General features: G+C 66.4%; 36 protein-coding genes and 2 pseudogenes. 13 read left to right on the top strand and 25 right to left on the bottom strand.

What is annotated here, in order from left to right; genetic code table 11:
- Positions 1-895 (bottom strand): annotated as a pseudogene (locus tag ACE3SN_RS03810) (cytochrome C); the annotation flags it as partial.
- Positions 895-1650 carry a hypothetical protein gene (locus ACE3SN_RS03805; protein WP_374527625.1) on the bottom strand — a complete coding sequence of 252 codons (756 nt, stop codon included), beginning with the start codon at positions 1648-1650 and terminating at the stop codon, positions 895-897. The gene ACE3SN_RS03805 and the pseudogene ACE3SN_RS03810, both read right to left, overlap by 1 nt.
- 335 nt (positions 1651-1985) lie before the next feature.
- Between ACE3SN_RS03805 and ACE3SN_RS03800 the strand changes: the two genes are divergently transcribed.
- From ACE3SN_RS03800 to ACE3SN_RS03790, 3 genes are all read left to right on the top strand, one after another.
- Positions 1986-3065 (top strand): hypothetical protein, encoded by a 1080-nt coding sequence (locus ACE3SN_RS03800; RefSeq protein ID WP_374527623.1) that lies wholly within the window; start codon positions 1986-1988, stop codon positions 3063-3065.
- 2 nt (positions 3066-3067) lie between these two features.
- On the top strand, positions 3068-4378 hold the full coding sequence (locus ACE3SN_RS03795) for an NAD(P)-binding domain-containing protein (RefSeq protein WP_374527621.1): 1311 nt from the start codon (positions 3068-3070) through the stop codon (positions 4376-4378).
- An 85-nt stretch (positions 4379-4463) separates the two neighbouring features.
- The gene (locus ACE3SN_RS03790) at positions 4464-5204 is read left to right on the top strand and encodes a winged helix-turn-helix domain-containing protein (RefSeq protein ID WP_374527620.1); all 741 of its coding nucleotides are present in this window, start codon (positions 4464-4466) and stop codon (positions 5202-5204) included.
- A 3-nt stretch (positions 5205-5207) separates the two neighbouring features.
- On the opposite strand, the gene ACE3SN_RS03785 is transcribed toward ACE3SN_RS03790, so the two are convergent.
- On the bottom strand, positions 5208-8423 hold the full coding sequence (locus ACE3SN_RS03785; protein ID WP_374527618.1) for an efflux RND transporter permease subunit: 3216 nt from the start codon (positions 8421-8423) through the stop codon (positions 5208-5210).
- Positions 8420-9433: an efflux RND transporter periplasmic adaptor subunit gene (locus ACE3SN_RS03780; protein ID WP_374527616.1), complete on the bottom strand. Its 1014-nt coding sequence runs from the start codon at positions 9431-9433 to the stop codon at positions 8420-8422. The genes ACE3SN_RS03785 and ACE3SN_RS03780 overlap by 4 nt, the downstream gene beginning before the upstream one ends.
- 183 nt (positions 9434-9616) lie before the next feature.
- Here ACE3SN_RS03780 and ACE3SN_RS03775 point away from each other — a divergent pair, with 183 nt between their 5' ends.
- The 3 genes from ACE3SN_RS03775 to ACE3SN_RS03765 are packed head-to-tail and all read left to right on the top strand — an operon-like array spanning position 9617 to position 12396.
- Entirely contained in the window at positions 9617-10897 is a 1281-nt protein-coding gene (locus ACE3SN_RS03775; protein WP_374527614.1) for an NAD(P)/FAD-dependent oxidoreductase, read from the top strand.
- Positions 10898-10914: 17 nt separating this feature from the next.
- Positions 10915-11118, top strand: a complete 204-nt coding sequence (locus ACE3SN_RS03770; RefSeq protein ID WP_374527612.1) for a DUF2892 domain-containing protein — start codon at positions 10915-10917, stop codon at positions 11116-11118.
- A 12-nt stretch (positions 11119-11130) separates the two neighbouring features.
- Positions 11131-12396 (top strand): TolC family protein, encoded by a 1266-nt coding sequence (locus tag ACE3SN_RS03765; RefSeq protein WP_374527610.1) that lies wholly within the window; start codon positions 11131-11133, stop codon positions 12394-12396.
- A 15-nt stretch (positions 12397-12411) separates the two neighbouring features.
- Here the strand turns inward: ACE3SN_RS03765 and ACE3SN_RS03760 are convergent, their stop codons facing one another.
- The 3 genes from ACE3SN_RS03760 to ACE3SN_RS03750 all read right to left on the bottom strand — a co-directional run bounded on the left by ACE3SN_RS03760 (position 12412) and on the right by ACE3SN_RS03750 (position 16674).
- Positions 12412-13521 carry an NAD(P)-dependent alcohol dehydrogenase gene (locus ACE3SN_RS03760; RefSeq protein ID WP_374527608.1) on the bottom strand — a complete coding sequence of 370 codons (1110 nt, stop codon included), beginning with the start codon at positions 13519-13521 and terminating at the stop codon, positions 12412-12414.
- Between the two features lie 10 nt (positions 13522-13531).
- Positions 13532-14398 (bottom strand): helix-turn-helix domain-containing protein, encoded by an 867-nt coding sequence (locus tag ACE3SN_RS03755; RefSeq protein WP_374527606.1) that lies wholly within the window; start codon positions 14396-14398, stop codon positions 13532-13534.
- A gap of 62 nt (positions 14399-14460) precedes the next feature.
- Positions 14461-16674, bottom strand: a complete 2214-nt coding sequence (locus tag ACE3SN_RS03750; RefSeq protein WP_374527604.1) for a TonB-dependent receptor — start codon at positions 16672-16674, stop codon at positions 14461-14463.
- Positions 16675-16868: 194 nt separating this feature from the next.
- Here ACE3SN_RS03750 and ACE3SN_RS03745 point away from each other — a divergent pair, with 194 nt between their 5' ends.
- From ACE3SN_RS03745 to ACE3SN_RS03735, 3 genes are all read left to right on the top strand, one after another.
- Positions 16869-18287 (top strand): aldehyde dehydrogenase family protein, encoded by a 1419-nt coding sequence (locus ACE3SN_RS03745; RefSeq protein ID WP_374527602.1) that lies wholly within the window; start codon positions 16869-16871, stop codon positions 18285-18287.
- 137 nt (positions 18288-18424) lie between these two features.
- A complete protein-coding gene (locus ACE3SN_RS03740; RefSeq protein WP_374527600.1) occupies positions 18425-19717 on the top strand; it encodes a cytochrome P450 in 1293 nt (430 codons plus the stop codon).
- A 4-nt stretch (positions 19718-19721) separates the two neighbouring features.
- Positions 19722-19901, top strand: a complete 180-nt coding sequence (locus ACE3SN_RS03735) for a rubredoxin (protein WP_374527598.1) — start codon at positions 19722-19724, stop codon at positions 19899-19901.
- Here the strand turns inward: ACE3SN_RS03735 and ACE3SN_RS03730 are convergent.
- The 9 genes from ACE3SN_RS03730 to ACE3SN_RS03690 all read right to left on the bottom strand — a co-directional run bounded on the left by ACE3SN_RS03730 (position 19898) and on the right by ACE3SN_RS03690 (position 30273).
- Complete coding sequence (locus ACE3SN_RS03730; protein ID WP_374527596.1) at positions 19898-20536, bottom strand: energy transducer TonB; 639 nt, start codon at positions 20534-20536, stop codon at positions 19898-19900. The genes ACE3SN_RS03735 and ACE3SN_RS03730 overlap by 4 nt on opposite strands.
- A 3-nt stretch (positions 20537-20539) precedes the next feature.
- Positions 20540-22660, bottom strand: coding sequence for a TonB-dependent receptor plug domain-containing protein (locus ACE3SN_RS03725; protein ID WP_374527594.1), 2121 nt, complete (start codon positions 22658-22660; stop codon positions 20540-20542).
- A 28-nt stretch (positions 22661-22688) separates the two neighbouring features.
- Positions 22689-23354 (bottom strand): SCO family protein, encoded by a 666-nt coding sequence (locus ACE3SN_RS03720; RefSeq protein ID WP_374527592.1) that lies wholly within the window; start codon positions 23352-23354, stop codon positions 22689-22691.
- Positions 23341-23820 carry a copper chaperone PCu(A)C gene (locus ACE3SN_RS03715; protein ID WP_374527590.1) on the bottom strand — a complete coding sequence of 160 codons (480 nt, stop codon included), beginning with the start codon at positions 23818-23820 and terminating at the stop codon, positions 23341-23343. The genes ACE3SN_RS03720 and ACE3SN_RS03715 overlap by 14 nt, the downstream gene beginning before the upstream one ends.
- Positions 23821-24000: 180 nt before the next feature.
- On the bottom strand, positions 24001-24405 hold the full coding sequence (locus tag ACE3SN_RS03710) for a hypothetical protein (protein ID WP_374527589.1): 405 nt from the start codon (positions 24403-24405) through the stop codon (positions 24001-24003).
- A gap of 93 nt (positions 24406-24498) precedes the next feature.
- Positions 24499-26196 carry a class I adenylate-forming enzyme family protein gene (locus tag ACE3SN_RS03705; RefSeq protein WP_374527587.1) on the bottom strand — a complete coding sequence of 566 codons (1698 nt, stop codon included), beginning with the start codon at positions 26194-26196 and terminating at the stop codon, positions 24499-24501.
- Positions 26197-26208: 12 nt separating this feature from the next.
- The gene (locus tag ACE3SN_RS03700) at positions 26209-27444 is read right to left on the bottom strand and encodes an aminotransferase (protein WP_374527585.1); all 1236 of its coding nucleotides are present in this window, start codon (positions 27442-27444) and stop codon (positions 26209-26211) included.
- Between the two features lie 11 nt (positions 27445-27455).
- Positions 27456-28529 carry a zinc-binding dehydrogenase gene (locus ACE3SN_RS03695; protein WP_374527583.1) on the bottom strand — a complete coding sequence of 358 codons (1074 nt, stop codon included), beginning with the start codon at positions 28527-28529 and terminating at the stop codon, positions 27456-27458.
- A gap of 10 nt (positions 28530-28539) precedes the next feature.
- A complete protein-coding gene (locus tag ACE3SN_RS03690) occupies positions 28540-30273 on the bottom strand; it encodes a thiamine pyrophosphate-binding protein (RefSeq protein ID WP_374527581.1) in 1734 nt (577 codons plus the stop codon).
- Positions 30274-30356: 83 nt separating this feature from the next.
- Between ACE3SN_RS03690 and ACE3SN_RS03685 the strand changes: the two genes are divergently transcribed.
- Together ACE3SN_RS03685 and ACE3SN_RS03680 are read left to right on the top strand one after the other, a co-directional pair.
- A complete protein-coding gene (locus ACE3SN_RS03685) occupies positions 30357-31040 on the top strand; it encodes a TetR/AcrR family transcriptional regulator (RefSeq protein WP_374527579.1) in 684 nt (227 codons plus the stop codon).
- A 26-nt stretch (positions 31041-31066) separates the two neighbouring features.
- A complete protein-coding gene (locus ACE3SN_RS03680; RefSeq protein ID WP_374527577.1) occupies positions 31067-31834 on the top strand; it encodes an SDR family NAD(P)-dependent oxidoreductase in 768 nt (255 codons plus the stop codon).
- Here ACE3SN_RS03680 and ACE3SN_RS03675 read toward each other — a convergent pair.
- Genes ACE3SN_RS03675 through ACE3SN_RS03645 form a run of 7 tightly spaced genes read right to left on the bottom strand, consistent with a single transcriptional unit; the run spans position 31831 to position 40330 of the window.
- On the bottom strand, positions 31831-32826 hold the full coding sequence (locus ACE3SN_RS03675; RefSeq protein WP_374527575.1) for a DUF2891 domain-containing protein: 996 nt from the start codon (positions 32824-32826) through the stop codon (positions 31831-31833). The two genes, ACE3SN_RS03680 and ACE3SN_RS03675, sit on opposite strands and share 4 nt — an antisense overlap.
- Entirely contained in the window at positions 32823-33761 is a 939-nt protein-coding gene (locus tag ACE3SN_RS03670) for a DUF979 domain-containing protein (RefSeq protein WP_374527573.1), read from the bottom strand. Before ACE3SN_RS03670 ends, ACE3SN_RS03675 begins: the two co-directional genes overlap by 4 nt.
- Positions 33758-34405 carry a DUF969 domain-containing protein gene (locus ACE3SN_RS03665; RefSeq protein ID WP_374527572.1) on the bottom strand — a complete coding sequence of 216 codons (648 nt, stop codon included), beginning with the start codon at positions 34403-34405 and terminating at the stop codon, positions 33758-33760. The genes ACE3SN_RS03670 and ACE3SN_RS03665 overlap by 4 nt, the downstream gene beginning before the upstream one ends.
- The gene (locus ACE3SN_RS03660; RefSeq protein ID WP_374527570.1) at positions 34402-38013 is read right to left on the bottom strand and encodes a hydantoinase B/oxoprolinase family protein; all 3612 of its coding nucleotides are present in this window, start codon (positions 38011-38013) and stop codon (positions 34402-34404) included. The genes ACE3SN_RS03665 and ACE3SN_RS03660 overlap by 4 nt, the downstream gene beginning before the upstream one ends.
- A gap of 46 nt (positions 38014-38059) precedes the next feature.
- Positions 38060-38554 (bottom strand): OmpA family protein, encoded by a 495-nt coding sequence (locus ACE3SN_RS03655; protein WP_374527568.1) that lies wholly within the window; start codon positions 38552-38554, stop codon positions 38060-38062.
- Positions 38547-39788, bottom strand: a complete 1242-nt coding sequence (locus tag ACE3SN_RS03650; RefSeq protein WP_374527566.1) for a diguanylate cyclase domain-containing protein — start codon at positions 39786-39788, stop codon at positions 38547-38549. The genes ACE3SN_RS03655 and ACE3SN_RS03650 overlap by 8 nt, the downstream gene beginning before the upstream one ends.
- Positions 39788-40330 (bottom strand): YfiR family protein, encoded by a 543-nt coding sequence (locus ACE3SN_RS03645; protein ID WP_374527564.1) that lies wholly within the window; start codon positions 40328-40330, stop codon positions 39788-39790. The genes ACE3SN_RS03650 and ACE3SN_RS03645 overlap by 1 nt, the downstream gene beginning before the upstream one ends.
- Positions 40331-40501: 171 nt before the next feature.
- Between ACE3SN_RS03645 and putA the strand changes: the two genes are divergently transcribed.
- Positions 40502-43624, top strand: coding sequence for a bifunctional proline dehydrogenase/L-glutamate gamma-semialdehyde dehydrogenase PutA (gene putA / locus ACE3SN_RS03640; RefSeq protein WP_374527562.1), 3123 nt, complete (start codon positions 40502-40504; stop codon positions 43622-43624).
- Between the two features lie 78 nt (positions 43625-43702).
- Positions 43703-45295, top strand: coding sequence for a fatty acid--CoA ligase (locus ACE3SN_RS03635; protein WP_374527561.1), 1593 nt, complete (start codon positions 43703-43705; stop codon positions 45293-45295).
- A 15-nt stretch (positions 45296-45310) separates the two neighbouring features.
- Here the strand turns inward: ACE3SN_RS03635 and ACE3SN_RS03630 are convergent, their stop codons facing one another.
- Positions 45311-46456, bottom strand: coding sequence for a cell wall hydrolase (locus ACE3SN_RS03630; protein WP_374527559.1), 1146 nt, complete (start codon positions 46454-46456; stop codon positions 45311-45313).
- 49 nt (positions 46457-46505) lie between these two features.
- Positions 46506-46975 (bottom strand): annotated as a pseudogene (locus tag ACE3SN_RS03625) (succinate--CoA ligase subunit alpha); the annotation flags it as partial.

The raw sequence follows: 46975 nt of genomic DNA, 5'->3' as shown, positions 1-46975 counted from the left end.
AATCGGTGCCGTTCGCGCCTTTATGCACGTCGTCGCGCGCGTGGCAGGCGTTGCAGGTGCGCGCGGGGTGCTTGTTGGCATTGCCCGCGCCGTGACAGCCAGCACAAGCCGCCGTGGCATGGCCGCCAACCAGCGGGAAGCCGGTGGTCGAATGGTCAAACGTAACCGCGCTCCAGGCACTGGTCGTATGGCACGAGGCGCAGTTCGTCCCCCGGCTGCCCTTGTGGGCATCGTCGCGCGCGTGGCAACTGATGCAGGTGGCGGGCAGACCCTTCCAGCGCTGGCCGACGTGGCAGGCCATGCAAGCGGCGCTGCGGTGCGCGCCGGTCAGCGCAAAGCGCGTCTTTGCGTGATTGAAGCCCTGAACGCTTTTCCACGCGGTGGTGGTGTGACAGGTCTGGCACGCGCGCCCCAGCTGCCCGCGGTGCGGGTCCTTCCTGGCGTGGCAGCTGGCACAGTCGCGCGCCAGCCCGCGATACTGGTGCGTCGGCCCGTGGCAGGCCGTGCAGGTCACTTTCTGGTGCGCGCCGGTCAGCGCGAATTCGCTGTAGGCGTGATTGAATGTTGCCCGGTTAAACTGGATCAGGCCGAAATTGCGGCCCTTGTGGTCCGAATGGCAGCTCTTGCACTGGCCGGTGCGCGCGGGCGCGAACTTGCCGTGAAAGTGCGAGCCCTGCGCCACGTCCGCCCCGATCCCCTTGTGGCAATCGGTGCAACGCGAATTCTGCGCGGTCTTCTGGAACGAGGTGTGGCAGCTGTCGCACTTGGATTCGAGCCGCGCGTGCACGCTGGAGAGCGGGCCCGGCGTGACTAGCCGTTCCATGATCGACTGCGCCAGCGCCGGAGCGGCAGCCAGCAGCACGATCAACCAGACAAGGCGCAGCGCGCGGCGCATCAGTACATATGCACCGCAACGATGTGCAGGATCGCGGCGGCGACCAGCAGGATGAACAGCGGCAGGTGCAGGAGATGCCACAGCCTGAGCAGCCGGTCGTAAAAGGCGAACTCGGCCGCACGGCGCACGGCCTGGAAGTAATCGCCCAACAGGCCGCGCGCCGCGAGCGACCGGCGATCCGCCCCGGTCAATGCGCCGGACAGGCGACGGCGAGCAATCCGGGTTTCGATCCCCAGCCCCACCACCGCCGCCGCGCTGGTCCAGAACGCGCCCCCCGCTGCGACCGCGCGGTCCTCGAAAGGTTGCACCTCTTCAAGGATAGCCGCGCGCGGGATGCCGCGCACCTCCAGTTGAGCCAGCATTTCGTCCATTTCCGCCTTGAGCGCGCGCAGTTCCAGCTTGCGCCCCGAATAGCCGCGGTGGACCCGAGCATAGAAAAAGCGGCCGACCAGGCCGCTCGTCGCGACGATCAGCATGGCCCCCAGCGCCACCGCACTGTTGAGCGCGCCCCAGCTGAAGCGCGCATGATACAGGATCGCCAGCGGCCCCAGCAGGCCGAGCAACATGTGGAAGCGAAACCAGAAACCGACCGAGCCCGGCGCCCGCGTCGCGGGGCGGGCACGCTTGCGCAGCGGATAGCCCAGCAGCACCAGCATCATCGTGCCGCCGATGATCCCCAACGCATAGCCGAGGCCATGTTCGGGATCGACCGGAACCTCGGCCCGGTGCGACCAGCCCCAGGCGATCGCGGCCACCACCGCAGCAATCACCCCAAGCGAGACGAATCGCTCAACTGACCCGGCGGTTAACCTTGGCTGTTGACGCGCTGCTGGGATTCGCTCTGCATTCGTGGCCATCAAATATTGCAACCCATAACGTTGGTGGTGAACTTCCCCTGCCAAATTGTGATTAGCGTTTGGTTTCAACGTGAGGGAATCAGCGGCCTCGGTTCGTCTTGCAAGACGGGCGATGTGTCGACGATTTGGGATTTTGACAGGTTGGCGTCAGCAACAGGATGGGCGCGGCTGGCAAGGAAATGGAAAAGAACGTGTATCGGGTCGCCCGCAGGTGGCGGGAATGAGGGAAACAGATGATTCAATATTTGCTGACGGGACTGGCCGGGATCGCCATCGGGATCGTGATCATGCGGGTCTGGCAGGCGCGCGAAACCCCGGTTGGGGTTGGTGAGCCCGCTGCGGAGGGCAAGGCTGCTGCCCCGGCAACGGAAGAGTCCAAAGGCGCGCAAGCCATGTCGCCCAGCCGTAAACTTCTCGTCGGGACTGGTCTGCTGGTCTCGATCGCGGCCGCCGTCCTGGCCTTTCGCGGAGACCAGACCAGCGCGCCGACAGGTGCGGCAAGCGCCCTGCCCGGCGGCAACGCGCAGTCGCTCGACGATGTCGATACGATGATCGCGCGCCTCGCCAAGCGGCTCGAGACCGACACCAACGATGGCGAGGGCTTCCGCATGCTCGGCTGGTCCTATGTGATGACCGGCAAGCCCGACAAGGCACTCGCCCCCTTCAAACGCGCGCTTGAGTTGCTACCCGACAATGCGCTGGTGCACTCCGGCTATGGCGAGGCGCTGGTCGGCGTCGCGGGCGGCAAAGTGACGGACGAGGCCAAGACCGAATTCGCCAAGGCGCTGAAGCTCGATCCGAAGGAACCGCGCTCGCGCTATTTCAGCGCGATGTGGCTGGCCCAGCACGGGCAGGAAAAGCAGGCGCTCGACCAGTGGATCGAGCTTGCCAATTCGGGGCCAGCCGATGCGCCCTGGCAAGCCGATGTGCAGCGCCAGATTTCAGACACCGCAAAGAAGCTTGGCATCGACGTGACCGGCCGTCTCAAGGTCGCCGCCCCGGCCGCATCCGCGCTGCCCGTGGGCATCCTGCCACCGCCGGATCCCGCCGCCGCGCAGGCTATCGGCGCTATGCCCAAGGCCGATCAGGAAGCGACGATCAACCAGATGGTCGAAGGGCTTGCCGCCAAGCTCAAGGCCAATCCCAGGAACCCGGATGGCTGGGTCAAGCTCTTGCGTTCGCGCATGGTGCTGGATCAGCGTGATCATGCCGCCAAGGACCTCGTCTCCGCGCGCAAGGCCCTGGCCGACGACCCTGCGGGCCTCGCGCAGGTCAACGCCGTCGCCAAGGAAATCGGAATCCCGGGCGCCTGAGCATGGCCTTCAATCCGCTGCTGATAGTCTACGCATTACCGCTCGGCGCCCTGTGGGCGGGCCGGACCCTGTTTGAAAGGCGGCGTTCGCGCAAGGCTCTGGCCGTCCTCGAAGACAACCGGCAGGCTGGCCTTAACGAGCCCGCATCGCTCCACCCGGTGATCGATCCGGCGCGCTGCCTGGGCTGCGCTGCCTGCGCCCGGGCCTGCCCCGAAAAGAAGGTGCTGGGGATTATCGATGGCAAGGCCGCGCTGATCGAACCGACGCTGTGCGTGGGCCACGGCGCCTGTCAGGCCGCCTGTCCGACCGACGCGATCACGCTGGTCTTCGGCACTGCCACGCGCGGCGTCGACATTCCGGTGCTCTCGCCGGAGTTCGAGACCACTGTGCCGGGCATCTTCATCGCGGGAGAGCTGGGCGGGATGGGTCTGATCAAGAACGCGATCGAGCAGGGGCGCCAGGCAATTGCCTCGGTGGCGCAGCACGCGCGGCGCGTTTCGGGCGGGGCCAACGTGCTTGACGTGGTGATCGTCGGATGTGGTCCGGCCGGGATATCGGCCAGCCTCGGTGCGATGGAACGCAAGCTCTCGTTCGCCACCATCGACCAGTCGAGCCTTGGCGGCACGGTCGCCCACTTCCCGCGCGGCAAGCTGGTGATGACCGCGCCCGCGACCCTCCCCCTGATCGGCGAGGTGCGCTTTGGCGAGATCAGCAAGGAGAACCTGCTAGGCTTCTGGCAGGACGTGCTGCATCGCACGGGGCTGAAGCCGAAGTTCGAGGAACAGGTGACCGCCGTGACCCGGCAGGGCGAACTGTTCGAAGTCACTTCCTCGCGTGGGCGTTACATGACCAAAGCGGTGCTGCTGGCGATCGGTCGCCGCGGCACCCCGCGCCCACTCGGCGTGCCGGGGGAGGAACTGGACAAAGTGGTCTATCGCCTGATCGATCCGGAACAATATGCCGGCCGCCGGGTCCTGGTGGTCGGCGGGGGCGACAGCGCGCTGGAGGCGGCGGGCCGGCTCGCCGTGCAGCCGGGGACCGAAGTCACGCTGTCCTACCGCGGTCAGGCCTATGGCCGGGCGCGCGCCAAGAACCGCGACCGGGTGCGCGAACTGGCCGCGACATGCCGGCTCAAGGAACTGCTCGACAGCGAGGTAACCGCAATCGGGCAGGACAATGTGCAAATAAATTGCGGCGGCGAACTGCGGACGATCCCCAACGACGACGTCATCATATGTGCCGGGGGGCTCCTGCCGACGCAATTTTTGCACGACATGGGGATTTCTGTTGAAACAAAATTTGGTACCGTTTGACTTTGGCAGGCGCCTTAGTATTAGGTCCAACTAATAAAAGGGGGCTTGGGCGGCCTTTGGTCGCCAGCAATTTGCCATGCGACTGTTGCTGATCGACAAAGACCGCGAACAATCGGGATGGTTGGCAGACCGGCTGGCCGGCAATGGCTTTGCCGCGCGGCTGGCGCTGTCGGCGGAACAGGCCGTGGCCAACCGCATGGCCGAAGGGGCGGCGGTGGTGGTGCTCGATCACGGGCTCAGCCCCGGCCCCGCCCACCCGGCCGTGCGCGCACTGCGTCAGAACGGCATCGACCAGCCCCTGATCGTGCTGTCGGCTCGCGATGACTGGCGCGACAAGATCGATTGTCTGGATGCCGGGGCCGACGATTTCCTCCTCAAGCCGGTGCGGTCCGAAGAAATCGCTGCGCGCCTGCGCGCCATCATCCGTCGCTCTGCCGGACAATCGAGCGACCGAATCCAGCTTGGCGGACTGGATCTCGACCTCAAGTCGCGCTGCGCCTGGCTCGATGGCAAATGCCTTAACCTGACGCGCAACGAATTTCGGCTGCTACGCCTGTTCATGCTCTATCCCGAGCGCATCCTTGGTCACAACGACGTGCTCGATCAGCTTAACCCCGGCGGGGCCCGGCCCAGCGCCAATGCGGCGGAGGTCCTGATCGGACGGCTGCGCCGCAAGATCGGACCCGGTCTGATCTCAACGGTGCGCGGCGTCGGTTACCGGTTCGATGCCAGCAACCGGAATGCCGAACCGGTAGACTGCGAACCATGCGCCAAGCTGGATGCTCCGCGCTGCACAAGCTCGTGCAAGTCCGCCTCCTGCAACTGACAGTCAGCTTTCCGCTGCGTCCAGCAGGCGGCCATCGTCGCGCAGGACCACGTAGATAGCCGGGATCACCAGCACGGTCAGCAGCGTCGAGGACGCCAGGCCGAACAGCAGCGAGATCGCCAGCCCCTGAAAGATCGGGTCGGTCAGGATCACCGCCGCACCGATCATCGCCGCCGCCGCCGTCAGCACGATCGGCTTGAAGCGGATCATCCCGGCTTCGAGCAGCGTTTCACGCAGGGACTTGTCGGGACTGCGGGCGTGGCGGATGAAGTCGACCAGCAGGATCGAATTGCGCACGATGATCCCGGCAAGCGCGATGAACCCGATCATCGAGGTCGCGGTGAACGGCGCCTGGAACAGCATATGGCCCAGCACGATGCCAACCAGCGTCAGCGGAATTGGCGTCAGGATCACCAGCGGCAGCTGGAAGCTGCGGAACTGGCCGACCACCAGCACATAGATGCCGAGCAGCGCGACCATGAAAGCCGCGCCCATGTCGCGGAAGGTGACCCAGGTGATTTCCCATTCGCCGTCCCACAGCAGGCTGGGCTTGCTTTCGTCTTCGGGCTGGCCGTTGAGGATCACTTCGGGCTTTTCCATCCCGGCCTTGGCCCAATCGAACTGATCCACCGCATCATCGACCGCGATCATGCCATAGATCGGCGCTTCATAGCGTCCGGCCAGATCGGCCATGACCATCGCCGCCCCGCGCCCGTCGCGGCGGAACATCGCCTGCCCGCCCGGCACGACTTCGGCCTTGACCAGTTCGCCCAGCGCGATCAGCTGCCCGCCGGGCGCCACGGCCACCGGGGTTGCGGCCATCGCCGATGACCAGCTGCGCTGCGCTTGGGCCAGCCCCATTTCGATCGGCAGCGGATCGCGGTCCACCCCCCGCGGAGCATAGCCGACGACCTGATTACCCATCAGCGCACCGATTGAATCAAACAGCTGGCGTTCGGACAGGCCGTATTGATCCAGCTTCGCCCGGTCCGGCACCAGCCGCAGCGTGGGGCGCGGATTGCCGAACGAATTGTCGGTATCGACGATGTAGGGGACCGACTTGAAGATCTTCTCGACCTGATCGGCAGTCTTGCGGCGGGTAGCTTCGTCCGGGCCATAGATTTCGGCCAGCAGGGTTGCCATCACCGGCGGTCCCGGCGGGGTTTCGACCACCTTGATCGAAGCGCCGGCGGGCAGCGGCACGGCCTTTTTCAGCTGTTCGCGCAGGTCCACCGCGATCTCGTGGCTGGATCGCGACCGATCGCCCTTGGGCAGCAGGGTCACCATCAGGTCGCCCTGTTCCGCCTGCGAGCGCAGGAAATAGTGCCGCACCAGCCCGTTGAAGTTGAACGGCGCGGAGGTGCCGGCATAGGCTTCCATCGAAGTTACTTCGGGCACCTTGCGGGCGACGGCAGCGGCCTGTTCCAGCACGCGCGAAGTCATCTCAAGACTGGTGCCTTCGGGCATATCGACCACCAGCTGGACTTCGCTCTTGTTGTCGAAGGGCAGCAGTTTGACCGTCACCGCCTTGAAGTAGAACATCGAGCAGGCCACCAGCGTGGCGACGCCGACGGCGATCAGGAAGCGCTTGGCGCTCTGCTTGGTGGCGATCACCTTGCTGGCATAGTGCTTGTAGAGAGCGCCCAGCTTGCCGCCGTGCTCGTCATGTTCGCCGTGGGCAAGCGCCTGTTTGGCGAGGCGGACCATCAGCCAGGGCGCAATGATCACCGCAACGAAGAACGAGAACACCATCGCCGCGCTCGCGTTGATCGGGATCGGGGCCATGTAGGGCCCCATCAGGCCCGAGACGAACAGCATCGGCAGCAGGGCGGCAACCACAGTCAGCGTCGCGACGATGGTCGGGTTGCCGACTTCGGCCACGGCATCGACCGCGGCATCGATCCGGCCGCGATCATCCTTCATTGCCCAGTGCCGGGCGATGTTCTCGATCATCACGATGGCATCGTCGACCAGAATGCCGATGGAAAAGATCAGCGCGAACAGGCTGACGCGGTTGATGGTGAAGCCCATGATCTTGGACGCGAACATGGTCAGCATGATCGTGGTCGGGATGACGATCGCGGTCACCCCGGCTTCGCGCCAGCCGATGGCAAAGCCGATCAGCACGACGATCGAAATCGTCGCCAGCGCAAGGTGGAAGATCAGTTCGTTGGCCTTCTCGTTCGCGGTCTCGCCATAGTTGCGAGTGACGGCCACTTCGACGCTGTCGGGGATCAGCTTGCCCTTCAGCCCTTCAACCCTGCTGACCACGCTTTCCGAAACGGTCACGGCATTCGCCCCGGCGCGCTTGGCAACCGCGATGGAAACCACCGGGGTCATCGCCCAGGCAGACTTGTCGTCCTTCGCCCAGCGCCAGGCGCGGGCCTGGTCCTCGGTCGCGGCCTGCTCAACCGTGGCGACGTCTTTCAGCAGGATTGGCGCGCCGGTCGCCGAACGGACCGTCAGGTTGCCCAGCTCTTCCGCGCTCTTCAGCGTTTGACCGGCAGTGACGCTGACCGAAAGGCCGCCTTCGCGCACGGTTCCGGCCGGAAAGGCGCGGTTGGCCTGGCTGACCGCCTCGATCACGCTGCCCAATGGCACGCGGTAGGCCGCCAGCCTGGCCGGATCAGGTACCACGCGCAGCGCCATGCGCTGCCCGCCGGTGATGAAGCTGAGGCCAACGTCGTTGACCTTGGCGACTTCGGTGCGCAGCTTGCCCGCCAGCTCATACAGCGCCTGGTCGTTCCACTGCCCCGGCGCGCCGGGCTTGGGCGTCAATGTCAGCACCACGATCGGCACATCGCTGATCCCGCGCACGGTTACCTGCGGCGGGGGAATGCCGACGGGTATGCGGTCGATGTTGGCGTTGATCTTCTCGTCAATGCGGGTCGCGGCGTCTTCCGGGTTGGAGCCGACAAGGAAGCGCGCGGTCACCAGCACGCCGTTGTCCTGCGCCTGGGTATAGACGTGCTCCACGCCGTCGACGCTCTTGACGATGGTCTCCAGCGGCTTGCCCACCAGCTCGACCGCCTCGGGCGAGGACAGCCCCGGCGCGGCGACGCGGATGTCGACCATCGGCACCGAGATCTGCGGCTCTTCCTCGCGCGGGATCGTGATTGTCGAAATCAGCCCGACGATCACCGCCGCCAGCAGGAACAGCGGGGTCAGCGGCGACTGGATCGAGGCGCGGGTCAGCTTGCCCGAAATGCCAAGGTTCATTTGCCGTTCTTTCCGACCAGCGTGTCACCCGCGCTGACGCCCGACAGCAGTTCGACCTTGCCGGCTTCGCTGGACGGCGCGGTCTGCACCGGCACTTCGGTCGCGCTGCCGTCCTTGGCGAGGACAGTGACATAGTCGATGCCGAAGCGGCTGGTGACAAAGCCCTGCGGCACCAGCAGCGCCTTGCGCGTGCCGGTTTCGACCTTGGCGGCCATGCGGCGGCCAATCAGGCTGTTGTCGATCCCCGAAAGTTCGACATCGGCGGTCACCTGCCCGGCAACGACCGAAGGATAGACTTTCAGAACCCGGCCTTCACGCAGCCCACCGCCGGGCAAGGTCACGCTCACGCGCGAACCGGCGTGGACTTGCAGCGCCACCGATTCCGGCATCGCAAGTCGCAGGATCGTGGGCCCCGCCGTGATGGTGGCAATTACCATGCCTGGGGCGACCGGCGCACGGGCCGGCACGTCCGCGCGCAGCACGCGGCCACTTGTCGGCGCGACTACCGCGCCCTGCCCCGCAACGGCACCGACCGCCGATTGCTGCGCCTGGGCAGCGCGGACATAGGCCTGTGCGGTTGCCAGCGAGGCCTCGGCTTGTTCGAGCCGGGCCTTGGCGTAAACGCCGTTTTCATAGAGGTAGCGCACCCGCGCCAGTTCGGCTTCGGCCTGCTTCACCTGCGCCTGCGCGGCGGCGGCCTGCGCACCATAGGCACCGGCCTGATAGCCAAGCTGGTTGTCGACGATCCGCCCGATCACCTGCCCCTTGCCGACCATGTCGCCTTCGCGGACCAAGATCGTGGTCAGGATGCCCGGGATCCGCGCGATGACCTGGGCCTGGTCGACGGTCGCGATTTCGGCACTGACGTCCTGCCACTGGGCCGTGTCCGCCAGCTGCAAGGTCAGGCGCGTACCAGCAGGCGCAGTGGCCTGCGGTGACGACTGCTCGTCGGAGCCGCACCCCGCAAGAGGTATCGCCAGAAGCGCCAGTGCCAGCAGAGGTGCCTTCATTGCCCCAATTCCCATGTTTCCGACTCGATAGGACAGCCAGCGGGCGGCTGCATTGACATATTTCATATTCTCTATTGCTTATATTCGCAAGCCCGTATATTAGTCAACTTCGATATAGACGCAGTGAGTCGCTCCTTCGGGTCGCATCGAGGGATTGCAGGCTGGAAGAGAGGAACAGGAATCATGGCACTGCCGGTAATCGTAGTACTTGGTGCAGGCCTTGGCGGCACGATCGCGGCGTATGAGATCCGCGACGCCGTAAAAGGCAAGGCCGATGTCATGGTCGTAAACGACAGCGAGGATTACTGGTTCGTGCCCTCGAACCCCTGGGTCGCGGTGCGCTGGCGCGAGCCGGACGCGATCAAGGTCCACCTCCCCCCGGTCATGGCCAAGAAGGGCATCGGCTTTACCTCGGTCGGCGCCAAGCGCGTCCACCCGGGCGAAAACCGCATCGAACTGAACGACGGCACTTCGGTTGCCTATGACTACCTCGTCATCGCCACCGGGCCGGACCTCGCCTTTGACGAGGTCGAAGGGCTGGGCCCGCAGGGATTTACCCAATCCGTCTGCAAGACCGACCACGCCGCCCACGCCGCCGACATGTTCGAAGAGCTGGCCGCCAATCCCCGCCCGGTAGTGATCGGCGCGGCGCAGGGCGCATCGTGCTATGGCCCGGCCTACGAGTTCGCGATGATCGTCGATACCGAACTTCGCCGCCGCAAGATCCGCGACAAGGTGGCGATGACCTTCGTCACAGCCGAACCGTATATCGGCCACCTTGGGCTCGATGGCGTGGGCGATACCAAGGGCCTGCTCGAAAGCGAAATGCGCAATCGCCACATCAAGTGGATCACCAATTCCAAGATCAGCAAGGTCGAGGACGGGATGATGCACGTCGAGGAAGTGAACGAGGACGGTTCGACCAAGGCGAAGCACGACCTGCCGTTCGGCTTTTCGATGATCCTGCCCGCCTTCCGCGGCGTCCCGGCCGTGTTCGGGATCGAGGGGCTGACCAATCCGCGCGGGTTCATCCTGGCCGACAAGCACCAGCGCAACCCGACCTTCAAGAACGTCTATTCGCTGGGCGTGTGCGTTGCGATCCCGCCGGTCGGGCCGACACCGGTGCCGGTGGGCGTACCCAAGACCGGGTTCATGATCGAATCCATGGTCACCGCGATTGCCGCCAACCTCAAGGCCGAACTCAATGGCAAGGAGCCGAGCGAGGAAGCCACCTGGAACGCGGTCTGCCTGGCCGACTTCGGCGATGGCGGGGTGGCCTTCGTCGCCCAGCCGCAGATCCCGCCGCGCAACCTCAACTGGTCGAGCGACGGCAAGTGGGTCCATCTCGCCAAGGTCGGGTTCGAGAAGTATTTCCTCCACAAGGTCCGGCGCGGTACCAGCGAACCGTTCTATGAAAAGCTTGCTCTGCACGCGCTGGGCATCCGCAAGCTGCGCTTCAAGTAAACGAAAGGAAGAGACCAATGACGCTCGATTCCGCCGTTTTCCGCTTTGCCGGGGTGGTCGTTCTGGCCAGCCTGGCGCTGGCCCACTGGGTTCACCCGGCCTGGCTGTACCTGACCGCCTTTGCCGGGCTCAACATGCTGCAGGCCAGCTTTACCGGCTGGTGCCCGGCGGCAATGATCTTCAAGAAGCTGGGCGTCCAGCCGGGCAAATCGTTCGACTGAAAGTCCTTGCCGATGCGCCGTTTCGCAACCAGCCTGCTGGCTACCGCCGCGATCTTTGCGGCCCCTTGCGCACTGGCGCAGGATCTGCCGACGGCGATTGCCGACGCGCTTGAGCACGCCCCCGCGCTGGATGCCGCCGCCGCGGGCGAAGATGCGGCCAAGGCCCGGCTAGATCGCGCCAAGGCAGAGCGAATGCCGATGCTGACGCTCGAGGGTTCGGCCGGACAGGGCCGGATCGATCCCGGCGGGTTCTTCGGACTGACCGCTGCCAACACCACCCCTGTCGCGGTGCAGGCGACGGCGCAGATGCCGCTGTGGGCGGGCGGACGCACCGGCGCGGCGATCGATCAGGCCAAGGGCGGCGTCGGCGTCGCCCGCTACCAGGCCGAGCAGGCCCGGCTCGAAACCGTGGTGGGCGCGGTTGCCGCCTATGGCGAAGTGCTGACCTCGCGCCAGATCGAGAACCGCTTCGAGCGCACCGTAACCGCGCTTGCCGAGGTCGAACGCCACGCCGAACTGCGTTTCAAGACCGGCGAAATCCCGATGTCGGACCTTGCGCTGGCCCGCGCGCGCAAGGCCGAGGCCGAGGCCGGCCTCGCCCAGGCCCACGGCCGCCGCGTTTCGGCCGAGGCCCGCTATGCCCGCCTGACCGGCAAGGCACCGGGCGACCTTTCCCCGCTGCCCCCGCCGCCGCCCGTTCCCGCCACCCTTGACGAGGCGCTCGACCGTGCGCGGGCCACAAACCCGATGCTGGCCCAGGCGCGCGAGGCGACCGGCATCGCCAAGGCTGCCGCACGCGGCGCGCGCGCCGAAGGCATGCCGACGATCGGGCTCTATTCCGAAGCCGCGCATGTGCGCGATCAGTTCTTTCCCGGCTACAAGGCAGACTCCTTGGCAGTGGGCGTGCGCGGGCGCTGGACGCTGTTCGCGGGCGGACGCGTCGCCTCCGAAACCCGCGCCGCCGATGCCGGTGTCGCTGCGGCCGAGGCCAACGAACGTGCCGCCGATCAGGCGCTCGAAGGCGCGGTGATCGACGCTTGGCAGGGTTACCAGACCGCGACGCAAGTGGCCGAAGCCGCCAGTCTGCGCGCGCTGGCAGCGGAAGAGACGCTGCGCTCGACCCGGCTCGAAGCCCAGGTCGGGGCCAAGCCGATGCTCGCCATGCTCGATGCCGAACGCGAGGCCGCCCAGGCCGAAGCCGCGCGGATCGAGGCCGAGAGCCAGCGGCTCGTCGCCGCCTGGACGCTCAACGCGCTGACCGGCAATATCGCGCCATAAGCGGCGTTTACCCGCTCAATCCGGGATCAGGACAACCTTGGTGCATTCCCCGCGCGCCTGCGCGGCGATGGCTTCGTTGATCTGCGACATCGGGAAGGTCGTCACCAGCTTTTCGAAGGGAAAGTGGCCCTCACGGTTATGGCGGATCAGTTCGGGGATGAATTCCGCCGGATCGCTGTCGCCTTCCATGATCCCGATCACGCGCTGGCCATAGGTGATCGCGCCGGCAACGTTGATGCTGATCGCATCCTCCGCGCGCGGCGGCACGCCGACCATGCCCAGCATCCCGCGCGGCGCAAGCGCGGCCAGTGCACCTTCGATCGCATCGACCCGGCCCGAGGTGTCGAAGGCAAAATCGCTGCCGCCGGGCAGGATCGCCCGGATCGCCTCGGTGAGGTTGCCCGCAAGCGGGTCGATCACGTGGGTTGCGCCGAATTCGCGGCCCAGTTCGCGGCGCGCGGCGATCGGTTCGACCAGCACGATGGTAGAGCAGCCCTGGATAGCGCCGCCCATCACGGCTGCCATGCCGACCGGACCGCCCCCGATGACGACGAGGCTGGAGCCCGCCGGACAGGCCATCGAGCGCATCACCCCGCCCGCGCCGGTTTGCAGCCCGCAGCCAAGCGGCCCGAGCAGTTCGAGCGGCACGGCCGGATTTTCCACCTTCACCACGTTGCCCGCGCGCACCACGGCATGCGCCGCGAACGACGACTGGCCGAAGAAGTGCGAGGAAACCGGCTCTTCCCCGGCGCTATAGGCCTTCGATCCGTCTTCCAGGCGCATCCCGGCATAGTTGAGCGGCGGAAAGTTCACGCAGTAACTGGGCAGGTGTTCGGCGCAGCGCGGGCAGGCCCCGCAGCTGGAAAAGCCCAGCACCACCTGGTCGCCCACGGCAAGGCCGGTCACGCCCTCGCCCAGCGCCTCGACCGTGCCCGCGCCTTCGTGGCCCAGCACGGCCGGCAGCGGATAGGGGGCGAACTGATCGCGGAAGATCAGGTCAGTGTGGCACAGGCCGACACCCGCGATCTTGACCAGCACCTCGCCCGCCTTGGGGCCGTTGACGGTCAGCGTTTCGATCGTGAAATCGCCGCCCGGCTGGCGGGCGACGGCGGCCTTGGTCTGCATGGTGTACCTTTCAGTGAAGATTTGACCGGCGCCAGTCGCTTGGCGTCTGGCCAGTAAAGCCGCGGAAGGCCCGCGTGAAGTGGCTCTGGCTGGCAAAGCCGAGGCAATCGGCAACCTGCGAGATCGACAGCTCGGTGCCGCCCAGCATCTGCTGCGCGCGTTCCAGCCGCGCCTTCATCACGTACTGGTGCGGCGAGAGGCCCGTGGCGCGCTTGAACACACGGCAGAAGTGCGACGGGGTCAGGCCGGCCTGGGCCGCCATCGCCTCGACCGAATGCTCGGCTTCGGGATGTTGCAGCACACCGTTCATCACGTGGTGGATGCGGTAGGCGGAAAAGTCGGAAGTCGGAAAACTGGGCTCGACCGGCTGCATCGGTCCGCGCAGCATATGGGCGCGCAAGGCATCGACCAGGGTCGAGACATAAACGTCGCGCTCGGCGGATTCGGGCTGGTAAAGCTCTGACAGGACCTGCCGGGTCAGCGCCACGCCCAGCGGGTCGGAAAAGGCAAAGCGCATCTGCTCGAACTGTTCGAGGCCCCGGCGCGGCCCCTGCCGGTCGGTCGCGATCGACAGCGTGACGACATCGAGCTCCCCATCGACCAGCCACGAGGTCGGCTGGCCCGCCGGCACGATGGTGGCAAGGCCCGGGATCGAATCCCGCTCGCTCCAGCAATCGCGCTGCCAGGTCTTGATGTTGCGCTTGCCGGAAATGTGCACGACGAACAGCGGATCGGGCAGGCTGGTCAGCGAATAGGTGCCGACGAACTGCCGCCAGCGCGACAGCCGCCAGCCGTTGGCCGACCCGCCGATCTCGATATCGGCGGCCCTTCCCAAGCTGTCGGCAATGATCTGTTCGTTGCTCCAGGTCTCGGCCATTGTCCGCCGCCTCCATCGTCCCGCGCGCGTTTGATCACGCGTGCGGGTTCACTGTCAAACGATCAGAACGCGATCCGCACCGATCCGCCAAAGGTGCGCGGCGTGGACGGCACGAGGTAGTTGTACGGGAAGCCCGCACCGCGCAGGTCCAGCCCATAGACATAGGTCTTCTCGTTGAAGAGGTTGTTGACGAAGGCGCGGAAGGTGAACGGCCCGGTTTCGAACGAGGCGGTCACGTTGACCTTGGCATAGCCGCCCTGTTGCAGTTCCGAGTTGACCTGCGGCGAACCCACGGCGTTGACCGTGTTGAACGGCGAGAAGAACTGCTTGGAGAAGTACGAGACGCTGGGCGAAAGCTTCAGCTTGCCGGTGTCGTTATCCAGCAAAGTCAGGTCCAGCCCGCCCTGCAACGTCAGTTCCGGCGCGAAGGGCAACGAGTTGCCGTCGAGCGCCGTGCCCTGCAGGGTCAGCTTCTTGTAGCGCGCATGGAGATAGCCCGCCGCGAAGTTAACGCTGACCATCGGCGAAAGCTTCGCCGATGCTTCCAGTTCCGCGCCATAGACTTCGGACTTGGGCGCATTGACCAGGAACGAGACCGGCCCGGCGCGCGTATCCTGCACCTGCTGGTTCTTGTAGTCGTAATAGAACGCGGCGCCCGACAGGGTCAGCATCCCCAGGAACCGGCCCTTGAACCCGGCTTCGTAGGCGTTGACCTGTTCCGGATCGATATAGGTGATCCCGGCCGAAGAGGTATAGCCGCCGACGTTGAACGCGCCCGCGCGGTAACCACGGTTGTAGCTGGCGTAAAGCAGCGTGCCGCCGTCGGTCTTGTACGACAGCGCGACGCGCCCCGTCAGCGCGTTGTTCTTGCCCTTGATCGCATAGCGCAGGGTCGGGTCATAAGCGCAGGTACCCGCCGGGGTGGCGCAGGGAACCGTGCTGGCCAGCGGCACCATCGGATCGCCAACGCCGGCCATGAACAGGTAGGCATAGCCGTCGCGGTATTCGCTGCGGTCCCAGGTATAGCGCGCGCCCAGCGTCAGGGTCAGCTGGTCGGTCAGCTTGAAATCGCCCTGCGCGAACAGCGCGGTCGACTTGCGCAGCTGGTCATAGTGCTGGAAGAACCCGCCATCGACGCCCGGTGCGATGATGCTGCCGACGTTGAAGCGGTTGTCGGTGACGACCTTGTCCCAGCCGTAGAAGAACCCGCCGACCAGGTCGATCTTGTCCGAGCTGTAGTTGATCCGGGCTTCCTCGCTGAATTGGTTGTACTTCGACAGCCAGGTAATATCGAGAATGTCGATCGGCGAGCCGTCGGCGGCCTGCTGCAGGTTCTGCTTGCCGCCATCGCGCGAGGTGATCGAGGTCAGCGTGACCTTGTCCGACAGTTCATAGGAAATGTTGGCCGAAACGCCCCAGGCCTCGGTCTTGTTGGTGCCCATGCGATTTTCGTTGGTCTCGAAGAAGCCGAGGCCGGTGCGGAACGGGGCGAAGCCGTGAACCGCCGCCTGGGTGCCGCGATCGCGCCCGCCATAGGCCTTGAGCTTGATGTCGAGCGGGCCATTGCCGGGCCGGATACGTAGCGTGGCGCGGCCTTGCAGAGTGTCCTGCGAATAGGCGTCCTGCCCGCCGGGATAGACGTTCTTGACCTGTCCGTCGCCATTGGCCCAGTTGCCCGCAATGCGCAGGCCGACTGCATCCTCGATCAGGGTCGCTTCGGCGGCGCCCTGCGCGGTGAAGGTGTTGAAGTTGCCATAGCCGGCTTCGAAATAGCCATTGGCGCCCGACAAGGAAGGGCCGCGCGTGATGAAGTTGATCGCCCCGCCGGTGGTGTTGCGGCCGAACAGCGTGCCCTGCGGCCCGCGCAGCACCTCGACGCGGTCGAGATCGAACAGGCCCATGCCGTGGGCCGTGCGGTTGGCAAGGTAGACGTCGTCGATATAGACGCCGACCGGCGAGGCCTGGTTCGAATTGTATTCGTTCGCCACGCTGATCCCGCGCAGGCTGAAGTTCGGCTGGGTCTGCCCATAGGGGCTGGAAATCTGCAGGTTGGGCACGGCCGACTGGAGGCTCGCCGAATTGGTGATGCCCTTGGTCGCGAGGCTGTCGCCGCCCAGCGCCGAAATCGCGATCGGCACTTCGAGGATCGACTGTTCGCGGCGCTGTGCGGTTACCACGATCGCGGAGTCATCGCTCGCCGCCTCGTCCTGGGCATGGGCGATGGTGGGCAGGCTCGTACCAGCCATAAGCAGGCTGGCGATCAGAATCTTACGCATGTTTCCGGGTCCTCTCTCCCTGGCGTGCCGTTACGGCTATTTCGCATCCGGGCTCATAGCCGGGCTTGGCGCAAAGGGCGTTGCACCCACTTGCTGCGAGTTTTGACAAATCTTGCCGCTTGACCTTGGCTGCGCTCTGCTGTGCTAGGGCCTGCACCCTAGAGTCGGGAAAGACTCGCAGCGGAGAGAGAGAAATGGCGGATTCATCCCAGTACAAGATGCTGATCGGCGGCCAGCTGGTCGGCGCGAGCGAGCAGTTCGACGTGGTCAACCCGGCGACCGAACAGGTCATTGCCAGCGTTCCCGATGCGAGCCAGGCCGATCTCGACGCCGCCATCGCCGCCGCGCGCGCGGCCTTTCCGGCCTGGTCGGCCAAGACCATGGACGAGCGCCGCGCGGTGCTGAACGCGATGTCGGACGTGATCCTGGCCAATATCGATGAATTGAAGCGCCTGCTGACCAGCGAACAGGGCAAACCCCACCACGAGGCCGAAGGCGAAGTGATCGGCGCGGGCTATTGGCTCAAGGGCGCGGCCAGCCTCGACCTGCCGCGCGACGTGGTCGAAGACAGCGAAGAGCGCCGGGTCGAAACCCGCCGCGTGCCGCTGGGCGTGGTCGGCGCGATCGCACCGTGGAACTTCCCGCTGATCCTGGCGATGTTCAAGATCGGCCCGGGCCTGCTGGCGGGCAACACTATGGTGCTGAAGCCCTCGCCCTTCACGCCGCTTTCCACCCTGCGCGTGGCCGAACTGATCAAGGACGTGGTGCCCGCCGGCGTGCTGAACGTGATCACCGGCAGCGACCGGCTCGGCCCGTGGCTGACCGCGCACCAGGGGATCGACAAGATCAGCTTCACCGGCTCCACCGCCACCGGCAAGCGCGTGATGGAAAGCGCCTCGGCCGGGCTCAAGCGGATCACGCTGGAGCTGGGCGGGAACGATCCGGCGATCGTCATGCCCGATGTCGACGTGGCCGAAATCGCCCCCAAGCTGTTCTGGGCGGCCTTCAACAACAACGGCCAGATCTGCATCGCGACCAAGCGGATGTACATCCACAAGGACGTTTACGAGCCGCTGCGCGATGCCATCGTCGAATATGCCAAGACCGTGAAGGTCGGCGACGGCAGCGAACAGGGCACCCAGATCGGCCCGATCAACAACCGCCCGCAGTACGAACGCGTCAAGGCGCTGATCGCGGATTCGAAGGAACAGGGCCACAACATCCTGCTTGGCGGCGATGCGATCGAGGGGCCGGGCTATTTCATCCCGGTCACGATAATCGACAATCCGCCCGAAACCAGCCGCATCGTGCAGGAAGAGCAGTTCGGCCCGGTGCTGCCGCTCTTGAAGTTCGATGACGTGGAAGACGCCATCGCCCGCGCCAATGCCAGCGAATACGGTCTTGGCGGTTCGGTCTGGGGCGCGGATACCGACCGCGCGCTGTCGATTGCCGAGCGCGTCGCCAGCGGCACGGTGTGGGTCAACGAAACCCAGTACCTCAGCCCCGTTGCCGCCTTTGGCGGCCGCCGCCAGTCGGGCATCGGGGTCGAAGGCGGGCGCGAGGGCCTGATGGAATATACCGCCGCCCAGACCATCTCGGTCAAGAAGGGCTGACAATTCGGCACAGCGGGTGGGCAATTGGCCCAAAATTGCTCACCCGCTTGCCAAACCCTGCGCTGGGCTTGCTTGAATCGACCTAGGGTGCGCAACCTAGACCCAATTCCCGGAAAAACCGGGCTTGGGAGCAGGCCATGACTGATACGTTGACCCACAAAAAGATCCCGGCCGAACTGGTCGCGCCGATCTTCAACCCCGCCTCCTACGCGCACCGCGAGGATGTGGAGGCGTTGTTCACCCGGCTGCGCCGCGATTATCCGCTGAACCAGGTCGAAGTGCCGGGCTATGATCCGCACTGGATCGTCACCAAGATGGCGGACCTGCGCGAAATCGCGCGCCAGGACGATATTTTCCACTCGGGCGACCGCTCCAAGACGCTGATCAGCCAGGCTGGCGAAGCGCTGGTGCGCGAATATACCGGCGGCCAGTCGAACGTGTTCCGCAGCCTGGTCCAGCTCGATCCGCCCGAGCACAAGAAGTACCGCGACGTTGCCGCCCCGGCGCTTACCCTGGACGCGGTCAATCAGCTCAAGCCGATGGTCGCCAAGATCGCCGAGGCCTATGCCGACCAGCTCGCCGCCAAGGCGCCCGAGTGCGACTTTACCGACATCTCGTTTTACTACCCGCTCAAGGTCGTGCTCGACATCATCGGAGTGCCGGAAGAAGACCACCCCAAGATGCTGGAACTGACCCAGTGGCTGTTCACCTATGCCGATCCGGACCTCAAGCGTCCCGGCTCCGACGTGACCGACCCGGCCGAGATCACCAAGACCTGGTCCATCGTGTTCGAGGAGTTCGAGAAATATTACACCCCGGTCATCGCCGACCGGCAGCGCTGCCCGCGCCATGACCTCGCCTCGGTGATCGCCAACGGCAAGATCGACGGCGGCCCGCTGGAACACCGCGCGCTGATCAGCTACTTCGTGATCGCCTCCACCGCCGGGCATGACACCACGGCGGCGGCCACCGGCACGGGGATGTGGGCGCTGGCCAACAATCCCGGCCTGCTCGATGAACTGAAGGCCGATCCCTCGCTGATCGCGGGCTTTGTCGAGGAAACGATCCGCTGGGCAACTCCGGTGCAGCAGTTCGTCCGCTCGGCCACGCGGGATTACGAGATCAAGGGCCGGACCATCAAGAAGGGCGACCTGGTCTACCTCTCCTATCTCTCGGCCAACCGCGACGAGGACGCCTTCCCCGATCCCTTCAAGTTCGACATCCACCGCAGCCCCAACCGCCATGTCGGCTTCGGGTTCGGCGGGCATATCTGCCTTGGCATCCACCTCGCGCGGATGGAGATCAACGCGCTGTGGAACACGCTGATCCCGCGCCTGAAGAAGGTCGAGGCGGCAGGCGAAATGCGCATGGCGGAAAGCGAATTCGTCTGCGGGCCGAAGGCCGTGCCGATCCGCTTCGAAATGGACTGAAGCCATGTCCGGCGCGCCATTTCGCAAGTATCGCTGCGACTATTGCGGCATGATCTATGACGAGGAACTCGGCCTGCCGGAGGACGATCTGCCCCCCGGCACCCGGTATGAGGACATTCCCGAGGACTGGTACTGCCCGCAGTGCGGTAGCGAGAAGTCCAGTCTGGTCCTGATCGAAGACTAATTGAACTCCACCGCGACGGTGAAGACCAACTGATCCCCCGTCGCCCCATCGGGCGGCGGGGGCATTGGTATGGCCTGCCGCACGGTTCGCAGCGCGATCTTGTCGAGGTTTAGATTGCCACTGGACGTCGCGACCTCCGCCGAAAGCAGCGCACCCTGCGGCGACAGGCGAAAGCGCAGCACCGTGATCCCGCTCATGCGGATCCCACGCGGGCGGTGCGCGGCAATATGCTGCCACAGGGTGCGTGTGTAACTGCCCAGTGCAGTTGGCGATGGCGGCGCCGAACGGGGTGGCGGCGGCGGGGCTGCTGCCTCGGCTGCCTGGGGAGGCAGCGCCTTAGCTTCAGCCACCGCCGCCGCCGGACCGCGCGTTACAAGCCCGGGGGGCGGGACTTGCAGCACGGTCTTGGGCATTGCGGATGGTTCGGATTGGGTAGGTGCCGCCACAGAACGCGGCCGTACCGCCGGCTGACTGGGGCGCGGCGGCTCGAGCGCGATGACCGTCAGGTGATCGGTCTTGCTTTTGCCCGGAGCGGCGCCAGAGCTGCCGATGGCAATGGCTGCGGCAAAGGCGAGCACGTGCAGCGCAAGCGCCGCCAGCGCAGACCCGATCCGCACGCGCCCGCCCTCGTCCATGGCTCAGAACGCCGTGCTGATGCCGAAGTTCACCGAGCGCCCCTTGCCCGGCACGGCGCGCAGCACGCCGGTCGCCTTGTAGTCACCCAGCGAGACCCCGCCGAGCGGCAGGTCGTAGGCCTTGTCGAACAGGTTCTCAACCTCCATCGACAGGCGAACCGGGCCAAGATCGTAGCCCAGCCGCAGGTTCACCAGCGCATAGGCATCGCTGCGCGGTTCGTTGCGGGTGGCATCGACGCGGGTCTTTTCGGCCACCCATTCCAGTTCCACGCCGGCCTCGATCGGCCCGGCGCGGTGCTGGAGGGCGAGCTTCAGGTCGAGCGGCATCTGGTGATAGAGCGGGCCGTGGTCGGCCAGGTTCTGCCCGTGCAGCCAGGCGAGCGAGCCGGTCAGCGAAGTGGCGTCCTGCCCTTCCCCGCGTGCCAGTACGAGCTGCCCCGACACGTCGAGGCCATAGAACTCGGCTTCCTGGTTGGCGAATTGCAGCTGCACGAAGGGGGTGGGCATCGCCATCATATTGGTGATCGGCTTGACGAACACGGCGTCGATGTAGTCGCTGACATGGGTGTAATAGGGCGCGATCCTGAGCGACCAGCCGCCATTCGCGCCCTTCAGGTCCAGCGCGGCGCTCAGCGTATCGGCGCGCTCGCTCTTGAGATTGAGGTTGCCAACGTAACCGTTGCCATCGCCGTACCAGCCGATCATCCGGCTCGCCATGCCGCCCTGGCCCCACGAATAGCGCTCGTAGAGATTGGGCGAGCGCGCCTTGTGGGCATAGCCCACCTCGATCGTCGCGCCTTCGCCAAGGGCATAGCTGACCAGCGCCGATGCGCTCCAGTTGTGGTCGGTGCGCTGGCGGTCTGCGGCGTTGAAGGTGGCAGCGGTCGCCACATCGAAGGCATTCATCATCGAATAGGGCTGGACCGTGCCGGTGTTCATCGACACCCGGTCAAGCCGCACGCCGATCACGCTCGACAGGCGCTCACTCCAGTGGGCTTCCCACTCGCCATAGCCGCCAATCCGGTCGCGGTGCGCGGCGTTGAGATTGATGTACGTGTTCGGACCCATCATCATCGAACCGGGTACGGCGGGCCAGTAATCGTTGAGCCACTGGTGGTGGTATTCCCCGCCAAAGTGCAGCGTATCGCGCGCCGAAACCGGCAGTTCGACCTTGGCCGAAGCGGAGAAGGTGTGAACCTCGGTCAGCATCGGCATGTCGCCGGGGAGCTTGTCCTCGAGGAAGTTCATTTCGTGGTCGGTGTCGCGGTAATCGGCCGTAAGGCGCAGCGAGCCCCAGTCGAACTCACCCTCGTAGCCCGCATTCACGAACCACGACTTGTTCGAAACCATGTCCATCGCCTGGTTGGCAAAGCCTTCGTAGGGTGAAAAGTGATAACCGCCCTTCAGACGAAACAGCCCTGCCCCGGTCTGCAGCGCCAGGTCGAGCGCATGGTCGGTCTTGGCATATTCGGTGGAGCGGACAAGGCCGCGATTGCCGCCGCCTTCGTACTGCTGCGCCTGTGTGTAGCTGCCGGTATAGGTCGCGCTGAGAGTGCGGGTTGCCAGCGTCAGGCGCAGCGAACCACCGAACCCGTCGCCGTTGGAGCGATAGAAGGCCGAAGCCTCGCCCGAGGCCAGCAGGCTTTCCCCGCTGGCGAAGACCGGCGCAGGGCTGGACACCGCGATCACGCCGCCGATGTTGTCACCGCCCATGCTGACCGGGGCAACGCCGGTAACGACATGGACCGATCCAAGCGTCTGCGGCACCGTGTAGGACAGCGGCGAATTCATATCGTTGGGGCAGGCCGCGTCGATCGGATGGCCATCGACGGTGATCTTGAGGCGCTGTTCGTTCAGGCCATGGATCGCCGGCATCGAGGAAAAACCGCCGCCGGTATTGGCACTGACGCCGGGGATTTGGCTGAGCAGGTCGGCGGTGTCGCTGGTGCTCGACTGGCGCAGCTTGTCTTGCCCCAGTTCGGTGCCCGCAAGCGGCGCAGTGCCGATGGTCTCGGTCGGATTGTCGCTATCAACCGCCACCGGGGGAAGCGCAGTCGCTTCCTGGGCAAAGGCAGCGGCGGGAAACAGCATGGTGCTTGCAGCAAGCAGGATACGGAAAGTCATTGTGCAATAATCCTTGTAAATCAGATGGTCAGCCGATCACGTGCTTGAGCTTGGCAAGCGCGGAGGCGTCGGTTTCTTCATGGTCGATGATTTCGGTGACACGGCCCTGCCGGTTGACCAGCAGGGTCGCGGCGGTGTGGTCGATCAGGTAATCGCCGCCCGCTTGCGGCACCTTGTTGACGAAGATGCCATAGCCGCGCTCGGCCTGTTTGAGCTGTGCCTCGGTCCCGGTCAGGCCGATGATCGGGGTGCCGAACAGCTTGACGTATTCGCCGATCGCGGCCGGCTTGTCGTGCTCGGGATCGACCGAGACGAAGACGATGTCGAACCTGTCGCCATCCTTGCCCAGCTTCTGGCGCAGCCGCGCCAGCCGGGCGAGGCTGGTCGGGCAGATGTCCGGGCAGCGCGTGTAGCCGAAGTAGATCGCGAAGGGCTTGCCCGCGAAGGTCTGCTCCGTCACGACCGAACCGTCGGATGCGGTCAGGGTGAACGGCCCGCCGAGGTTGGTTTCGGACAAGGCCGGACTATCGTTCCTGCCCAGCATGACAAGTGCGCCAATCGCCAGCAGCAAGCCTGCGACCAGCCAGAGCAGCCAGCCGAGCGAGGCGGGGTTGCCGCCTTCGCCGCCGTCGCCCTTGCCGCCATCGCCCTCGCCGAAGCCCGCTTCGATCGGCTCAAGCTCAATGTCCGCCATTGCCGGCCTCCATTGCGCCGACCGGCTGCACGGCAAGGCGCACCTTGATCGTGCCAGCCCGTTCGAAGCGCAGCGTGACTGGAACCGCCTCGCCGCGCTTCAGCGGCTGCTTGAGACCGATGAACATCAGGTGGAGACTGCCGGGCTTCAGCCTGACGGTCTGCCCAGCGGGCACGGCAATCCCCCCGGTCACCTGGCGCATGCGCATGACCGATCCATCCATCTCCATCGAATGAAGCTGGACTTCGCGGGCTGCGGGCGAACTCGCGCCTAGCAGGCGGTCGTCGGCCTTGCCGGTGTTGGCGATGGACAGGAACCCGCCGCCGTTGGCCTGCCCGGGCGCAGTTTCGCGTGCCCATGGGGCTGAAATCGTAATGCTGCCAACCTGTGCGGCAGCGGCAGCCAAGGGGGCGGCAACAGCTGCGCAGAGCGCAGCGGCGGCAATCGAACGAAACGACATGGTCATGTCGGTACTCCTGAAATGGTCCACGCCGACCGATCGGAACCCCGCTCTCGCGCGGGAAAGGCTTGATCGGGCACCGCGGGCATGCGGTGCTTGGGCGTGGTTGATGGGGGCTGCGGCAGGAGCATCGCCCGCGCAGGACATGGCCCGCACGCGCGCGATCGTGCCGTCAGCTGGCGGCTGTCAGGCCAGCGCCGGGGGGCCGCGCAGGGGCGGCAGGATGTGGGTAAGCCGCCGGATCGGCGGGACGCGCGCCGCGAGGTAGCCAAGCGCGAGAATGAAGGCGATTGCCGCCGCGAGCAGCACCACGTCGGCACCGCCGAGCGAGGCCATCGACAGCGCCCCATAGGGACAGGCCGCATCGGCCTTGACCGGGTGCCCGCCGCCCTGTTCGCCGTGCGCCACGATCACGATATCCTGGGTCAGCGCCGTGCCGCTGGCATCGGAGCAGAGCGCGACGGTAAGCACCCGGCCCTTGGTTTCCAGCATGAACCCGGCCGGCATCGCCGCCTTCAGGCACAGCGCCGCCACGACCACGAACATGGTCAGGGCGCGGTTACGCCGCAGGAAGGTGCGAAGCGAGTGCACGGACGGGGCCTTAGTTTGCAGCCCCGCCCATGTCACGCATTGATCGCGGTGTCCTTGCGCTAGCGCAAAGCAATGGGCGCTACCGCAAAGCGATCAGGCGGCAACCACTTCGGGGCTCAGCCGGTCTCGCAGTTCGCGCTTCAGGAACTTGCCGCTGGCATTGCGCGGCAGCGGCTCGTCCATGAACCAGACGTAGCGCGGGCACTTGTGCTTGGCGATGTGCCGCCCGCAATCCTCGCGCAGGTCCTCGGCCGAAAGGTTGGCGCCGGGCTTGAGCACCACCGCCACGCCCACTTCCTCGCCCAGCCGGTCGTCCGGCACACCAAAGACACAGCATTCGGCCACAGCCGGGTGGCGATAGATCGCGGATTCAACCTCGGCGCAATAGACGTTCTCGCCCCCGCGCAGGACCATGTCCTTCTTGCGATCGACGATGAAGATGAACCCGTGCTCATCGATCCGGGCGACGTCGCCGGTGTGGAGCCAGCCGTCGGTGATCGAAGCGGCAGTGGCCTCGGGCCGGTTGATATAGCCCTTGATCACGCACGAACCCTTGACCCACAGCTCACCGATCTCGCCATCGGGCAGGCGGTTGCCGTCATCGTCGAAGCAGGCGGCTTCGAAGGTCGGCATGGCCGGCCCGGCGCTATCGGGCTTGTCGACGAAAAAGTCGCCCGAGATCGAGGTAATGATCCCGCAGGTTTCGGTCATGCCATAGCCCGTGCCGGGCCGTGCGGTGGTGACCTGCTCCTCGATCTTGAGCACCAGGTCCGGCGGAACCTGCGCCCCGCCGCCGGCCAGCGCAGTCAGGCTGGAAGTGTCGGTCGTGGCGAAATCGGGGTGATTGATCACTTCGCGCGCCATGATCGGCACGCCGCTCATCGTGGTCACGCCTTCACGCGCGATCAGCTTCAGCGCTTCGCCCGCATCCCAGCGGTACATCAGCACCAGCTTGCCGCCGAGCGCGGTGCACGCATAGGCACCGCAATTGTTGGCCGTCACATGGAACAGCGGCGTGGTCAGCAGCGCGACCGGGATCGGCGGATCGGCCGGCGGGGCAACGCCGGTCGCCTTTTCAACCGCAGCCGCCGAAGACGCCCCGGCGTAGAGCAGGTTCATGAGGTTCGCCACGCAACCCCGGTGGGTCAGCTGCGCGCCCTTGGGATGGCCGGTGGTGCCCGAGGTATAGAAGATGCAGGCGTCGCTGTCGGGATCGACGGCGATGTCGGGCATGGCGCCGCCGTGGGCGATGACATCGGCCCAGGGGGTGACATCGGCGGGCCAGCTATCCAGCCGCACGCCGACCAGCTTGATCTTGCCGGCCAGCTCGGTGCAGCCGCGGAAGCGTTCGAGCCGTTCGGCGTCGAGGAACATGACCTTGGGATCGGAATCCTCCAGCGCATAGGCCATTTCCTCGGTGGTCCACCAGGCGTTCATCCCGACCACGGCGATCCCGCAGGACACACAGGCCCAATAGGCCAGCATCCATTCCGGATAGTTGCGCATGGCAATCGCAACGCGCTCGCCCGGCTGAACGCCCTGTTCGATCAGCCATGCGGCGATTGCGGCAACCTGTTCGTGCGCCTGCGCGTAGGTGATCCGTTCATCGCCATAGATCAGGTAGTCGCGGTCCGCGAAGGCGGCGGTCGAAAGCCAGAAATCGCGCACCGTGGGCGGGGCGTTCTTGTAGCAGCGCAGCATCTGCCCGCGGATTTCCTGCTCGACGATCTCGAACACGCCGCCCGGGCCGGTCAATTCGTTGCGCGCTGCTTCCAGTTCCTTGTAATGCATCTCTCTCGCCCATTACCTGTGTTTGTGTGCAGGCTTGCATGGCTGCGCCGGGGCGGCAAGTCCCGTTTCGCAACCGATGCGGCCAATTGTTCGTTGTCCCGTGCGGAAGCGCACCAGCCGCGCCGCCGCTTCATCCAGCGTGGCATCCTGTTTGGCAAAGCACAGCCGCAGGTATCCGCGTTCCGGCGCCTCGGCATAAAAGGCCGAGACAGGGATCGATGCGACGCCGCCCTCGCGAATCAGCCGGGTCGCCACGGTAACATCGTCGGCGGGCAGGCCGGAAGCGGCAAGGTCCGCGACCACGAACCAGGTGCCTTGCGCGGGCAGCAGGCTGAATCCGCCCGCCGTCAATGCGCTGACCAGCCGCTGACGCGCATGGGCATAGCGGGCGCGGTGCGTGGCGAACCAGCTGCTCGGCAAGGCCAGCCCTTCGGCCACGGCCCATTGCAGCGGCGTGGCGGTGGTAAAAGTGATGAACTGATGCCGGTCGGCAATGGCAGCGGCGATGGCTGGTGCGGCCACCACCCAGCCGACCTTCCAGCCGGTCAGTGAAAAGATCTTGCCCGCCGAACCGACCTTGACCGCGCGGCCGCGCAGCGAAGGGATCGCCAGCACCGAAATGTGCTCCGCGCCGTCATAGAGCATCCCTTCCCACACCTCGTCGCTCAGCACGAAGAAATCGTGGCGTTCGGCCAGCGCGCCGATGGCTTCGAGGGTCGCCCGGTCCAGCTGCGTGCCAGTGGGATTGTTCGGCGTATTGAGGATCAGCAGCCGGGTCTTCGGCGTGATCGCAGCTTCCAGATCGCCCAGCGGCAAGGCCCAGTCCGGCGGGGTCAGGCTGACCAGCCGCGCGATGCCGCCCGCGCGCTGAACCAGCGGCAAATAGGCATCGTAAAGCGGCTGGACGAGGATCACCTCGTCGCCCGGGCGCACCAGCGCCAGGATCGAGGCGGCGAGCGCCTCGGTGCCCCCGGACGTGACGACAACCTCTTCGGGCGCGACTTCAAGCCCTTGCGCAGCGCCATACCACCCGGCAATCGCGCCGCGCAGTTCGGGCAGACCCCGCATCGGCGGGTACTGGTTCGACCGCCCGGTCAGCGAACGCACCGCCGCGCCCGTCAGCGTGTCGTCCTCGGGCATGTCGGGAAAGCCCTGCCCAAGGTTGATCGCTCCAAGCTCGCGGGCAAGGCCCGACATCTGCTCGAAGATGGTGACGGTGGGTGGCGGCAGGCTGGAAAGTGCGGTCATCGCCGTGAAGCTTACGGTTTGACCAGCACCTTGACCAGTGACGGTTCGCTCGACAAGCGGCGGAACGCTTCGGCCACCCCGTCCAGCCCGACCGTGCCCGACAGCACGGTCGAGGCCGCGATCTTGCCATCGGCGATGTTGTGCAGCGTGCCGGCGAATTCCTCGGGCGAATAACCGAACACGAAGTCCAGCCCCATCTGCTTGTTGATCGCGATGCCGGGTTCGAACCGGTCGGTTTCCATGCACACGCCAACCACCACGATCTGCGCGCCCGGAGGCCCGTTTTCGAGCAGCGACTGGATCATGCCGGGCACGCCGACGCATTCGAACACCACGGCGGGGCGGCTTTCCTTGCAGGTCATCGCCCAGACCGAGGCTTCGGCCAGGCTCTGCGCCACGCCAAGGCTGGCCCACTGGTCATGCGGCGAGCCCTCAGCCGGGTCGATCACGATGTCTGCGCCCATCGCCTCGGCGGTCTTGCGGCGTTCTGCCGAAAGGTCGGCGGCGACGATCGGGCCGACGCCGCGCAGCTTCAATGCGGCGATCACCGCAAGGCCCACCGGGCCGCAGCCGATCACCATCGCCACGGTGCGCGGATCGAGCCGCGCGCGGGCGACCGCGTGTTCACCCACGGCAAACGGCTCGGTCATCGCGGCAAGGTCCACCGGCAGGCCTTCGGGCACGGGCAGCAGCAGATCGGCCTGCAGCACCATCATTTCGGAGAAGCCGCCGGGGAAGCGGTTGGAATAGCCCACCAGCTCCATCCCCTGCGGCCCGGCTGCCGCCGGAAGGCTGGTGCAGACCGTGCCAACCGGCAGGCGGCGCGCGGTGTTCACGCCGTAATCGAGCACTTCGAAAGCGAACTCGTGGCCGAACACCATGTCGGCCTTGGTATCGAGGTTAGAGAGCGAGCCCGACCGGCGCGACATATCGGCCATGTGGTCAAGATGGTGCAGCGCGTGCAGGTCCGATCCGCAGATCCCGCAAGCCAGCGTGCGCACCAGCACTTGCCCTTCGCCCGGGGTCGGATCGGCGTAATTCACATCGAGTTCGAGCGCATTGCCGCGCTTCACAACTGCCTTCATGGCTCTCTCCTCAGCCCTGCGGAATGTTTTCGTAGTAGGGAATCACGATCTCGCTCGAGCCTCCTTCGGGCTTGCCAAGCATCGCCGGGGTAACCGGATGGACCACGGCGGGATCGGTCATAACCTCAACCAGCGCGGGCTTGCCAGCGGCAAAGGCGCGCTCCATCGCGGCGGCCAGATCGCCGATGTCGCTCACGCGCTCGGCATGGCAGCCGAACCCGGCGGCGATATTGGCATAGTTGCTGCCCGGCAGCTGGCTGATCACCGAATAGTTCGCGCCGAACATGATCTGCTGGCCGTGGATCGACATGCCCCAGACCTGGTTGTTGAACACCACCGTCACCACCGGCAGGCCGTGGCGGACCATCGTGTCGAATTCCTGGATGTGAAAGCCCATCGCCCCGTCGCCGGTCACGTGCAGCACCCGCTTTCCGGGGAAAGCCTTGGCGAGGCCGATGGCAAAGCCCGGCCCGATGCCAAGGCAGCCGAGATAGCCATGCCCCTGGACCTGACCGGGGCCGTTGACCTGAACCAGATCGCCCGCCCACGAGGATGCCTCGCCCCCGTCGAAGGCATAGGCCGCATCCGGCCCGGTGACTTCCATGATGATCTTGGCGGCGTGGTAGGGATGGATCCCGCCCTCAGTCTGGGCATCGGGGAACAGCGCGTCCATCGGCGCCTTGAGCCCGCCGGTCAGCGCATCCCATTCGGGGCGCTTGCGCCATTGCACCTTCCCTGCGCGCGCGTTCAGTTCTTTCAGGGTCGAGCGGCAATCGGCGGCAATGCCCACGGCCACATCCTTGATCCGCCCGATTTCGCCAGCGTCGGAATAGACCTGCGCCAGGGTGGCCTCATGCGGAACGATCCCGCCCGAGCGCCCACCCAGCAGCAGCCCCATGCGCGCGCCGAGCAGCAGCACCACGTCGGGACGCGGCAGCCCCATCAGGCCCAGCACGGCCAGCCCGCCCGGAGCCCCCGCGTTCTGCGGATGATCCAGCGGCAGCAACCCCTGCGCCTTGCTGTTAGAGAACACCGGGATGCCGCTCACCTCGGCGAACTTAAGCAATTCCGTGCCGCAATCGGCCTGGCGCGCATCGCCGCCCGCGATGATCGCGGGACGCTCGGCCCCGGCGAGCAGCGCGATCAGGGCATCGGCCTCTGCGGCGGACGGCGCCGGGCGCGAACGGACCATCAGCCCGGCAGGCGCGGTCGTGGTGCGGGGGTCGGCGCTCATATGCAGCACGTCGATCGGCAGTTCGAGCACCACCGGCCCGCGCCGCCCGGTCATCGCCTTGCGGATCGCCATCGCGGCAATGTCGGGAATGCGTTCGGTGTTGGTGATACGGTGTGCCCACTTGGTGATCGGGGTCAGCATCGCGATCTGATCGAACCCGCCCTGCAGCGGATTGGTTTCCGCCTCGCGCAGCGGTGGCGCGCCAATCAGGAACAGCATCGGTACCGCATCGAGGAAGGCATTGGCGACGGCCGGAACCGCATTGGCGATGCCGGGCCCCGCCGTGACGATGCACACGCCAAGCTGGCAAGTGGCGCGGGCATAGGCATCGGCGGCGTGGCCGGCGGCGGCCTCATGCCGGAAATCGAGCAGCGCGATGTTGTTTTCGACACAGCCCTTGAGCAGCGCCTCAAGATGCCCGCCGTGGAGCGCGAAGGCCTGGGTAACGCCTGCTTCGCGCAGGGTCCGGGCAAGCAGGTCGCCCCCCGTCAGAGCCGGTTGCTGGGTCATCCGCGAATCCTCAATCCCGTGTTGTTGTTGGTCCAAGCATTGCAGGCTTGCAATTTTTGGTCAACCTAGACCATAATCATGCCATGAAGACCCGGGGGGACACGAGCGAGAAGCGGCGCAACAAGCGCGGCGAGGCCACGCGCGAGGCACTTCTGCGCGCGACAATCACCTGTCTGCAGCGCGGCGGTTACGGTGCGACCAGCATCGAAGCGGTGATGGCCGAAGCCGCCGTCGGGCGCGGCTCGGTGCTCAACCAGTTCCCCACCCGCCACGACCTGATTCTGGCCGTGGCCGAGGTGGCGATGGGCGAGATGATGGACACCGCGCGCAGCGCGCTCGATCGGGTCGGCGATCCCGTCGCCCGGCTCATCGCGCTCGCCGATATCGCCTGGCAGGTCCACAACAGCGCACCCGCGACCGCGCTTACCGAAATCCTGCTCGCCTCACGTTGGGACCATGCCCTGGCCACGGGCCTGCGCCCCATCGTCGAACCCGTGGATCGCCGGATCGACCGGATGAACGCCCAGTTGGCGCGCGATGCGGGGATCACGGACCTTGGGCGGTTCCTGGTGCACGGCCGCCTGCTTGGCTCGAACATGCGCGGCCTGACCATCGAACTGATGTTCAACGCCAATCGCGCGATGATCCTGAGCGCGGTCGAAGCGGTGAAGCAGGGACATATCGAACTGGTCGAGCGTTTGCTGGGCAGCCCAACGGAACTGCATCGCGAATGGGACTTCGATCCGCCCTCGCTTGAGCGGCACTGAACAAGACAAACAGCGGAGAGGACGAGATGCGGTTCAACAACAAGGTAGCCTTCATCACCGGCGGCGGATCGGGGATCGGCGCGGCGACCGCGCGGCAGATGGCCCGCGAAGGCGCGACCTGCGTGATCGTCGACATTTCGCAGGAAGCCGCAGATGCAGTGGCATCCGAGGTGGGCGGCTTGGGGCTAGCCGCCGACGTTTCCAAGCGCGCCGAAACCGAGGCCGCCATCGCTGCCGCGGTGGCGCAGCATGGCCGGATCGATATCCTGTTCAACAACGCCGGGGTCGGCTGCTTCGGCAAGACGCCCGATCTCGATCCCGCCGAGTGGGAACGCGTGATCGCCATCGACCTCAACGCCGTGTTCTATGCCTGCCACGCCGCGATCCCGCATATGCCAAAACCCGGCGGCGCGATCGTCAACACGGCCTCGATTTCGGGCATGGCCGGGGACTACAACTTCACTGCCTATAATGCGGCCAAGGCGGCGGTGATCAATTACACCCGCTCGATGGCGATCGACCATGCCCGCGAAGGGCTGCGCGTCAACGCGCTGTGCCCCGGCCTGATCGCCACCCCGCTGACGGCCGCGACCGACCAGTTGCCCGAACTGAAGCGCGTGTGGCACGGCTCGATCCCGATGGGCCGCGCCGGAACGCCCGACGAAATGGCCGAAGTGGTGTGCTTCCTTGCCTCTGACGCGGCGTCCTACATGACCGGGTCGATCGTGGTGGCCGATGGCGGGCAGACCGCATGGACCGGCCAGCCCGACGTCGCACCCTATATCGCGGGCTAAACCGGAGCTTCGAGCGCAAGCAGGGCGAAACTGGCGAGCCAGTGTTCGCCCATGTAATCGTCGGCAAGGTGCGGCAGCGCTGCGGCGAGGTGGCGCTGCGCCGCCGCGCGCGCCGGAACGACAGCGGCGTGCCCGGTCGGCAGCGCCGCCGCGATATAGCGCCAGCACCAGGCGCGCGACAGGTTGAGGCCGTCGAGGTGGGCAATCTTGCCATCGCTGCGGTCGGAAACGGTGGCGGGGGTAAACAGGGTTGCCGGATCGCCCGCCGCGCATTGCGGCAGGAAGGCATCGAACCACGCCGGGAAGTCCGCACCTAGCACGCGGCTCATCAGCAGGGCTTCCGTTAGTGCGGGGGACAGGAACTCGTCCCCGCCCGGCTCCCAGGCCTGGCAAGCGCGGTCTGGCCCGAACCAGTCCTGCGCGCGTGTGGCGATCAAAGCGGCCAGCGCCGGGACATGCTCCACCGCCCAGTCATGCGCCAGCGTCAGGGCGAAAGGCGATGAAAAGTGCGTACCGACCCGGATCGGGTAGGTCTGCTTTGGCAGGAAGTCCTTGAACCGCGAGGCAAAGGCGGCCGCGAAGGCATCGGCGCTGCCGCTCCACGGCGCATCGTGGCGGCGCATCTCGCCGTGCAGCGCCAAGGCCCAGCCCCAGCCATAGGGCCGCTCGAACCCGCGCGCCGAGGGCCGGGAGAGGTAGGCGGTTTCGGCGGCGAAGTTCTCCGCCGTCAGCATCCGCGCCGCGTGGACGCGCACGGCCTCGGCTTCAGGCAGGTTCGGGAACAGTCGGGCAAGACGCAACACCTGCCAGTAGCCGTGAACGCACGAGTGCCAATCGAAGCTGCCGTGGAAGATCGGATGGAGCACGTGCGGTTCCAGCACGTCGCCGGGGCCGTCCATCACGTGGTCCAGCTTGTGCGGGTATTCGCGGGTCAGGTGGCCCAGCGTCAGGGCCATCGCGCGGGCAGCAAATGCGGGGTCGAGTGTCGTCATGGGAAAGCCAGGAACCAGATGAGAGCGATATTGACCACCAGCAGCGGCAGGGCGGTCGGCACCTGCGCCTTCACAACGGCGTTGCGGTCAGCAAGATCGAGCAGCGCGGCGGGGACCACGTTGAAGTTCGCCGCCATCGGGGTCATCAGCGTGCCGCAGAACCCCGCCAGCATCCCGATCGCCGCGATTACCGCCGGATCGCCGTGATACTGGTGGACCAGCAGCGGCAGGCCGATCGCGGCGGCCATCACCGGGAACGCCGCAAAGGCATTGCCCATCACCATGGTAAAGGCCGCCATGCCGAGGCCATAGGCCACCACCGCGCCAAGCCGGCTGCCCTCGGGGATTACGGCGGTGGCGAGATCGCCGACCACCTGCCCCACCCCGGCAAGCGCAAAGACCGCGCCAAGGCTGGCAAGCATCTGCGGCAAGACCGCCGCCCAGCCGACCGCGTCCATCAGGCGGCGGCCTTCCTCCAGCGGCGCAAGCGGACGCGGGCGCAGCCAGACGAGGCCGATGCCAAGCGCCAGCAGCACGCCCATAGCGAGGCTGACCAGGGTCACCTGCTTGGGATCGACCAGGCCGGGCAGCAGCTTGAAGCCCAGCGTGCCGCCCAGTGCGGCGAACGGGATCACCGCTGCCAGCAGGAACAGGCGGTTGCCGTAGCGCTCGGCCTTGGCTGTGCGCTCCGCTGGATCGGTTGCCACCTCGCCGCGCCCCAATCCGCCGAAGCCGGCAATCCCGACCAGTGCGAGCACCAGCAGACCATTGCCGAAATCGCCGATCCGGTCCCCCGCCAGCATCGAGACGGCGAGCAGTCCCCAGAACGCGGCGTTGGCCAGCCGCCGGGGATTGCTGGCATCGCGCGCCGAAAGCAGGGCAAAGGCCGCAAAGGTCAGCCCGGCGACGATATAGACCTGATGCAGCCCGATCATCCCCGCCTCCGCGCATAGAGCCACAAGCGCGTTGCGTGGATCAGGAAGGCGAGGATCGCGCTGGGAATTGCCCAGACGGAAAGCTCGAACGGGGTAAGTTCGATCCCTTGCTGCTCAAGAAAGCCCTTCATCAGCAGGATCGAACCAATCGCAATGAAGATGTCCTCGCCAAAGAACAGCCCGATATTGTCGGTTGCGGCGGCCAGCGCCTTGATCTCGTCGGCTTCAGCCTGATCCTTTGGCTGCGCTGCCGCCTCGGCCATCGGGGCAAGCAGCGGGCGCACGGTCTGCGCATGGCCTGCCACCGAAGTCAGCCCCATCGCCGCCGTGATCTGGCGCAGCAGCAGGTAGCCGGTGAGCAGGCGCGGCAGCGTCGCCCCCTTCATCGCCGCGACCAGCGCGCGGGCGCGTTCCTGCAGACCGTGGCGTTCCAGCAGCCCGATCACCGGCAACACGATCCAGATCACGCTGACATAGCGGGTGTCGTTGAAGGCCTTGCCAAAGGCCGAGACGATGGCGTGGGGGTCCATTCCCGCTGCCAACCCCGTCACCGCCGCCGCCGCGACTACGACCAGCAGCGGGTTGAAGCGCAGCACGAAGCCCAGCGTCATGACCGCGATGCCGGAGAGGATGAGCAGGTTCATGCTTTTCCGTAGCCTCCCCCGCCCGGCGTCTCGATGACCATCACATCGCCGGGGCCAACCTGCACCCCGGCGGTCGATTTCAAAACCTCAACCTCGCCTGAGGTCCGGCGCAAGCTATTGACTCCCAAGGCTCCCGGCTCACCCCCGGCCAAACCGAAGGGCGGCACGTGGCGGCGGTTGGAGAGGATCCCGGCCTGCATGGCTTCGAGAAACCGCACCCGCCGTACCGCGCCATCGCCGCCCCGATGCGCCCCCGCCCCGCCCGATCCGTGCCGGATGGCGAACTCTTCGAGCAGCACCGGAAAGCGCGTTTCCAGCACTTCGGGATCGGTCAGGCGGCTGTTGGTCATATGGGTCTGCACCGCGCTGGCCCCGTCAAAGTCCGGCCCCGCGCCCGCGCCACCCGCGATGGTTTCGTAGTATTGATAGCGCTCGGTCCCGAACGTGAAATTGTTCATCGTCCCCTGCGCCGCCGCCATCGCGCCAAAGGCGCCGAACAGCGCGTCGGTGACCGCCTGGCTGGTCTCGACATTGCCCGCCACCACGGCAGCGGGAAAGCGCGGGCGCAGCATCGAACCTTCGGGAACCAGGATCGTGACCGGGGCCAGGCAGCCTTCGTTCATCGGGATCTGCTCGTCGATCATGGTGCGCAGGACATACATCACCGCCGCCCGCACGACCGAGAATGGCGCGTTGAAATTGCCGGAAAGCTGCGCGCTGGTTCCGGCAAAGTCTATGGTCACGTGCCGCGCCGCCCGGTCGATGCGCACCGCCACCGCGATCTCGGCCCCGTTGTCCATCGCATAGCGGAACGCGCCGTCCTCCAGCCGCGAAACAAGCCGCCGCACGGCTTCTTCGGCATTAGCGTGGACGTGGCCCATATAAGCACTGACGACATCGCGGCCGTGTTCGGCGCAGGCCGCCGCCAGCCCCGCAGCGCCGCGCGAGCAGGCGGCCAGTTGCGCGGAAAGATCGGCGATGTTCTGGTCGATATTGCGCGCGGGGTGCGGCCCGCTGCCCAGGATCGCGCGCAGCTCGCCCTCGCAGAACCGGCCCTCGTCGACCAGCAGCACGTTTTCGAGCAGCACGCCCTCATCCATGATCGTGCGGCTATCCGGCGGCATCGACCCCGGCGCGATCCCGCCAACATCGGCATGATGCCCGCGCGCGGCAACGAAGAAGCTTGGCGCGTCCCCATCCCCATCTACGAATACCGGCATAACCACGGTAATGTCGGGCAGGTGCGTGCCGCCCGCATAGGGCGCGTTGAGCACATAGGCATCGCCGCGCCGGATGCCGCGACCATCGCGAACATTCCCTCGCACCGCCAGCACCGCGCCGACGCTTTCGCCCATTGAGCCAAGGTGCACAGGCATATGCGGCGCGTTGGCCACCAGCCGCCCCTGCGCATCGAACAGCGCACAGGAAAAATCGAGCCGTTCGCGAATATTGACCGAGCTGGCGCTGCGGGCGAGCGCGCTGCCCATTTCCTCGGCAATCGCCATGAACAGGCCGTTGAACACTTCGAGCCGCACCGGATCGGCGTCGGTCCCGCTGGCGATCTGCCGGGCGCGCGGCGCATGGCGGGTCAGGCGCAGCGTGCCATCGGCGTCGACCGCCACCTGCCAGCCCGGCTCGACCACCGTGGTCGCCAGCGCGTCGATCACGATCAATGGCCCTGGCGCGTTGAATCCGGCGGCAAGCCCTGCGCGGTCGTGCACCGGCACTTCGTGCGCCCCGCCATCAAGGAAGCAGCGCGTCTTGCCGAGCGGCGGCGCAGACGCCTCGGGCAAGGGCCAGCGCAGCTGCGCGGCGGAAATGTCCTCTGACGCGGCCTCGACCCGCACCCTGTCGATCACCAGCGCCCCGGTTCCGGCATAGCCGAACTCGGCCAGATGCGCGGCTGCGAAGGCGGCGGCAACCTCATCGGCGGGCCCCGGTTCCAGCTCGATCGCGTTTTCGGAGCCTTCGCGCCGCACGAACAGCCGCGCCTCGATCCGGGTCGCGGGGCTGCCCAATTGCGCCTCGGCCTGATCGGACAGGGCAGCGCGCAGGCGCTCCACCTCGGCCTCGACGCCCGGCGCCAGCGACAGGCCAAGGCCTGCCTCGCGCACCGCCGCTTCGCTGGCGAGGCCCATGCCATAGGCCGACAGCACCCCTGCCAGCGGGTGGACCAGCACCGTGTCCATCGCCAGGGCATCGGCCACCAGGCAGGCGTGCTGTCCGCCCGCGCCGCCAAAGCAGGCCAGCACGTGGCTGGTCACATCGTGCCCGCGCGCCACGCTGACCTGCTTGATCGCGTGGGCCATGTTGGCAACGGCAATGCGGATAAAGCCCTCGGCAATCTGCTCTCCGGACATCGCCTGCCCGGTTTCGGCGGCGATCTCGGCAGACAGGGCCGCGAACTTTTTCGCCACCACATCGCGGTCGATCGGCTGGTCGCCATTTGGGCCGAACAGCGCGGGGAAATGCTCGGGCACGATCTTGCCCAGCATGACGTTGCAGTCGGTCACGGTCAGCGGTCCGCCGCGGCGATAGCAGGCCGGCCCCGGCACCGCGCCCGCGCTTTCCGGGCCGACCACCAGGCGTCCGGCATCGAACCGGCAGATCGAACCGCCTCCGGCAGCAACCGTGTGGATGCGCAGCATCGGCGCGCGGATCCTGACGCCTGCGACGCGCGTCTCGCTATCGCGCTCGTAACTGCCGGCATAGTGGCTGACGTCGGTGGAGGTGCCGCCCATGTCGAACCCGATCACGCGGGTCGCGCCCGATCCTTCGGCCGTTTTCGCCATGCCGACGATCCCGCCCGCCGGGCCTGACAGGATCGCATCCTTGCCGTGGAACCTGCCCCCCTCGATCAGCCCGCCCGAGCTTTGCATGAACAGCGGGCGGATATGGCCGCCCAGTTCGCCCGAAAACTGGTCGACATAGCGGCGCAGCACCGGCGAGAGATAGGCATCGACCAGCGTCGTATCGCCGCGCGGCACCAGCTTGATCAGCGGGGCGAGCCGGTGGCTGACCGAGATCTGCGCGAAGCCCGCCTCGCGCGCCAGTTCGGCCAATCGCGCCTCGTGCGCCGGAAAGCGCCAGCCGTGCATCAGGACGATCGCGATGGAGCGCAGCCCATCCGCCACGGCGGCGCGAAAAGCGGTGAGCGCGGCGGCCTCGTCCAGCGGCGTTTCGACCGTGCCGTCAGCCATCACCCGCTCGGAAATCTCGATCACGCGGGCATGGGGCGGCTCGGGCAGGACGATGTGCCGCACGAACAGTTCCGGCCGGTCCTGCGTGCCGATCCGCAGCGCATCGCCGAACCCGCGCGTAATGGCGAGCACGGTCGGCTCGCCCTTGCGCTCTAGCAAGGCATTGGTCGCCACCGTGGTGCCCATCCGCACTTCGGCAGCGGGCAGCGGCCCCTGGCTCACTCCGGTCAGCAGGCGGATCGCGGCCACAGCGGCATCGCTGGCCTGCGCGGGATCTTTGGCGCGCGCCGGATCTTCGGAAAGCAGCTTGGCGGACAGCACCCGGCCATCGGGCGCGCGGGCAACGACATCCGTGAAAGTGCCGCCGCGATCGATCCAGAACTGCCAGCGGGACGGGGCGAAAGTCATCGCCCCGTCATAGCCGCATTACAAGGAAGGGCAAACTCGGTGCGGATCAGTTGCGCAAAGGCACGGCATCTGCCGGGGTTACGACGATCACCACCCGGCGGTTCTGCGCCCGGCCTTCCTCGGTTGCATTATCGGCAATCGGCCGCGATTCGCCATAACCCGCGGCCCGGATCGCGCTGTCCTTCATGCCTGCGCGGACCAGCTCCATCTTGACCGACACTGCCCGGCGCTCGGACAGGCGCTGGTTGTAGTCGGAACTGCCCATCGCATCGGTATGTCCTTCCACACCGGCGCCATGAATGCCCACCTTGAGCAGGACATTGGCGACATTGTCGATGATCCCGGCGGTCCCCGTATTCAGGTCCGACTGGTCGAAATCGAACAGCACCCGGTCCGCCATCCCCAATTCGTAGTTGTCGCCAACCCGCTTGAACCCGGTCGCCTCAAGCGCCTTGGCCTGACGAGAAGAGAACCCGCCATGCGGCACGGTGGCGCAAGCGGCAAGTGCGGCCAGAATGACCATCGCGATCAGTTTACGCATTGTTTTTCCGTTCATTACTTTCCTCTCTGCGCCCCTTCTTGTGCTCATACATTTCCGCATCGGCGCGCCGCAGCAGGTCCTGCGGCGACACCCCGTCATCCGGATAAAACGCGATCCCGGTGCTCACCGTGGTCGAAGCACTGGCACCAGTCGGCAGGCGGAACGGGCTTTCCATCGCCGTATCGATCCGCTCCAGCACCGCATCGACATGTACGCGGCTGGAGACAGGGGCGAGCAGCACGGCGAACTCGTCTCCACCAAGGCGGAAGGCAAAGTCGATGTTCCGCACGCTGCTGCGCAGGCGCTGGGCCACGGCGATCAGCGCCGCGTCACCCGATTCATGGCCGTGCACATCGTTGATTTGCTTGAAACCGTCGACGTCGAGATAGAGCACGGCGAATGACTGTCCGGTGCGCAGCGCCTCGGCGATGCAATCGCTCACCAGCCTTTCGAACAGGGCCCGATTGCCCAGCCCGGTCAGCGGATCATGGGTCGCGCGCCGGGCCAGCTCTGCGTTCTCGGAGGTGAGCCCCGCATGCCAGCCCTGCAATTCGGCCAGGAGCGCGTTGAAATCCTGCCCGAAGCGGTCGATCTCGGCGATGCCCGATGACGGCACGCGTCGCTCGAACGCGCGTTCGCTGCGCACGGCGTGAGCGACCTGGGCCACATGGTCGAGCGGGTTGATTACGTCCTGCTGCAGGCGCTGGGCCAGGATCCGCGTTGCGATCACCGTCAGGCCAAGGCAGCATAGGGCGATGATCCCGCCCGACAGGGCATAGCGCAACACGCCCTCCGAATTGCCATAGACCCTTACCTCCGCAATCGGCTTGCCCGCCCGCTCAATCTGCTCGCGCGAAGGGTTCGGCCAGAGGATCCGGTTGGTCAGGTTTTCGACGTAGGAATGGAAATCGCTGTGGGGGTGCTCCCAGTGCGCCAGCAACTGGCCCGAGGCATCGCTCACCTCGACCCGGTCCACCCCGCCAACCGCGCCGACGGTGACCATCCCCTCACGCACGGCATCGGGATCGCCGAATACGACCGCCGGCTCCACGGTATAGGCCACGGTATGGGCGATCAGGTCGAGATTGCGCTGCGCATAGCCGCGGATTACCAGCACGCCGCTGACCAGCAGGCTGGCCGTTGCCAGGGCCACGGCGAACAGGATCAAGCGCAAGTGCACCTTGGCGAGCAGATCGCGCAGGGTCGGCAATTGTCCATGGTCGGGCATGCGCATCACATGCCTCCCTTGGCCATGCGCAGGACGCGCGGATCGACCTTGAGGCCGGAACGCGAAACCGCATCGAGATTGAGCCTGAAGTTCAACGCCTGGGGCTCGAGCAACAGGCAGAACATTGCTTCGCTGCGGCAATCGGGATCGCTCTCGGCAATTGTCAGTACTGCGCGCCCACGCACGGCCCCGGTCAACTGGCGTTGTTCGGTCAGGCCCAGGGCCCCCAGATAGACGACATCGCAGCCGCCCAGCGCCGCCGGACTTGCCGCAACCTGGCGGTGCTGCACCTTGTGGCCATCGGCCAGCGTCAGCTCTCCCAGCTGTTCGGCATGGCTGACCGCGCCAACAGTGCAAAGCAGCAGCGGATCGGGCTGATCGGGCCAGCGCGTGTAATCGATCATTGCCTGAACCGTACGCGCGACCGCTGCCGCATAGGGATCGCTCCCGCGCGGCGCCGGGCCAAGCGGCATGTCCAGCCCCGCAGCCCGCACTTGCGGCGCGGTCAGCGCGAACACCGCGGCAAAAAGGAAGAACGGGGCCCTCATTTCAGCCCCTTACTCCAGTTCCGCAGCGGCGGGAAAGCTTGCGCCGGGGGCCTTGCGGCTGGATAATTTTGCAGGTTGGCCAGTTTCCAGCCGCTTTCGCCGCGCATGATTGGTTTCCTGTGAAACCAGTGCTAAGCCGCGCGCCTAGACCCCTAACCGGAGTGACCTGCCTTGCCCGCCCCGCTTGACCGTACCGCGCTGCGCCTTGCCTATCGCCGCGATGAGGAGGCCTGCATTGCCGAGCGGCTGGTCCAGGCCGCACCCGCCAGCGCGGTTCACGCCGATGCGCAAGCCATCGCCGCCCGGCTGATCGCTGGAGCTCGGGCGCACAAGGCGCGCGGGCTCGACGCTTTCCTGCAAAGCTATGGCCTGGGCACGGATGAAGGGATCGCCTTGATGTGCCTCGCAGAAGCCCTGTTGCGGGTGCCCGATGCTGCCACCGCCGACGCACTGATCCACGACAAGCTGGCCGGAATCGACTGGTCGGAGCATGTCGGCGCGAGCGAGAGCACCTTCGTCAACGCCGCGACCTTTTCGCTGATGCTGACCGGGCAAGTGTTGCAGCAGCGCCGCGACGAGGCTGCCGGTTTCGGCGCCGCGCTGCGCCGCGCGGTCGGGCGGCTGGGCGAGCCGGTAATCCGCCAGGCGACCTTGCAGGCGATGAAGATCCTGGGCGGCCAGTTCGTGTTCGGCCGGACCATCGACGAGGCGCTGGAACGCGCCGCGCCAGAGCGCAAGCAGGGCCTGACCCACAGCTTCGACATGCTGGGCGAAGCCGCGATGACCTTTGCCGATGCGGAACGCTACCGCCAGTCCTATGGCGCAGCCCTCGCGCGGATCGCGCAGGAAGCAGGCGGTGGCGTGGTCCGTTCTCCGGGTATCTCGGTAAAGCTCTCCGCGCTTTATCCGCGCTACGATTTCCTCCACGCCGCTGCCGCCAAGGCCGCGCTGGTGCCGATGCTGCGCAATCTGGCGCTGCAGGCGCGCGATGCCAACGTCCATTTCACCATCGACGCCGAAGAGGCCGAGCGGCTCGAACTATCGCTGGACATCATCGAGGAACTGGTCGCCGACGATGCCCTGTTCGCAGGCGGCTGGCAGGGCTTTGGCCTGGCGCTGCAGACCTACCAGAAGCGCGCCGTGCCGCTGTGCGACTGGGTGGCCCAGCTGGCCCGGCGTTATGGCCGGCGGATCATGGTGCGGCTGGTCAAGGGCGCGTACTGGGACAGCGAGGTCAAGCTATCGCAGGTTGGCGGGCATACCGATTACCCGGTGTTCACCCGCAAGGTTGCGACCGACGTCTCGTACCTTGCCTGCGCGGCCAAGCTGCTGGCCGCGAGTGACGCGATCTATCCTGCCTTCGCCACGCACAACGCCTATACGGTCGGCGCGATCAAGGCGCTCGCGGGCAGCACCGAGTTCGAATTCCAGCGCCTCCACGGCATGGGCGAGGACGTTTACGCCGAACTCGCGCGGATCGAAGCCGAGGCAGGCACGCCCCGCACACCGGTCCGCATCTATGCGCCGGTTGGCGGGCACAAGGAACTGCTCGCCTATCTCGTCCGCCGCTTGCTGGAAAACGGGGCCAATTCCTCGTTCGTCAACCGCATGGCCGATGCCGAAGTGCCGATTGCCGCGCTGACCGGCGATCCCGTGGCGGAACTCGCCGCGCTTGAGCCGCGCCGCAACCCGGCGATTCCGCTGCCGGCCGCGATCTTCGCTCCGCGCGCCAACAGCCGAGGGGTGGACCTGGCAGATCCGTTGCTGCGCGAACCGCTGGCCGCAAGCCTTGCGGAATGGCGCGGCGACGATGACTGGGATGCATCGCCCACCGTCATGCACAAGCGGCCCGGCCCCGTCCGCGAAATCCGCAGCCCCCATGATCATGCGGTGCTGGTCGGCAAGTGCCGCGATGCCAGCGCCGCCGAAATCAGCGAAATGGTCGAACGCGCCGCCGCCTTCCAGCCCGGCTGGGACGCGCTGGGCGGGGCAGAACGTGCCGCGCGACTGGAGGAAGTGGCAGACCTTTACGAGGCCCACCGCGATGCCTTCCTCTCGCTGTGCCAGCGCGAGGCGGGCAAGACGCTGGGCGATGCCGTGCTCGAACTGCGCGAGGCGGTGGACTTCCTGCGCTATTACGCCGCCGAGGCGCGCCGCCTGTTCACGCCCGAAGGCGAGGCACTGCCCGGCCCCACGGGTGAGAGCAACCGCCTGCGCCTGCACGGGCGCGGAGCCTTTGTCGCGATCGCGCCGTGGAACTTCCCGCTCGCAATCTTCACCGGTCTGATCGCCGGGCCGCTGGCGGCGGGCAATACGGTGCTGGCCAAGCCCGCCGAGCAGACGCCGCTCATTGCGGACCTTGCCGTGCGGCTGTTCCATGAAGCGGGGATTTCGGACGGCGTGGTGCAACTTGTTCCAGGGGGCGGCGAAGTGGGCGCGATACTCACCGCCGACCCGCGCATCGCCGGCGTGGTCTTCACCGGATCGACCGAGACCGCCCGCGCGATCAATCACAGCCTGGCCCAGCGCGACGGACCGCTCGCCCAGTTCGTCGCCGAAACCGGCGGACAGAACGCGATGATCGTCGACAGTTCCGCCCTGCCCGAACAGGTCGCGCGCGATGTCGTGGCTTCCGCCTTCCAGAGCGCGGGGCAACGCTGTTCGGCGCTGCGGGTGCTCTATCTGCAGGAAGACGTGGCTGACGCGATGCTGGACATGATCCGCGGCGCGGCCGAGGCGCTGGTGATCGGCGATCCCGAAGACCTGGCGACCGATGTCGGCCCGGTGATCGATGCCGAGGCCAAGGCGAGCCTCGACAAGCACGTCGCCGCGATGAAGAAGGCCGGCCATGCCGTGTGGCAGCGCCCCCTGCCCAAGGGCTGCAAGTCCGGAACATTCGTTGCCCCGACGATCATCGAGATCAGCTCGATTGCCGAGCTCAGTCGTGAGAATTTCGGCCCCGTGCTCCACGTCGCGCGCTTCAAGGCCGAGGAACTGGAACAGGTGATTGCGGACATCAACGCCACGGGCTTTGGCCTGACCCTGGGCGTCCACACCCGGATCGACGCGACGCGGCGGCTGGTGGAGGCGCGGGCGCGGGTCGGCAACCTCTACGTCAACCGCAACCAGATCGGCGCGGTGGTCGGTAGCCAGCCATTCGGGGGCGAGGGCTTCTCCGGCACCGGCCCAAAGGCGGGCGGTCCGCACTATGTCGCGCGCTTCGCCACCGAGCGCGTCACCTGCATTGACACCACGGCGGCAGGGGGCAACGCTTCGCTGATGGCTGGAGGGTAAGGCCGCACCAGACGTTAGGGCAATCACGCCCCTTGCGCACTTTAATCGATCGGTTAAACTGAGCGCAGGGAGAGCATGATGGACCAGGCAACTTACGACCGGATGCTGGCGCGCGCGCTGCGCACCAAGGATCTTTTCACCTTCGACGAATTTCTGCGTTTCTGGGCGAACGACCGGCCCGACGCGATTTCGATGGAGGGGGACGACCTTACCTTCACCTGCGCCGGGATGGAGGATGCCACCGCCCGTGTCGCCTCTGCCCTGCTGGCAATGGGGGTCAGGAAGGGCGAACGGATCGCCTGGTTCGGCAAGAACAGCGTCACCTATTTCACCCTGTTCTTCGGCGCGGCGCGCGCGGGGATCGTGATGGTCCCGGTCGGCTGGCGTCTGGCCGAACCGGAAGCCGCCTTCATCATCGACAATGCCGAGGCCAAGGTGCTGTTCCTGGGCGACGGGTTCGAAGCCGCGGCCAAGACGCTCGGCACACGCCCCGGCCTCATCAAGTGTTTCACCGCCGACGAAGCCCGCAGCCTCATCAAGGACAGCCCGCGCGCCGATTTCGCGCCTTCGCAGGCCGATGACGGCGTGTTGCAGCTCTACACTTCGGGCACCACCGGCAACCCCAAGGGCGCGGTTCTGTCCAACCGCAACCTGTTCGGCCTGCGCAAGGCCGGATTGGCCGCCGGCCCCGCCCCGCATTCGCTGTGGGACGAGGACGAGGCCGTGCTGGTCGCCATGCCCTGTGCCCACATCGGCGGCACGGGGCTGGGCGTGGTGGCGCTGTCCTCGGGCTTGCCCGGCATCGTGCTCAGTGAGTTCGAGCCGACCCGCGTGTTCGACGCGGTGGAGAACCGGGGCGTCACCCGCTTCTTCATCGTGCCGGCCGCATTGCAATTGCTGCTCAATCATCCCGACTGCGCGAAGACCGATTTCAGCCGGATCAAATACATCATGTACGGCGCCAGCCCGATCCCGCTCGATCTGCTGCGCGAATGCATCGCCATGTTCGGCGCGGAATTCGTGCAGAATTACGGCATGACCGAAACCACCGGCACGATCTGCGTGCTGCCGCCCGAAGACCACACCGTCGAAGGCAATCCGCGCATGCGCTCGGCCGGCAAGCCGCTTCCCGGCGTCGAGATCGTGATCCGCAGCCCCGAGGGCAAGATCCTTCCCCAGGGCGAAATCGGCGAAATCGTCACTCGCTCGTCGAGCAACATGCTGGGCTACTGGAAGCTGCCCGAAGCCACCGCCAGCACGATGGACGCCGACGGCTGGATCGCCACCGGTGACGTCGGCTACATGGATGCCGACGGCTACGTCTACATGTACGACCGCGCCAAGGACATGATCATCACGGGCGCTGAAAACGTCTATCCGGCCGAAGTCGAAAGCGCGATCTATGGCCACCCGGACGTGCTGGAAGTCGCCGTGATCGGCGTGCCCGACGAAAAGTGGGGCGAAGCGGTCAAGGCCGTCTGCGTGCCCAAGCCCGGTCATACGATCGATCCGCAGAGCATCATGGACTGGGCCCGCACCCGCATCGCCGGGTTCAAGGTGCCCAAAAGCGTCGACGTGATCGACGCCCTGCCCCGCAACCCCAGCGGCAAGATCCTGCGCCGGTCCCTGCGCGAACCCTACTGGGCCGGGCGCGAGCGTAACATCAACTGATCGGAAATCCCGGCGCTACCGCGCGCGCGGAATGCACTGTTCGCGCGGAGTGCCGGGGAAAGTGTCGCAGTTGTAGAGCGCGATCTCGGCGCCGCCGGGATCGCGCGCGTAGCTGAACTGGAGCGCGGCGCGGCTGTCGCGCGGCAGCGGCAAAGCGGCGGGAACTGCGCCCGCATCGAGCCAGCCATAGACCCGGCAAGTGCCCGCCCGGTTGCACAGGGCGCGCGCGGCGGCCAGCGCATCGGCTGGCCCCGCCCCGCCCTGCAGCAGCAGGAAATTGGCCTTGCCGGTTGGATCGCGCAGCATCACCGAACCGCTCGCCACCTTGGGCGTATCGGCGGGAAGCTCTGCCTTGGGCGTTGGCGCGGCCTCGGAAGCCGGAGTGTCATTCGCCGCGCCGATCAGGTCCGCAAGGCGCGGCTCACCCCCGCGATAGGCCATGCTGGCCGCGGCAGAAGTGCCCCAGTAGCCCGGCCAGCGGAAGAACAGGTGGGTTTCGACCTGCGCGATCTTGACCAGCTTGGGACTCCATGCCGGGTAAACCCAGTCTGTATGGTAATGCGTCGCCGTGCCTACCGGCTTGAACACATAGCCTTTGAGCGCCGCCTCACCTCGCGCACGGGCGGCCTTCCACGCATCGTCGCCATACTTGCGCGCCAGCGCGCCATCGCAAGTGAAGGAAAACTGGCACCCCGTCGCGCGCTCCGATCCTTCGAACACGGTGCCGCAGACGGTGCGCGCAAAGGCGGGGTGGCGCACCCGGTTGAGCACGACCTGGATCACCGCGCGCTGGCCCACGTCGCTGCCCCCGGCCTCGGCCAGCGCGGCGAGCGCGAGGCAATCGGCGGCATTGGCAAAGTCGCTCGTCGTCCCGGCAAAGCGGAACGGCCGGGCAGGCGCAATCGCGCCCTGATAGAACGGATCGGCGGCGTTTCTGGCCCGCGCCGCGTCCATGTCGCTGGCGCTTTGCGGCGTGATCAGCAGCGGCGCATCGAGCGCCTGCGCTGGCAGCGCGGCCAGTTCCTGTCCGACTGGGTCGGGCGCGCGCCGATGCCCGCCAGCCTGGCACGCCAGCACGAGCAGCAGCATCGGCAATGCCGCCAGCAGCATGATCGTGACTTCGCGGAGCAAGGGGTTGGGGCGAAGCAGGGCGTTGCGCATCGCGGTCCTAGATAGGGCCGCGATGCGCTAACCGAAACCCCGTAATGACTTAGCCCTTAAGCACTTCGGCGAGGGTTTCGCCGAGGAGGCTGGGCGAGGAGGAGACGCGGATGCCCGCTTCTTCCATCGCCGCGATCTTGTCTTCGGCGCCGCCCTGGCCGCCCGAGACGATCGCGCCCGCGTGGCCCATGCGGCGGCCCGGAGGCGCCGTGCGGCCCGCGATGAACCCGGCCATCGGCTTCTTGCGACCGCGCTTGGCTTCGTCCTTGAGGAACTGCGCGGCTTCTTCTTCGGCCGAACCGCCGATTTCGCCGATCATGATGATCGACTTGGTTTCATCGTCGGCCAGGAACAGTTCGAGCACGTCGATGAAGTTGGTGCCGTTGACCGGATCGCCGCCGATGCCGACCGCAGTGGTCTGGCCGAGGCCAATGTTGGTGGTCTGGAACACCGCTTCATAGGTCAGCGTGCCCGAGCGCGAGACCACGCCGACCGAGCCCTTCTTGAAGATGCTGCCGG

This window comes from Novosphingobium sp. (assembly GCF_041915465.1).
Classification (GTDB): Bacteria; Pseudomonadota; Alphaproteobacteria; order Sphingomonadales; family Sphingomonadaceae; genus Novosphingobium.
Note: the sequence above shows the minus strand (reverse complement) of the source record. Positions and strands in the feature narration are given on the sequence as shown.

Excerpts from the sequence above, each read along its gene's own strand:
- ACE3SN_RS03645 (WP_374527564.1), bottom strand. The coding sequence starts at position 40,330 with ATGAGGGCCCCGTTCTTCCTTTTTGCCGCGGTGTTCGCGCTGACCGCG.
- ACE3SN_RS03690 (WP_374527581.1), bottom strand. The coding sequence starts at position 30,273 with ATGACCCAGCAACCGGCTCTGACGGGGGGCGACCTGCTTGCCCGGACC.
- ACE3SN_RS03630 (WP_374527559.1), bottom strand. The coding sequence starts at position 46,456 with ATGCGCAACGCCCTGCTTCGCCCCAACCCCTTGCTCCGCGAAGTCACG.
- ACE3SN_RS03760 (WP_374527608.1), bottom strand. The coding sequence starts at position 13,521 with ATGCAGACCAAGGCCGCCGTCGCCCGCCAGCCGGGCGGCGATTTCACG.
- ACE3SN_RS03655 (WP_374527568.1), bottom strand. The coding sequence starts at position 38,554 with ATGCGTAAACTGATCGCGATGGTCATTCTGGCCGCACTTGCCGCTTGC.
- ACE3SN_RS03705 (WP_374527587.1), bottom strand. The coding sequence starts at position 26,196 with ATGCATTACAAGGAACTGGAAGCAGCGCGCAACGAATTGACCGGCCCG.
- ACE3SN_RS03775 (WP_374527614.1), top strand. The coding sequence starts at position 9,617 with ATGGCACTGCCGGTAATCGTAGTACTTGGTGCAGGCCTTGGCGGCACG.
- ACE3SN_RS03770 (WP_374527612.1), top strand. The coding sequence starts at position 10,915 with ATGACGCTCGATTCCGCCGTTTTCCGCTTTGCCGGGGTGGTCGTTCTG.
- ACE3SN_RS03685 (WP_374527579.1), top strand. The coding sequence starts at position 30,357 with ATGAAGACCCGGGGGGACACGAGCGAGAAGCGGCGCAACAAGCGCGGC.
- ACE3SN_RS03795 (WP_374527621.1), top strand. The coding sequence starts at position 3,068 with ATGGCCTTCAATCCGCTGCTGATAGTCTACGCATTACCGCTCGGCGCC.
- ACE3SN_RS03800 (WP_374527623.1), top strand. The coding sequence starts at position 1,986 with ATGATTCAATATTTGCTGACGGGACTGGCCGGGATCGCCATCGGGATC.
- ACE3SN_RS03740 (WP_374527600.1), top strand. The coding sequence starts at position 18,425 with ATGACTGATACGTTGACCCACAAAAAGATCCCGGCCGAACTGGTCGCG.
- ACE3SN_RS03635 (WP_374527561.1), top strand. The coding sequence starts at position 43,703 with ATGGACCAGGCAACTTACGACCGGATGCTGGCGCGCGCGCTGCGCACC.
- ACE3SN_RS03670 (WP_374527573.1), bottom strand. The coding sequence starts at position 33,761 with ATGATCGGGCTGCATCAGGTCTATATCGTCGCCGGGCTGACCTTTGCG.
- ACE3SN_RS03725 (WP_374527594.1), bottom strand. The coding sequence starts at position 22,660 with ATGACTTTCCGTATCCTGCTTGCTGCAAGCACCATGCTGTTTCCCGCC.
- ACE3SN_RS03665 (WP_374527572.1), bottom strand. The coding sequence starts at position 34,405 with ATGAACCTGCTCATCCTCTCCGGCATCGCGGTCATGACGCTGGGCTTC.
- ACE3SN_RS03730 (WP_374527596.1), bottom strand. The coding sequence starts at position 20,536 with ATGGACGAGGGCGGGCGCGTGCGGATCGGGTCTGCGCTGGCGGCGCTT.
- ACE3SN_RS03755 (WP_374527606.1), bottom strand. The coding sequence starts at position 14,398 with ATGGCCGAGACCTGGAGCAACGAACAGATCATTGCCGACAGCTTGGGA.
- ACE3SN_RS03660 (WP_374527570.1), bottom strand. The coding sequence starts at position 38,013 with ATGACTTTCGCCCCGTCCCGCTGGCAGTTCTGGATCGATCGCGGCGGC.
- ACE3SN_RS03720 (WP_374527592.1), bottom strand. The coding sequence starts at position 23,354 with ATGGCGGACATTGAGCTTGAGCCGATCGAAGCGGGCTTCGGCGAGGGC.
- ACE3SN_RS03680 (WP_374527577.1), top strand. The coding sequence starts at position 31,067 with ATGCGGTTCAACAACAAGGTAGCCTTCATCACCGGCGGCGGATCGGGG.
- ACE3SN_RS03735 (WP_374527598.1), top strand. The coding sequence starts at position 19,722 with ATGTCCGGCGCGCCATTTCGCAAGTATCGCTGCGACTATTGCGGCATG.
- ACE3SN_RS03750 (WP_374527604.1), bottom strand. The coding sequence starts at position 16,674 with ATGCGTAAGATTCTGATCGCCAGCCTGCTTATGGCTGGTACGAGCCTG.
- ACE3SN_RS03675 (WP_374527575.1), bottom strand. The coding sequence starts at position 32,826 with ATGACGACACTCGACCCCGCATTTGCTGCCCGCGCGATGGCCCTGACG.
- ACE3SN_RS03700 (WP_374527585.1), bottom strand. The coding sequence starts at position 27,444 with ATGACCGCACTTTCCAGCCTGCCGCCACCCACCGTCACCATCTTCGAG.
- ACE3SN_RS03765 (WP_374527610.1), top strand. The coding sequence starts at position 11,131 with ATGCGCCGTTTCGCAACCAGCCTGCTGGCTACCGCCGCGATCTTTGCG.
- ACE3SN_RS03695 (WP_374527583.1), bottom strand. The coding sequence starts at position 28,529 with ATGAAGGCAGTTGTGAAGCGCGGCAATGCGCTCGAACTCGATGTGAAT.
- ACE3SN_RS03745 (WP_374527602.1), top strand. The coding sequence starts at position 16,869 with ATGGCGGATTCATCCCAGTACAAGATGCTGATCGGCGGCCAGCTGGTC.
- ACE3SN_RS03785 (WP_374527618.1), bottom strand. The coding sequence starts at position 8,423 with ATGAACCTTGGCATTTCGGGCAAGCTGACCCGCGCCTCGATCCAGTCG.
- ACE3SN_RS03650 (WP_374527566.1), bottom strand. The coding sequence starts at position 39,788 with ATGCGCATGCCCGACCATGGACAATTGCCGACCCTGCGCGATCTGCTC.
- ACE3SN_RS03780 (WP_374527616.1), bottom strand. The coding sequence starts at position 9,433 with ATGAAGGCACCTCTGCTGGCACTGGCGCTTCTGGCGATACCTCTTGCG.
- ACE3SN_RS03715 (WP_374527590.1), bottom strand. The coding sequence starts at position 23,820 with ATGACCATGTCGTTTCGTTCGATTGCCGCCGCTGCGCTCTGCGCAGCT.